This window comes from Rickettsia australis str. Phillips (assembly GCF_000273745.1).
GTDB lineage: Bacteria > Pseudomonadota > Alphaproteobacteria > Rickettsiales > Rickettsiaceae > Rickettsia > Rickettsia australis.
Genome location: NZ_AKVZ01000042.1, coordinates 1 through 43,877 on the forward strand (window position 1 = coordinate 1; position 43,877 = coordinate 43,877).

The following is a 43,877-nucleotide window of genomic DNA, read 5'->3' on the forward strand; positions in this document are numbered from 1 at the left end:
CATATGAAGTATCACAAATTTGATCACTCTTTAAAAATAAAAACTGACAAGCTCCTTCATTTGCATATATTTTAGCAGGTAATGGAGTAGTATTAGAAAACTCTAAAGTTACATGTCCTTCCCACTCCGGTTCTAATGGAGTCACATTTACTATTATACCGCATCTTGCATAAGTGGACTTGCCGACACAAATAACTAATACATCACGCGGTATTTTAAAATATTCTATAGTTCTGCCAAGAGCAAAACTATTAGGTGGAATAATACACACATCTACTTCTCTATCAACTAAATTATATTCACTGAAATTTTTTGGATCAACCGTAGTAGAATTTATATTGGTGAATATTTTGAATTCATTAGATACTCTAGCATCATAGCCGTAAGAAGATAAGCCGTAAGAAATAATCTTTTCTTTATTATGAACTCTTATCTGCTTTTCCGCAAAGGGCCTTATCATACTTTGATTTATAACAGCTTCCTTTATCCACTTATCTGACATTATAGCCATAATCAAAACTTAATTTAATTAATAAACTAATGATTATAACTCATAATTATTTACAATACAAAATTTTTCTTTTAAATTGTAAGTCTAATCTACTTGAATAATGATAGTGACAATAATACAACATTATATACTTTAAATTAAATTATTACAAATTAAAATAGTTTTTTATTGTCAATTCTGAAAAGAATTATTATATACTAGCGTAGTTGATTTATATTTATTAATACTAAAATTTATTTTGTATAGTAAATTTGATTATTTAAGTAGGAACTTAATATTAAAGATGAAAAAATTATTATTAGCTGCAAGTATTATTTGCTTTGCATCGTCTGGTCTTGCCGAAGAAAATCCAACACCTGTTATTTCTAATTCTGATACTGAAATAAAATTAGAAGGATTTTATTTATTTGAAAGCGGTTATATTAAACAGGATCATTTAATTTTATTTGATAAAAATGTAACTGATAACAGGAAAAAGTTAGTGTTTTACACGGAAGCAGCGTTTGCGGCAACTATTTCTAAAACTATCAACGATGTAATAGCAGGTGCTAAAATAGTGCTTCAGCCTACTACAAAAGCAAAAACCTCTGCAAGTTATAACGGATCACATATCTTTATTGAAACTAGTTACGGTAAAGTAGAATTAGGTTCTCCCGTCGATGCAAGTTCTAAATTGCGTATTACCGGCTCTCAAGTAACCGCAGGTACCGGAGGATGGTATAGATATGCTCTACTTGATGGACAATATATGAGGTATAACGGTTTAAAACCGGATTTCGATACTAGTGCTAGCTTTTATCTTGAATCATACTCAAACTCTTTTGATCAAGTCAATGAAAAAACTGAAAAAGCTAGAAGACTCAACTTTTTCACACCTAAAATGGAAGGCTTCCAGGCTGGTATCTCTTATACTCCCGATACTGCTAATACGGGCGGTAACAAAGATATAAATAATTTAACGCTTGAAAGCTCAGGAAGAAACGGAGTTAGTGTTTCTAGAACCGGAATAAAGACGGTTTCCTTAGGAAATGGTGAAACTATGGCTATAAATCAGAATATTAGAGATGCTTTTTCTGCTGGCTTAACTTATGAACATGAAATTAGCGAAGATGCAGACTTAAAATTATCCGTTACCGGAGAGTATGGTAAACCTGCTCGTCGTCTTGTTCATGCTAAAATGGAAGGCACTAAGGTAATAGAAGTATTGAATACCTATAAGCTTTCTAATTTAAAAGCATATAATCTTGGAGCCGTATTTACTTATGGTAATTTCTCTTGTGGTGCTTCTTACGGTAATTTAGGTAAAAGCTTAACTACTAAGGAGTATTATAAAGTCGGTCGTGATACCTATTATTACAATGGAGCAGTTGCTTATGGACAAGGACCTATAAAGACAAGTCTTGAATATCTTAAAACTTCAAGATATAAAAACACCGTCGATGCTGTGAGCCTCGCTACTGAATATAAGATTATGCCTGGTTTATTACCATATGCTGAAATTTCTCATTTCCAAGCTAAAGGTAAACCTGTATATTACCCTGAAGCATCTAGTAACACAACACGAGGTACTGTTGGTCTTATAGGTACAAAACTTAAGTTTTAATTATTAATTACCATTACTACTATAATAATGCTTAGAGCAATCTTATGTATAGTACTGGACAATTTTTAAAAAGTCCTCCTATGTAATCCCTGCGAAAGCAAGGATCCAAGCTAAAAAATCTTGATTCTAAAGTTTTTTAGGTTTTACTGAGATTCCAGCTTTTGGGCGTTGTTGCATGGCTCGCAAAACCCACTCTATGTCATTCCCGCTTCCGCGGGAATGACATAGAGTGAAAACCTTTTGGTATCTTACCTTAATTATTATAACTTTTTAATTAAATTATCAACAATTATAGTTTTGTCTTCGTAATAGCTTTGTCTACTCTTCTACTAAACCTTTAAACCATTTTATTAGCTTACAGCGCTCTAATTCTTATCAAATTATACTTAGCTTTGTACTTTAAGTCCCAAGTGAACTTTGAAAAATTCCGGTTATACTGCCTTTTGATTAAATAAAATTATATATTTTATTTTTAGATATTGACTTTTTCTGATTACCATATATTGCGTTGCAACCATAATATATGGTAATCATGTAATATATGATTTTTATTATTTTAAAACAGGAGTAACACTATGAATCATGCTCAATTTACAACCTCAGGATATTCCTTTGTAAATGGATTAAAAGCAGTTACAAGATATGCAACCGCTGCTAAATTATTATTTAAAGATGCATATAATTTTGTTTCTAGTTCCAACTTAAAAAAATATTTACATACATGCTTTAAAAATATTCAGAAAGTCTATAAAAAAGACGGGTATTTTGAGGCAGCATTGAAGTTTTTAATATGAAACAGGATAATTCTCTCAAGATAAAGAGGAGATGTAACTCAGAACATAGAAAAACCAACGTCAGAAGACCGTGAAAATTTTTTCTCTCCTATATTAAACGTATTTAAAAACATGATGGAAACACGTAATATTATAGATAAATATATTATTGCAATCCCTCATTTAATGAGTATAGGTTTTACCCAAAAAAATTTCAAGCCCCAACCATATTATAAGTAAAAAGTAAATTTGATGCAATAAAGGTACCAGCACTTATGGCTGCTGTGCTACCGCTATCGGAAAACCTGTAATAGATATAATTAGAGACGATTATTTTACAAAATAATTCAATTTTTTAAAGATAGTAATAAGCTATTAACTGGTGTTAATAACCTTTTCGGTAATAATAATGAAGATTTTATATATTATCGTTAGAGGAAAGTCATCAGGATAATCAGGCTGATATTATAGGAGTAGGAGATTAACATCTATTAATTTAAATAGGTAAGATGAATTTAAAAACTTTTAATAATAGAACTATACAAGCGAATTTATAGATAATTCGCTTGTATCACACCATATAAAATATGCTATTTTTTGTATACACTCAATCTTTATTATAATTATGATGAAAATCTATTATTTTTAGGGAAACCCATAGGCGGTAATTTACCAGTACTACCTCTTTTTCCTAAAAATGCAATGATATTTTTCTCAAGTTTTACTTTTCCATTGTTGTTCCAACCTAAGCCATCTTCTTTATTAAATATTTTAATATCAAGTAACTTTGCATTCTTAAATTTTTGCAGCGTTACGCCTTGCCCCTTTTTCATTTCCGGTATTTCATCTACATTAAATACCAATAATTTACGGCTCTCACCGATACAGGCAACGGCGTCACCCACTACAGGTAAACAAGCTATACATGCATGACCATCCGGTACATTCATAATTTGCTTCCCTGTTTTTGTTTGAGCTATTACTTCGTTTGAATTAACTAAAAACCCCTTACCTACACTACTTGCGAGTAATAAAAGCTGATCAGGTTTATGGACTAAAATATTAGTAATATCGTTATTGCCTATATCCACAAGCAGCTTTATAGATTCGCCGGTTCCTTTACCTTTGGAAATATTATCGGCAAGCAAAGTAAAAAACCTACCTTCCGAACTAACTATTAATATTTTATCGGTTGTATAAGCTTCTAAAATAAACTTCTCTGCATCACCTTCTTTATATTTAATATTCGATAAATCGGTGTTATGACCTTTTAGTGAACGCGCCCACCCCATTTTTGAGCAGATAATAGTAATCGGCTCTTTAGTAATAAACGCTGTTATATCAACTACTTGATTCGTAAGCGTTACTTCTTCAAAGCTTGTACGTCTATCTCCTATTACGGTATTTAATCCAAATTTCGTTTGTACTGCTTTGATTTCTTTTTTAACTATTTTCCATAGTTCTTTAGGATTATTTAAAATCTCTTCTAATATAGCTTGTTGCTTCTGCAAATTACTATGCTCATTAATAATCTCCTGTTCTTCAAGCTTGCGGAGCGAACGAAGACGAGTATTTAATATTGATTCTACCTGTATTTCGGTTAGTTTAAACCGCTCCATCATTATCGCTTTCGGCTCATCCTCTTCACGAATAATTTTAATTATCTCATCAAGCTTTAGATAAGCTATGCTAAGCCCCTCTAGAATTTCTAAACGATGCTTGATTTTATTCAAAAGATAAGTTGACCTGCGAGTAACAATATTTTGTCTATGAGCTAAAAACTCTTGTAAAACCTCTAAAATATTCATTACTCTAGGCACGTTATTACTGCCAATCACATTTATATTTAGCTGAATGCGGCTTTCTAAATTCGTTAGCTTAAATAAAGACTCCATAACTATCTGCGGATCACAACTACGGTCTCTTGGCTCTATAACCAACCTTATAATGTCGGTTGATTCATCTCTAATATTGCTAACAAGCGGGATTTTTTTATCCTTTAGTAATATTGCTATTTGTTCTATAAGTTTTGATTTCTGAACCTGATAAGGTATTTCGGTTACGACTATCTGATATGTACCGTAACTTAGCTCCTCTTTTTCCCATCTACTTCTCACTCTAAGACTACCGCGTCCGGTAGTATATGCAGTATTAATAACTTCAGCTTTATCAATAATTATGCCGCCGGTTGGAAAATCAGGACCTTTGATAAAGTTCATTATATCATTAATTTCAGCTTTCGGGTGGTCGATTAAATGTATTAGAGCATCACAAAGCTCATGTAAATTATGCGGCGGTATATTGGTTGCCATACCGACTGCTATCCCTTCAGAACCGTTAGCTAGTAAATTTGGAAAACTTGCCGGCATTATTATCGGTTCTAAATCGGAATCATCATAAGTAGGGCGAAAATCTACCGTATCTTTATCAATATCTACCATTAATAAAGTACATATTTCCGTCATACGTGATTCGGTATAACGCATAGCTGCTGCATTATCACCGTCGATAGAGCCGAAATTACCCTGCCCGTCAATCAAAGGATAACGTAACGAAAAATGCTGAGCAAGGCGTACCAAAGTATCATACACTGCCACATCACCGTGCGGGTGGTATTTACCTATTACGTCACCGACCACCCTTGCACATTTCTTATAGCCGGAATTCGGCTCAAGCTTTAGCTGTAGCATTGCGTATAATAACCTACGATGTACAGGCTTAAGTCCATCGCGTACGTCAGGAAGTGAACGTGACATAATCGTTGACAACGCATAAGCAAGATAACGCTCCGATAATGCATTACCAAAGTCAATATTTTCCATTTTAGCTTCTTTCATAAGTTATTTAATTTTTATTTATCGTCATTGCGAGAAGAATTACGTAGTAATTCGACGAAACAATCCAGTTAAAAATTCTGATTTACAGAATTTTTTTAATTATTCTCTGGATTGCCACAGCGCTTCGCTCCTCTCAATGACGACTGTGTATCCACGCCACAATGCTCACTAACAATGCCAAGAATATCCCAAGCATCTTCATGTTTTATCCAATATTTAGTTTCTTTCAATCTTTTTATCTGCAAGTTTTGAAAATGCTATCTCTTCCTCAATTGTCATGTCATCAAAATCTTCTTCATCTATTATCATAAATTATGCCAATTATATTATTTCAACACACAACTCTGCTTATTATATGCTAGTTTCTTACAAACCGCTTTAGCTTGACTAAGACTGCCATAATCACCAGCTAAAATTAAATAGAAAAATTTTCCGTCGTCATATTCAACTTTTTTGGTTGTGATAACAACATTTTTAAGAATTTTTGGGAATTTCTTTTTTATTTTTGCCCCTTCTTGCATTGCTTCTGCTTCAGATTTTACTGAACCTAGTTGTATTTTATAACTTTCATTATTTTTACAATTTTTAGCATTACTAACCTTATTCTTACTGCCTTTTTCAAGCTTTATTATATTTAAATCAGTTTCATTTTTGGCGTTATTACTTGACTCTATTAATGCAATAAGGCTGGATATTTCATCAAAAGATTCATCACTTTGACTTTGATTACGAGAATCTATACTCATAGGTTTCTCAGGGTCAGGAAGCAATTTTACGGTTTTAATATTTGTATCTTTCGCAATAAGATTTTCATATATCGTACTATGTACTGCTGCTATTTGGTTATTTTCTATTATAGAGGGTCTTATTTTTGTAGGCAGCTCATCAGGATAAATAGTAATTACCGGCTTACTATTCTGATAATATTGATAACTAAAATAAATACCGGATATACATATCAAGCATACTAGACATATTTTAACAACAACATTATTGATCATATTGTATGGCTCAGTTTCACCACTGTCACCACACGTGGCTTAACCACGGGGTCCAGCAAAAAAATACGAATACAAAAAGCTTGATTTATCTCGCTTTATGCTGGAGCCCGTGCAAGCCCACGGGATGACAGGATCAGTTTGCCTCATATTACATCCTATCCATAGGTTCTACACCTATCACTTCAAGACCACTAGCTATAATTTTCTGTATGGCACTTGCAAGAGCAAGACGAGCAGTAGTTAATTCTTTATTGCTCTCAATTACAAATCTATAGTCGCTATTTTCTTGACCAAAATTCCACATAGAATGAAATTTTGAAGCTAAATTTATTAAATAAAATGCAATACGATGCGGTTCAAAATATTTTGCAGATGTTTCTAATGTTTTTGTCCAACTAGCTAAAAGTTTTATGATCTCAATTTCTTCTTCTGAGGATAATAAAGATAAATCATACTTACCGGCTTCAAAGTTATTATAAGATTCAGGCGTTAATTCTCTAGCTTTTGATAAAATTGATATTGTTCTTACATGTGCATATTGTACATAAAAAATGGGGTTTTCTCTTGATTGTTCTTTCACTTTTACTAAATCAAAATCAAGCGGCTTATCATTTTGCCTTGTTAACATCATAAATCTTATGATATCTTTCCCCACCTCATGATTTACGTCTTGTACACTAGCAAAGCTTCCAAGACGTTTTGACATTTTAACCGGCACACCGTTTTCAACAAAATTGACCAATTGACAGATTTTAACGTCTACTTTAACTTGCTCTTTGCCTAGAGCCTTAACTATTGCCTCAATTCTTTTAACATACCCGCTATGATCAGCACCAAGTACATAAATTAGGTGGCTCACTCCCCTATCTATTTTATTCTTAGCATATGCAAGATCGGAAGCAAAATAAGACCAACTTCCGTCAGCTTTTTCTATAGGACGATCCTGACTATCACCATAGTTAGTAGATTTAAATAACTTTTGAACTCTGTTATCCCATTCATCGTGAACTTTACCTTTAGGAGCGGGGAGTATTCCTTCATAAATCAGCCCCATACCGGTAAGTAATTTCACCGTTTCCTCTATTTCGCCTTTATCATGTAATGACTGTTCAGAAAAAAATATATCATGTTTAATACCAAGGTCTGCTAAATCTTTTCTATTTAAATCAAGCATCTTTTCTACGGCAAAATTTTTGACTATTTTGAATCTTTCCTCTTCATCCATCGTTAATAATTTATTACCGTACTCCTTCGCCAAAATTTGCCCAAGCGGAATTAAATACTCGCCTGGATACAAACCGGCAGGGATAGTAATTTTCTCGCCCAGAGCTTCTCTATAACGTAATAATACCGTACTAACTAAATCATTTATTTGCGAACCTGCATCATTAACATAATATTCTTTTGTAACGAAATAACCTACTTTTTGCAAAATTCTAGCTAACACATCACCATATACTGCACCCCTAGCATGCCCTATATGCATTGGACCAGTGGGATTTGCCGAAACATACTCGATGTTAATATTGCTGCTTTTATCTATATCAATTTCAAGAAACTTTTCTTCGTGCTGTAGAATATCTTTAATTGCTATCTGCCAAGTTTCAGCTTTTATAGTAAAGTTAATAAAGCCGGGTCCTGCTATTTCTATACTTGCAATATAAGGTAATGTTATAAGGATTTCTTTAAACTTTAAAGCCACTTCCCGAGGAGCAATCTTTTCTTTAGCAGCAATAATCATTGCAATATTACTTGATAAATCGCCGTTAAAACTATCTTTCGGAGTTTCAATAGTAGCATTATTTGCTATTTCTTGATTATTATATAATTGCCTGCTTGCCGCAATTATATCTTGTTTTAATTGATTAAATATATTCATAATTAAGTTTTTAGATATTATTAAAATTCAGCGAACAAAGCTGATTATATTCTTGAATAGCAAAACGGTCGGTCATACCTGCTATATAATCGGCAATAACTCTAGCTTTACTATATGTTTCATTAGAGTCTATTAGCATTTTCCAATTAACCGGTAATAAATTAATATCATCCATATAAACCTTAAATAGACCTTGTACGATTTTAGTACATTTAAGGCTGATGGCCGTAATTTTATTACTTTTATAAACTCGCTCATGCAGAAACTTTTTAGTTGCCTTAATACAGTCATTAGTTTTTTCGGTAAAATCCACTATCTGATAATTTAAGTTACGTATTTCATCTATATTAATAATTTTTTCTTTATTTAAATTTTCTTTTGTTTGCCATAATAAATCGGTAATCAATTCATGCATTAGCTTACGTACTACCTCATAAATCAGACAAGAGGAGCTAATATTCTTAAATTTTGATTTGAGTTCAAAAACATGCTGATCAATATATTTAAGCTCAGCAAGACTATTAAAATCGATAATTTTAGCACCGATACTATCTTCCAAATCATGCGAAATATAGCTAATATCATCGGCAAGTGCTGCTATTTGAGCCTCCGCAGACGCATAAGTACTAAGCTCTAAATCATTTTGTTTATTATACTCCGCTATATATTCATTTATTTCACCAGCTATAGGACCATTATGTTTTACGATTCCTTCTAAAACTTCCCATGTTAAATTTACTCCGTTATAAGCCGCATATCTTTTTTCAAGTAGTGTTAGTATCTTTAAAGATTGAGCATTATGGGAAAAGCCGTTATACTCTTTCATACATTCATTTAAAGCTCTCTCTCCAGCATGACCGAAAGGCGTATGCCCAAGATCGTGAGCAAGTGCTATTGTCTCAGCTAAATCACTTGATAAATTTAAAGTATTAGCAACCGAACGTGCAACAGTCGAAACCTCTAGGGAATGAGTTAGCCTATTTCTGTAATGGTCTCCCTCATGATTAATAAAAACCTGAGTTTTATATTGCAAACGCCTAAATGCATTGGTATGAATAATGCGATCACGATCACATTCAAACTCGTTTCTATAAGAGGTAGGGATTTCTTTATATAATCTTCCCCTACTTTTAAGAGGATCAGAAGCATATGAAGCAAGCATCGTTATCCTTTATTTTGAAAGGCGTTATTATGAGTCTCTTATGTCATTCCCGCGTAGATGGAAATCCAGTAAAATCTATAAAAACACGTTTTTATAGATTTATTTTATTAAGCATGCTTATTATTAGGCTATTTATTCTGGATTCTCGCCTCCGCGGGAATGACATAGAACCGCTGTACCAAAGCTACACCACAACGCCATCTTGAAAAAATATTCATTATACTATATAATTTATAAGACTTTTACAAGGTAATTTTGGTGATGATAACAATTACGGATAGAGCTTTTCAACGAGTTTTTGAGTTAATAGAGCTAGAAAAAGATAAGAATTTAGTACTGCGAGTTTCTGTTGATAGCGGTGGTTGTTCAGGACTTATGTATAATTACGAACTAGTCTCAAAAGATAATATAGAGCAAGATGATTATGTCATTACTAAACATAATGCTACAATTATTATTGATCCTATCTCTCAAAAATTTATGCTAGATTGTACTTTAGATTTTATAGAGGAACTCGGCAGTTCATATTTCAACGTTAGTAATCCGCAAGCTACAGTAAAATGCGGCTGCGGTAATTCTTTTTCGGTGTAACGTGTCATCCCGTGGCTTGACCACGTGATCCAGTTAAAATACTAAAATTATTAGTATTTTTTATTGTTTGTATGGACCCCGTGGTAAAGCCACGGGGTGACACAGTAGGTTTTACCGGTCCACGCAACAATGCCTTCCCGCGTAGGTAGAAATCCAGCATAAGGCGATATAAATAGAGCTTTTAATTTCAAAAATTTGCTGTATGTATACCTTTTTTCTAGATTCCTGCTTTCGCAGGAATGATATCGCAACGTCAAACTTCTAGCAAAATTCACAAACATTTTCTATAATTTAATGTTACTCATTATGTTGAGAGGCGATACCAAGCCCATCAACTTCAACATTATCACCATAAGGAGAATAGGCTATTTCCTCATTATTATTGCTATTATTCCCCTTCTTATCATCATCTTCTTCATCTGAACTACTATCCCCTACCCCTAGGTCAATATGATAATGTTGGGCTTGTTGAGCTATTAAACTTTGTTTTAATGTTTCAGCTTGAGGTTTTCTTAAATTTAATCCTTGTTCTCTACATTGCTCCATAGAGAGAATTTCAAGATCTTGAGATTGTCTTATTAAATTATCACATACAAAAACTCCATAGTCCGAAGTATTTCCTTCTGCTTGTTGTGGAGTTTTCAAATCTATTATTTCTGCATCAGAACAAACATCAGTAATAAGGGCTACTAAGTCAGGACGATCGTTTAACGATCTGCCCAAAGGATCATTATAAGTAAATATTATCTTATTTGTATTATCATCTTTAGTAATCACCATACTTACCCAATGCCCATGTCCTGATTAATAGGCATAAGTATAACTTTACCTTTGTTCTGCAAATCCTCATGCACTCCCTCTATAAGTGCATCTCTTACTTGGTCAGGACTTGTTAAATCAACATGGGTAACTGTAGAGAATTTATTTTTATCTATATTTGCTTCTAATATATTTTTTATATCATCTTCACTATACCAGTAATCTGATTCTTGTATATTTTCTATAGTGTGAAGCAGGGTATTTCTTGTTGGCTGTTGTTGTGTTTGCTGCGGCTGAATTAAAAGCTTCTTCTTGTTTTTGAATCTGCATATCATTTGGTTTATTTGTTTCTTTTTGTTCATTAGTCAATTGCTCATTTTGATTTTGTTGTACTTTTGGCCACTCCTTGGCTTGCGGCTCCGGCAGTGATACAAAATCATTTACTAGAGTCTGTGTATCGCTGAAAAATTTTGTTCTATTAACCTCCTTGGTAAACATACTAAGATCTTCTATTTTGCCTTTTTCAAGCATTGCACGTATAAAACCAATATTTTTTGCCATATCCGTATCAAAAGCTTTTAACACTTTTGATACTAATTCTTGTTTTTCCTTATCATTTTTATCGATTCTACTTGCAGCTCTCAAATATTCAAGCCATTCTAAAGCTTCGGTATAATACTCTGTTGTTACGTTATTTTTTAATTTTATATATAAAATAGCTTGATCTAATAAATTCTCTTCAATTGAGATTTTTTTGCTTCGTCAACTGCCTCTGTCAGCGGCTGCCACTTTTACGGTTGCGGATAAAGTGTTTTATAAAAAGATAAAGCCTTCCATTGCTGATTTAAGAAATATACATCATTACCTAATATTTCTTGGAAATGAATTTTAGCACTTAATATCTTTCGACTCATAACACTTCCTTATAATTTCTAAAAATGAAGTAACCATGGTTAGGTGATCATCGAATATTTAATATATATTTCATTAAGCTCTTCTATTTCTTTTAAAGCAGGAAAAACTTTTTTCAGTTTTTTGTGCCGGTGATTTATTTAATATTTTTTTTTGCAAATAAGGTTGAATTAATGAATAATTTTTTGAGAACGTGTCTAAATCTAATTCTTGATATACATTAAGATTATCAGAAGAAATAAATGGGCTTATCATATTATGTTTATTGACTTGGAAGAAATTTATAATAATTTTACCCATAGTTAAAATATTCTCCTTTACTTGATGAGATAAAACTTGTGATAAAATTGGCTTCTGTGTTTCTAATTTTTGCGGTTTTATATATATTTCTTTTATTTTAGCCCATTTACTTTGGTTTGAGTCCTTGACGTGACTTAAGTCCTTAATATTAAGCGTATCTGAAAAAGGTTTTACACATAGGGACATCAATTTTTTTACTTGTGCAATAATAAGCGGTTCATATAAGTTTTTTACTCAAAATATCTTGTAGCTCAAATTTCAATACAATAATCATGATATTTTTCTGTTCCTCAGCAGTTATAGTAGCATTTGTATTGGAAGCAGAATTAGGCAGAACATCTCCTGTGCCTTTGGAAGTGGCAAGTACATCCAAATTAAGATGTTTTTGCCAATCTATTACAGTAATGTTAGTATTTTTTTCTTCTTCATTCTTACTCTGAGAAATAGCATAGATATAAGAAAAGATTTGTTCTCGCTCTACTTGTATTTCATCATTTGCGATTGTTCTAATTAATAATGAAATGGCATCTATAACAATAAAAAAATCTTTGATATCAAGTGTTTCTAGAAAAGATTTAGTATCAGCGCTAGTTTTTTAAATAAATTTACAGATTTTCCTAGCTCTTCAATTATAAATTTTTGTCCTTCATCTAGATTTTGATGCTTTGCGTCCTTACGGAGTTTACTTTCTTCTATTTTAATTTTAACTTTTTTTCTTCTTTAGTTTTATAATTAATAATAGAAATTATATAAGATACAGCATCTTTTAATTGTTCTTTAATTTCCGGAGTTAACTGACCATTACTATCTCTAAAAATATTAGTGAATTGTTGATATGTAGAGTCAACAACATCACTTGCACTATTATCTCTAATTACGACTAAAAATCTAACTTTTTTCGGCTAATTCTAATATTTGCCGGTAAATATATAAATTAAGAATTGTTGGAAATCCCCAGACATTCTATAATATTAATTCCACCTTTATCATCAGATATAAAGAAATTATTAACAAGTTTATATCCATAATTCACTTGATGATGTATTTTTTCATTATATTTCGGTTCTTTCGCATATAAAGAGGGCTCTTCATCTGCTTCTAATTTTTGTCCGCTTAAAAAACAACTAAGAGTAATTGCCCCTACTCCGTTCATCCCTACCATTAAAATTAGTTTATTTATACTATTTCCTGTTTTAGTAATTTCATTATGGCTTTCTGCAATTAATCTTAAAAGCTTATTACCGTTCTTTATGAGCGGTCTTTCCAACTCATGGTAATTTTTAAGAGGTTGTAAATTTTTATTTTCGATTTCAGAATCGAGGTTTCGAGCTTTTGTTTTCTTTAAATATGCATTCATAGAATTTTCATTTAAAATATCTACTTCGGAAACGAGCTGAAATTCTGAATTATCATTAAAATTAGGAGAGATTCTTAATTTTGCTAACTTATGCTGATTATTATGTTTTATCTCTAATAAAGTTTTTATTCCGATATTAGTGATTGTTTTATTACGTACTAAAGAAAGTTTAGTTATTGTTTTGTTAAGCCTAAATATTTCAGCTAAAATTTTTGTTTGCTTATCATTTATATCACAATTGTCCCAAAATACTCGCTCGATAGTCTTATTATTTCTTAAATAATTTGCTATATATTGTATATCTTCCGTTATAAAGTGGTAGTTACTAAAATCCAAAGCAGTTACCTGGATAAACTCTGCAAGCCCGCTATTTAGTTTTACTAATATTTCATTAAATATAGACCGAGTGTTATTAGAAAGCCAAGCGCTATAATATCTTTATATTCATACTTAGATATGAAGCTTGTGTTTGGAGTTAATATCTCTTTAATATTAATATTACGTAATTTCATTAAAATATTACATTCTTCAAGAATAGTTAAGTTTGGAATGTTTTTTTGTTCCAAAATATTATTAAAATACTCCGTCAAAAAATCATGTATATTTTTTAAACCTCGTTCCTGTTTGGTGCTCCCCACCGACTAAACATACATATTTACCTAAAATAATTTATATTACTCCAAATACAAACATTTTTACTCCGTAAGTTGAATCAATAAATATTAATACTACTTGAAAAAGTTTTGGGTAAGTAAATTTACAACAAGAATTTAAAGGTGAATTAGTGAAATTCTGAGGATAAGAAAGTTCTATTTTTTATATTGTAAAAAATTATCACTTCTATTTTTAAATTGAATTAATAGAGGATATTGTATATATATTTTGAAAGGTAAAATTTGAGATTATTTTTCTTTTGTAATTTTATCATATTTTTTTAGTTTGATAAGTATGGACTCTAGATTATCTAACTTAATCATACATGGACCATCACTTGGAGCGTTATTGGGATCTTGATGTACTTCCATATACATACCGGCGATACCTACAGCAGTTGCTGCCTTTGCAAGTAGCTCTACATATTTTCTGTCCCCTCCGGTACTACCTCCTAGTCCTCCAGGCTGCTGAACGGAATGTGTCGCATCAAAAACTATAGGTACATTTAATTCTGCCATTATTGCAAGACTACGCATATCAGATACCAAATTATTATAACCAAAACATGCTCCCCGCTCTGTAAATAATATATCCTTTACTCCAAAAGCTTCTAGTTTTGTTTGTACATTTTTCATATCCCACGGAGCTAGAAACTGTCCTTTTTTTACTTTTACTATTTTACCTGTTTTTGCTGCAGCTTGGAGTAAGTCAGTTTGTCTACATAGAAATGCTGGAATTTGTAAAATATCTGCTACTTCGGCTGCTTCAGTACATTGACTCTCTGAATGAATATCAGTAACAATAGGGCAATCGAATTCAGATTTTACTTTTGATAAAATTTCTAAACCTTTCTCAATACCAAGTCCTCTAATCCCATTTACGGAAGTTCTATTAGCTTTATCAAAAGAAGATTTATAAATAAATGAAATCTCTAGCTTACTAGTTAATTTAACAAGTTTTTCTGCCATAAACAACGCATGATCTTTTCCTTCAATCTGACAAGGCCCTGCAATGAGAACAAACGGTAAATCATTTCCTATTTTGATATTGTTAAGTTTTACTATTTTTTGCATAATTCTTAGATTTAATTATTGAGTGATGCACGGATTAGTGTTTCTCTGTTATATCAGGCACTGATTCATTTTCTATTAAGTCATTGTTAATTATCAGTGTATAATATTTTTCTTTTATTGTCGTTAAATTGTAATTACCATGATAATAACCTTCTAGGTTAATAATGTTCTTTAAATAAAAATTTACCTGCTCTATTTCTAACGGCTCATCTATATTTTTTATAATAGACGACTTAATATTAATTAAATATGCTTTTATTTTTTTAAATTCTTTAATAATTATAAAAATATCATGCGGTTTTGTTACCAACATTCCTACAAACAAAATTAATAATATTTGTGTTAAAGACATATTTATATTAACTTCTTATGTTTATATTTTGGATTTAAAATACTTGCCCCATTAGTACTTAACATATATTCATGGTAATCTTGATAATTTCCTTCAAACCATGTAGCATTATTGTCTTTATCATATGATATAATATGAGTGGCTATTCTATCTAAAAACCACCTGTCATGACTAATTACTAATACACAACCTGCAAAATCTAAAATAGCATCTTCAAGTGCTCTTAACGTATCAATATCTAAATCATTAGACGGCTCATCTAATAATATAACATTTGCTCCTTCTTTTAGTAATTTTGCCAAATGTACTCTGTTACGTTCTCCACCTGAAAGTTGTCCAACTTTTTTTTGTTGATCACCGCCTTTAAAATTAAAAGCTGCACAATAAGCTCTACTTTTAATTATTCTATTACCAAGTTGTAATTCATCTAAACCTTCTGAAATTTCTTCCCATATAGTCTTATTATCATCTAAATGATCCCTTGATTGATCAACATACCCTAATTTTACCGTTTGACCAATTTTAATAGCACCACTATCCGGCGTTATTTTACCTGTAATAATATTAAACAACGTAGATTTACCTGCTCCATTCGGTCCAATAATTCCTACAATAGCTCCACGTGGAACTTTAAAACTAAAATCTGATAATAATATTTTACTATCAAATTTTTTAGCTATATGTTCTGCTTCAATAACAAGATCGCCTAAACGAGGTCCATTAGGTATAATTATTTGAGTAGGATCAATTTTTTGTTTCTGTTGTTTATTTAATAACTCTTGATATGCTGTAATACGTGCTTTATTTTTTGATTGTCTAGCTTTTGGAGTTTGACGAATCCATTCAAGTTCACGATTCAATTGTTTTTTTCTATCATCGTCTTCTTTACTTTCTAAAGCTAATTTTTGTTGCTTCTGTTCAAGCCAAGAACTATAATTTGATTCCCACGGTATACAATTTCCACGATCTATTTCTAATATCCATTCTGTAACATTATCTAAAAAATAACGATCATGGGTAATTACTATTACAGTACCTTCATAATGCTTTAAATAACCCTCAAGCCAAGAAACTGATTCTGCATCTAAATGATTTGTAGGTTCATCAAGTAACAACATATCAGGTTTCTCTAAAAGCAATTTACATAAAGCTACTCTTCTTTTTTCTCCACCGGAAATTTTTGTAATATCTGCTTCTTTTGGTGGGCAACGTAAAGCAAGCATTGCGATCTCTATTTCACGTTCTAGATTCCATCCATCACAATTGTCTATTTTTTCTTGTAATTCTGCTTGTTTATCAAAAAGCTTTTGCATTTCTTCATCAGTGATTTCAGCAGCAAACTTGTTACTTATATCGTTAAATTCGTCAATAAGCTTTTTCTTTTCATAAAGGCCTTCTATGATATTATCAAACACATTTTTACTAGCATCAAGATATGGTTCTTGAGGTAAATATCCTACTTTTATACCAATTTTAGCTGTTGCTTTACCTTCAAACTCTTTATCAATACCTGCCATTATTTTTAATAAAGTTGATTTACCTGATCCATTTGGACCTATTATACCGATTTTAGCTTTTGGTAAAAATGATAAATTTGTTTCTTTTAAAATTCGTTTACCATTTATAATTTTGCTTAAACAAACCATTTCATAAACATATTGATATGACATAAATTACTTATTTCCTTATATTATTATTTTACACTGATACATATATTTACTACTGTATTGTATGAATTTATTGCTCTATGATCATATAATTCAAAATTAGACATTGTAATTTCTATCATTATTTTTCTAGTTTGGGTATTTATCTTAAGAAAGAAAATACTGTATATACTTTAAATCTTAACAGTTTTTTTAATTTAATTTTAATAATATCAAGTCTAATTCTTCCAAATCTTTATAATGAAATATTAATTTTCCGCCTAATGGATAATTCTCTATTGTTATTTTTATGCCAAATTTTTCTGACAAAGCTTTTACTAATAATTCTAGATCATTATCAGCAGCGTTGTCCTTTAAAAAACGCTTTTCTACTTTGTGATTATTGTTAGAAGATTTTGTATACTCATTTTTATACCATTGTCTTACTAGTTCTTCTGTTTGACGTACATTTAAATCATTATTTATAATATGATCGGCTATTACTTCTGCATGTTCATGATTTATTAAACATCGAGCTTGTCCCATGCTTAATATATTCTCATTTACTTTATCTTGAATAGATTGTGGCAAATTATTAAGCCTCAACAAATTAGCTATATGACTACGACTTTTGCCAAGCCTTTCAGCTAATTTTTCTGTTGTATAATTAAAATTTTCTACTAAATATTTAAAGCCACGAGCTTCTTCCATAACTGTTAAATCAGTTCTTTGTATATTCTCAATTAACGCTATTTCCATACTCTCTCTAGCATCTAAATTTTTTATAATTACTGGTATCTCTAAAACTTTTGCTAATTTACACGCACGCCAGCGTCGCTCTCCTGCTATAATTTGGAAATTATTATCAACAATAATAGGCTGTAATAAACCATTATTCAATATAGAATCTGCTAATTCTTTTATTTTATCATATTCAAAGTTTTTTCTAGGCTGATTCTCATTTGGTCTTATTTTATCAATATTTATTATTTGTATTATTTCTGATTCTATAGAAATAACTTCTTCTCCAAGTAATGAAGATAACCCTCTGCCTAGTCCTTTATTTTTCGCCATATCTTTCTAAAATTTCTTTTGTAAGTTCTATATATGCAACTGCTCCCGAACATTTATAATCATATATAATAGCCGGTTTTCCGTATGAAGGAGCTTCAGATAATTTAATATTTCTTGGAATAACAGTTTTAAATACTAATTCTCCTAAGCATTTTCTAACATCATCTTCTACTTGCTCAGTTAAACGATTACGCTTATCATACATTGTAAATAATATACCTGCAATCTTTATCTTAGGATTTAATCTTTTCTCTACAATTTCAATTGTTTTTAGCAAATGACTTAATCCTTCTAAAGAATAAAAATCACATTGCATTGGAATCAGCACTTCATCACTTGCAACTAAAGCGTTTACCGTTAATAAATTTAATGAAGGAGGGCAATCAATAATGATATAATCATATAATATTTTTATTTCTTCTAATAGCTTCATTAAAATATATTCTCGGTCCTTTAATTTTGTTAAATCTAATTCAGCTGCAGATAGATTAGTGTTTGAAGTAACTATTGCTAAATTTGGTATATCTGTAGAAATTATTGCATCTTTCAGTTCTATTAAATTTATTAATACTTGGTATATAGTATTTTTGCGTTGTTGCTGACTAATTCCAAAACCAGTACTACTATTCCCTTGAGGATCAAGATCTATAACTAAAATTTTTTTATTTACCGCAGCAAAAGCTGTAGCTAAATTTACAGTAGTTGTAGTTTTAGCCACTCCTCCTTTTTGATTAACAATAGCAATTACTTTCATATAATTTCTGTTAAATTACTAACTTCTAGAATTTTCCCTTCTTCACAAGTAATACTTTGATGTATTAAATAATCAAATAACCACATCTCTTTAGCTTCTACTATTTCTGTTAAATAATTTTTTCCTTTTAATAATAAAAATTTTTCTTGTACTGAAATATTTTTTATACAATTAAATATTGTATTTAATTTAGAGAAAGCTCTACAAGTCAATATACTACAATCTATTTCTACTTTTTCTATTCTTTGATTTATTATTTGTATGTTATTATTTGATATCTTTGATGCTTTCTCTAAAAATATACATTTGCGTAAATCAGTTTCTATTAAACTTACTTTTGCTACCCCTGCTATAGATAATACTATACCGGGAAAACCGGCCCCACTTCCTATATCAACCAAGTGTATTTTTTTATTCTCAATATATTGCATTAATTGTAATGAGTCTAATATATGACGTTTCCAAAAATTATGTATAGTATTATCCGATACAAGATTGATTGATTTATTCCATTTTTTAACTAACTTTTGAAAAATTTCTAATTGTTCAATTATTTCACGTGGAACTTCCATCACTATATTTAGTTTTTAAATAAATTATAATAGCCGTAATTGCTGCAGGTGTAATCCCTGGAATTCGACGTGCTAAACCAATAGTAGTAGGTTTATGGAAAGACAGTTTTTCCTGTATCTCTAATGATATACTTGGTATTTTAAAATAGTCAATATTTTTAGGTATTAACTGTGCCTCTTCACTTTGAAATAAATTAATATCTGCGTGTTGTCTAGTTAAATATGAAGCATATTTTGCTTCAATATAGAGTAATTGCAAAATATTATTATTTTGCGTTTCTTTAAGCATAGGAAAAATTTTAATGGCTTGTTCCACATTAAAACTAGGTATTTTAAATAAGTCCAACACTGTTTTATATGTACCATCCTGTGCAACCTTTATATCCATTTTAGCAAGTTTACTAGTAGTTAAAGACAAGGTATTTAATAATGATTTTGCTTTTTCTATATCTTCATATTTTTTTGTAAAAATTTTTTTACGTTTTTCTGATACAACACCAATGTTGATCCCTAATTCCGTTAAACGTAAATCAGCGTTATCTGCTCTTAAAGATAATCTATATTCTGAGCGAGAAGTAAACATACGATAAGGTTCGATAGTACCAAATGTTGTTAAATCGTCAATCATTACTCCAATATAACTGTTTGCTCTTGTTAACATAAATGGTGCTTGATCTTTTACTGCTAAAGCAGCATTTATACCTGCTATTATACCTTGCCCTGCGGCTTCTTCATATCCTGTAGTACCGTTAATTTGTCCAGCAAAATACAATCCAGATATTTTTTTTGTCTCTAGCGTAACACTTATTTCACGTGGATCAACATAATCATATTCTATAGCATAACCTAGACGTAAAACCTTTACATTTTCTAATCCTGGTATTGTTTTGATTAATTTATGTTGTACATCTTCAGGCAAAGAAGTAGAAATACCGTTTGGATAAATCGTATAATCATCTAACCCCTCAGGTTCTAAAAATATACGATGTTCTAATTTCGTACTAAATCTGACTATTTTATCTTCAATAGAAGGACAATATCTCGGTCCTATTCCTTCTATCTGCCCTGAATACATTGCGGATTTATTAAGGTTCTCACGTATAATATCATGGGTTTCTGAGGTTGTTTTTGTAATAAAACAATTTATCTGAGGAACATTGACAACATTTGTTAATTCAGAAAAAGGACGAGGAGTTTTATCGCCGAGCTGTAAAGCTGTTTTACTATAATCAATAGTACGCCCGTCAATTCTTGGTGGTGTACCTGTTTTTAAACGGGCAATTTTAAATCCTACTTTTTTTAATGCATTTGATAATCCATACGAAGGCTCTTCATCTACTCTACCAGCAGGAATTTTTTTTGTCCAATATGAATAAGACCTGATAAAAAAGTACCCGTAGTTAATATAATTTTTTGACAAGGAATTTTATTATCGTTATTTAAAACAACCGCTTCAACTTTAGAAGATTTAATTTCTATATCTTCCACTTTCCCATATAATATATCTAGATTAGGGTAATTTGTTAATATTTGATACATCGCTTTTTTATAAAGCTTTCGATCCGCTTGAGCTCTAGGTCCCCAAACTGCCGGCCCTCTAGTCTCATTCAGCATTTTATAATGTATACATGCTTGATCTATAACATAACCCATTAACCCATCAAGGGCATCGATTTCTTTAACTAATGTACCTTTTGCAATTCCACCAATTGCTGGATTGCAAGACATTTCGCCTAAATTTCCCGGTTTTAACGTAATTAAGAGAGTAGAAGCTCCAAGACGTGCAGAAGCGGCTGCTGCTTCTACGCCTGCATGTCCACCGCCTATAACTATTACGTCATATTTTAGCATTAATTATTCTATAATTTCAGATTTGTTAAAGAAAAATTCGATTTCTCTTTTCGCACTGTTTTCACTATCTGAACCATGAATACTATTAGCCTCAATTGATTTGCCTAAATCTTTTCTAATAGTTCCTGCTTCAGCTTCAGCAGGATTAGTTGCCCCCATAATGGTACGGTTTAAAATTATAGCATCTTCCCCCTTAAGAACTTGAAGTACTACCGCTCCTGAAGTAATATATTCAACTAAGCTATTAAAAAACGGTCTTGCTCTATGTTCATCGTAAAAACACTCAGCTTCATACTTAGTTAAAAATTTCATTTTCTGAGCTACTATCTTTAAGCCTGCATTTTCTAAATAAGTATTAACTTGTCCTATTTTATTCCTCTTGATAGCATCAGGCTTAATCATTGAAAAAGTATATTGTATTGTCATTTTGTAACCTTTATATAATGATTAAATTTATTTTGTAGCTGAACGATTCCATGTTAAAGCAAATAACCCTCCTCCTAAAAGAGCAGAAATACTGAAAAATATAAATACCCCATTCCAACTATAATTATCACTAATCCATCCTACGCCGATTCCTGCAATAGCCGCTCCTAAATAACCAAATAACCCTGATAATCCATTAGCTGTACCGACAGCTTGACGAGTACTGAAATCAGCAGCTGCTATACCTACAAGGAGCTGAGGTCCTGAAACAAAAAAGCCTATTAAAGACAGAATGACTATACTTAATAATTCACTTTGAATAGGAATTGTCCAAAACAAGACTAACAATAAGCTAAGCAATACCATACATATCGCTCCAATGGGACCACGACGTCCTTGAAATAATTTATCCGATAAAAAGCCAGCTATCAACGCCCCAGGAATTCCTATCATTTCATATAAACCGATTTGTAAGCCTGCATTTGCAAGGCTTATATTACGTAAATCTTTTAAAAATGTTGGAGCCCAATAAATTACTCCGGAACGTATTATATAAACAAACATATTTGCTAAACAAACATACCATATTAGTCTATTGCAAAAGACCATTTTAAGTAATTGTGGAGTTAATAGCTTTTCATAATTTCCTATAGATTCAGGCGGATATTCTTTATATTCCTCTACGGTAGATAAACCTACTTCTTTTGGAGAATTACGAAGCCTATTATATAAAAAAAGCGATACTACACAAGCAACTAGACCGGGAACGAAAAAAGCAGCTCTCCAATCAAATTTATCGATTAAATAACCGCAGCTTATCATAGCAAGGGCACCACCTATTTGATTAGAGGTTGTACCCATAGCCCATTTAGTTCCAAGTTCTTTTGAAGCAAACCAGTGAGTAAGCATCTTTGTTGCAGGAGGCCACCCCATCGATTGAAACCAGTTACTGACTATCCATAAAATCCCTATAAGCCATAAAGAATCTGACAAACCTATTAGAATAGTAATGATTCCGACAACTAAAAGGCCCAAAACCATAAATATCCGAGCATTAACTTTATCGCTAATAAACCCGTTACAAGCTTTACTAACTCCATACATAATAGATGAAGCCGTTAATATCCAACCAATTTGTGTTTTAGTGACCCCAAAATATTCTCTTATAGCAGGAGTTGCTATATTAAAATTCTGACGACAAAAATAAAAAGTTGCATAACCTATAATAATAGAATATAAAATCCTTACTCGCCAACTATTATATTTTTTTACATATGGCGATCTTGTAGTTTTACTTTTGGGTTTTGTATCTGTCATACTATAAACTCTCCGACTATAAAAAAAGCAAGTTTCAGAGTCGAGCAGCTTACTTTTGTTATAATATTAAATTTTAATACATTCTATTTTTCAGTTTTATTTACCAAAACTTGATACTCTTTATTTAAACCTTTAACAGCATATATCCACAATATTACTATTACAAAGAATATAGAAGCAAAATAAGGAGTTGCCTCTACAAAACCAAATGCAGGAAATAAAATAAAGAATGTAGATTGAATAATAGCACCGCCTGATTTACCGAATCTTCCTCCGATAACTTCAACAGCAGCTTGCCCTTTTACTCGTAAATCCTTATCAAGCGGAATATACGCCATGTTTTTAGTGGCATCAAATAAAGAATATTTTACACCTTTACTTAAAACATTCTGAATCATACCGATCATAACAGCAAGTGCTAAAGGACCTGAAGCAAGAATACCTGTTAAATGCATAGCAATAACACTATCAAAAAAGATAAATGCAAAAAATGCTGCACCGGTAATTAACATCATTAATGGAGTTATCATAGCTGCAGTTAGCCATGATACTTTTCTTAAAATATTACTACCTATAAGCATGAAAGCAATTGCAACCCAACCCTGATAAAATTGGAACTTACCCATATATATAGTATACGCCTCTTTCGTCGGATACAATTCTTTTACTTTGGATTTCCAAACACCTTCAACTAAATTTACTGAAACACCGTAAGCAATAAGTAACAATGCAATATAACCTACATACTTAGAAGTAAAGATCATTTTAAAACTGTCTATTAATGACATTTTAGCTTTAGCTTTCTTTTCTTTTACTAATGACGGATTATAAAGTCTAGGATCGGTTAGAACATTTTTATTCATCCATCTATATGTTAATATTACCAAAAAGCTACTTGTCATCATTATAACAAATAAAGGCACAAATTTTAGATGTTCTGCAACTATTTGAGTCTTTTCATGCAAAAAATATCCAATAATCACCGATGTTACAGGCAATGCTAAATTAGCAAGTAAACCAAACATTGAGTAAAAACGTTTAGCTTCATCGGTTTTAGTAATTTGGTTAGCAAATTGCCAAAATAATAAACTAAGCATCATTGTTCCCCAAAGCTCTGCCATAGTATAAAAAGATGCAAAGCTCCATTGACCAACTATTCTTATAAACCATTTAAAATTAGGGTAAGCTAAACTTAAAGATTCTATGGTTTCAGGATCAGGATGAACTAAATCAGGGTAGGGGTAAAGAACAAACGCAAATAACGCAAAATACCCTAAGAAAAATGAAGTAATAACGTAAAATACGTTTTCTTGCTTTAAAATATCGCAGAGCTTAACATAAATTACCATAGCGATTACGGCAGAAGGTAGTACTATATATGTTTTTAAGAAACTTATTGCTTCTGCCCCTATATCCGTTACTACAAACCCGTCTTTAATTGAACGAAGCGTTGAGTAGTTTAATAAAATACAGAACATCATAAACGCCATAGGAAGAAACTTCTTATTTTCATATCTTTCTATAGGCCAAATTACCTTTCTTAGTTCCAAGAGATAATTGTCACTTTTGGGAGTACTCATAAATTAAATTTTTCTATTTATTTTGAAGATAAATACTATACTAAAATATGTTAGAAAAGTCAAACCTATTGATTTTTTCTCAAAGGAAATTAAATAAAATGTACTAACTCTGAGATGTATAAAAGAAATATGATAATTTATTTACTTGATTTTAATTTCTATCTATAATTTCCTATTTATAATTATTACAATAAAATATATGTCCAAATTAAAAATAGCTCTATTTAATTAACTGCTATAATTTGCATAACAGGTTGTAAAAGTAATATGAAAAATGAAAACAATGTTTCATTACCGTAATATGTAACCTTAAACTTAGAGACTCTAAATAATTTTGAGGATAAAACTATTAGAATAAAGGCAAAAATGTTAAACTTCCCTTTATCTGCAAAAGATTTACGCGATATATTATTCTAGAAAAAAATATGATCAAGAAGAAAATTGTGCAGGGCTTGCTGCACCGTAAATAGATATCTCAAAATGTATAATAATATTTGCAGTACATGAAAATGAAGAGTTAAAACAATGGCGTCCTGATCTTAAGGATACAATGCCTAAAACTATATGGATTAATCCCTCATATAAACCGACAGATATTACTAAACATGAAGATTATGAAGGATGTTTTTCTGTTGAAAATGCTACAGGTCCAGTTGCAAGATTCAAAAAGATTCATTATCACGCATATGATATAAATGGACATCAAATCCAAGGCATCACAGAAGGATTTTTAGCAAGAGTTATCCAGCATGAAATCAATCATCTAAACGGAAAAGTATTTTTAGATTATGTAGCTCCCGAAAAAATAATGACAAAAGAACAATATTTAGAAAAACGTCAAAAAGTTATGGAGCAGGAAAATATAAAATCTTAGAGTCCTCCAAATCTTAAATATCATTCTAGCTAAAATTTTAGTATGTCATTCCTAGCTAAAAGCTGTGTTGTTGTATGAAACGATATCATTGCCGCAAAAACGTGAATCTAAAAAAGCAAAATTATTCGAGCTTTTAATATAAAAATTAAAATATATTTGTATTTTTTAGTTACTGGATTCCTTGCCTTCGCAGGCAAGTATTGTTGCGTGGACTGATAAAACCCATTGTGTCACCTAGTTCGCTTGACCACATGGTCCATAAAAATAATAAAAAATACTAATAATTTTAGTATTTTTAACTAGATCCCGTGGTCAAGCCACGGGATGACAGAGGTGAACTTGATCCACGCGGGCAATGCCTAGCAGGAATTATATAATTCCATGCTAAAACAGCATAAATTTAGTCCATATTAATTAGTATAATACTATTGCATCAGATACGGTATGTATTGTATGTTCACCTAAAGCTTCATCCTCATTTCCTGTAACATTATTTATAATTTTTTTGTCCATAAATAATGTAGCAGAACCGCCACCGTCTAGGTTAATTGCCGCTTCGCATCTAAGGCTTAACATATAATCTACAAGCTCTGTTTTAGTTAATCCTATCACAGCATCATTTACAAGGTGTTTTTTCTAGAATCTTTAAAGCTTCGGGTAACGTTAATTTCTAAAAAGTTACTCCTTTTTCTTTGCGTAGAATTGATCTAGCTTGTACAAGCTTAAGGTCTTTATACATGTTGCTTATAAATATGCTCGGCTATAACTATAGTGCCATCATTACGCACTCCCAAAGCAGTACGTGCATGAGCCGAATCATTTTGCTTTAGATTATCTACAATATTTTTACCGTTTTGAACTAATACAGCAATGCCTGTTACTACTGAAGCAGTTTTGCTTAAATTTATAGACTTACCGTCTTTATCAATAAATTCTAAATTCAGCTTTACAGAATCATTTATATTGACTGTCGGCAAGCTTACTTCTTTTGGGCAAGATAATACAAAACTTTTTGCGGAATTTGATTATCACCATGATTGCTTATGTCCATAATAATCAAATTCTGATCAATCAAGATTTCCTTATTAGTATAAGGCGTTAATGTAGTAGATGCCTACACATCATTATAGAAGGTAATATCTTTTGGATTTGAAAAATAATTAACTTGATTTGGAATAATCGATTTATCGCCTATATCGACAGAAATTTTTGCACTAGCCTTGGTAATTTGAGTATATTGTCCTGATCTATAATTAGCAAGCTTTGTAGTTGTTTTCTAAGACTAAATAGCTTGCCGTCAACCATTAAGGTAAGGCTAAGTCTACCGTCATCGCTACCTGCAATCTCAAAGAATCCAGCATTAATGGCAGCAACTGCATTAGTGTGGTGTGCTATCGCGTCTACTGTTTCTTTGCCTATAACCTAATTATGCTCTTTAACTAGTTTTAACTCAAAATTCTTAGGATCAATAGTTAATACATGGATAATATGCTTATCTTTTCCATAACGAGTATACGTTAAGCCTGTATGTTCCTTTGCATATATTTTAAAACTGATTATTAAAATCACAAATCAGTAAACTAATCTAATCATATTGTTTTACTTTGTTTAACAATAAAATTTAGCCATAATGCTTCTTTACTTGGAGAGAATCTTTTACTCTTTTCCGTCCATATTTTAACTACCTTAAAAAGCCCGTTAAAATAAGGTTTTATTGTATCTTTATTCATATTATAAAAATCACGACCATCAGTTTGCATAATATCAGAACCGTACCCGTAAAAAGCATAAAAAATCCCTTCCGATTTTAATACAGTGTAAATTTTTTTATAAACATTGATTGTTTCATTATAAGATCTATGAAAGAGAGTTGCTTGAGCCCAAACCCCATCAAACGACTCCTTAAAATCGATATCCTGAAAAGTTGAGTGCAGTACATCTATTCCAGTTTTTTTCGTGGCTAATTTAACCATCTCACTTGAGCCATTAAAAGCGGTCACTTGATAACCTTGACCTAGAAAATACTTTGTACACGACCGAGTCCGCAACCGGCATCTAAAATATGGGCTTTTTTAGGTAAATAGCTAGTAAATGCTTTATAATTACCGGATAAATCCGCATTAATCGTTCTATCGTAAAACTCTTGAGCATTATTATTATAATATTATATATTTTTCATAACTTTATATTTATTCTCAATTATTAGTATAGTTATACTCACCAAACAATAAAATACAAATAATTTTTATTATATCTTTTCATTGACTATTAGACTTAAAAATGGTCTACTTATTAAGAAGTTTTTGCGTAGATACCGTAGTCATCATTGCGTACAAGCATAGGCATGGTTCTTATGTCATTCCCGCAAAAGCGGAAAGGTGTTATTGCGTGGATCAGTTTTACCTCCGTCATCCCGTGGCTTGACCACGGGATCCAGTTAAAAATACTAAAATTATTAGTATTTTTTATTGTTTTTATGGACCTAGTTAGCAAGCCACGGGGTAACACAGTAGGTTTTACCAGCCTATGCAACAATGCCTTGCGGGAATGACATAGGTATCCACACAACAATACCACTTATTAAGAATAAGGCTTAAGGTTTATATGATAAAAAAAATAATATTTGGAGTAGCTATTTTACTTAGTACAAGCTGCTTTGCCAATAGTACAACTTCTAACGGCTCAAAAAAAGATGCAACAAAAACCAACGACGCTACAACACAAAAAATTATAGATGATTTTTCTGCTTATGCGGGTACTATAAAACCTGAAGTACGGGAGGAAATACAAAAATATAGAGTAGAGATAGTTGCTATTAATAAAAAGAAACGTGAACTATATAACAGCCTTTCCAAAGAGGCTCAAAATTTTTTAGCAGAGCAACAAAAATATAAACAAAAACTATCTATTTCTAAACTACCGGCAGAAAACGACCCAAAAAATAATACTGTTGATTCTAATGACAACAAGGATAACGATACAAAATAAAATCTGTTATTTTTGTGAACATATAGATGTATGGTATGGGTAGATAAAACCTGTTCCTATGTCATTTCTGCAAAAGTAGGAATCCAGTACTTTAAAGCTTTTTAAAAGTTTTACCTTGAAAAAAATGATATAATAAAAAATCTTTAAAATTAAGATTTTTTAGCCTGGATCCCCGCTTTCGCGGGGATGACATCGAGAGTTTTTTTAAAAACTGTCCGGTACTATAGGTCAAGCCACAGGATGACGGTGGTGCAGCATAGATTCCTGCTTTCGTAGGAATGACATAAGAGCCATACAACAACGCTGCTTTTTTAGCTAGGTATTTCATAAATCTGCTCTACTACACCATCAAGACCCATTAAAAAAGTATAAATTTTTAATTGTGGGAATTTTTCTTTGATTATATCACGTGCTTTGTTTAAAATTTCTGCATGGGCTGCCGTTTCTTTTTCCTTGGTATTTAGCTGTTCCTGACCTATAAGTATTTTGTAAGCTCCACATTCTCTATGATCAAGAAAAATAATTTGTTTGATATTATGTAATTCTTGTAAAATCTCAATAGTATCTTCTATTGTTTTTCCCCAATAAGTATATTTGTCATTAACGAGGGCAAGCGATGCACCGGGCAGTGATACTTTATCAAAATTATCTTCTAACCCTAATTGCTTCATTAATTTATTTGTTTCATCTATTAATCTAAAATCTACACAACTAATTAAAAGAGTAGAAGCTTCATTTAATGTTTTTAAATGTTCATTACTTACTTCTACCTTTACAACTTTCTTATTGGCAATTATATCATTGTCCGCAGCGTAAAGATTTACACTCGACACCATAATAAACCCTAAAATTATATATTTTACATATATCATAAAATTCTCCTATTTAAAAATATTTTTTACATGCTTTAAAATAAGAATAACCTGTAATGATTGTTAAAAAAGCGGCAATCCATAAAATTACTTCCCCTACTATATCTAAATAAATAATTCCTGAACCTTTGGAGCCTAGTATCAATATCGATAAAGCAAACATTTGTAAAAACGTTTTTACCTTAGCGATTCTCGATACAGGCACACTAACCTTTACTAAAGCTAAAAATTCCCGAAGACCGCTAACTAAAAATTCTCGTGCTAAAATTAATAGACAAGGTATCTCATCTACGTTATCTTTTTTTAGTAGCATTATAATAACGCAACCCACTAGTAACTTATCTGCTATAGGATCAAACATCTTGCCAAAGCTCGTAACTAAATTATATTTTCTTGCAATATAACCGTCAAAAAAATCCGTAATACTAGCTAAAACAAATAATAATGCTCCAAGTTTACGTGCAAGTGAATTATTTACATAAAATGCCAGTATAATAACCGGAATTACCATTATTCGAGCAATAGTTAAATAATTAGGTAAATTTTTATCTATTCTCATTAATTAATTAAATTTATTAATATAATATTGTTGAATTATGGATAGAATATTATTCCAAGACCAGTATATTAAAAGTCCCACAGGAAAACTACTAAACATAAATAAAAAAATTAACGGCATAAATTTCATTACTTGAGCTTGCATCGGATCCGCAGGTTCAGGACTCATTTTTTGCTGTAAGAACATAGTAATAGCCATTAAAATAGGCCATACTCCAATCACTAAAAATGACGGCGGTGAAAGCGGTAATAAGCCGAATAAATTAAAAATAGTAGTAGGGTCAGGTGCGGATAAATCTTTAATCCAACCGTAGAATGGTGCTTGCCGCATTTCAATAGTTACATATAATACTTTATAGATAGAGAAAAATACCGGAATTTGAACAAGTATAGGCAAACAACCCGCTACCGGATTTACTTTTTCTTTTTTATATAAAGCCATAATTTCTTGATTTAAACGTGCTTTATCATCACTGTATAAATTTTTTATCCTATCGATTTCCGGTTGTAAATTTTTCATTTTTTTCATCGAACGATAAGACTTATTGGCTAAGGTAAACATTAAGAGCTTAATTATAACCGTAACAATTAATATACTAATACCGAAATTACCGACATAGCCATAGAAAAAATTCATGGCGTAGAAGACCGGCTTAGTAATTATATAAAACCAACCGAAATCAATAGCTCTATCAAATAATTTAATATCATATTGTTTTTCATATTGATCAAGTAAGTCTACTTTTTTTGCTCCGGCAAAAATTCTGTTTTTAATGGAAAAATTTTCACCGGGCTTTATTATTTGCACCGGTGAAATAAAATCTACCTGATATTTTTCAGTACCTTGTTTAACAGCGTAATTAAAATTTGAGCTATAATTACTTGATTTGTCAGGAATTAAAGCAGATAGCCAATATTTATCGGTAATTCCTATCCAGTCAACTTTACTTGCTGCAAATTTTTCGCTTTTCTTATCTTTAATATCATCATACGAATATTCTTTAAGATTCTCGTCTATACAACCGATAGGTCCTTGATGTAGTATATTTACGGCTTTTTCTACGGCAGTATATTTACGATTTATTAAGCCGTATGATTGAACTGGAAGCTCTTTATTGCTATTATTAACTATGGTTTGTTCTATAGTAAATAAATAGTTTTTATCAACGGTAATAGTAACTAAAAACTTAACTCCGTCTTCATTGACCCAAAATAAATTCACAGGTTTTTCAGGACTTAATATTTCACCGTCACTACTCCATATAGTATCGTTATTAGGAAGTTTTACACTAGATAAATTACTAACTAAGCCAATTTCGGCAAAATAAGAATACTCTGTATTAGTAGGTGAAAATAATACCACATCAGAGCTATTTTTAGATAAATCTTGCTTATATTTTTTTAATATTAAATCATCAAATCTAAGTCCTTTTAGTGAAATAGAACCGGTGAGTGATTCAGATTCTATTTTAATACGCTGTACTTGATTTTCTTCTTGAACAACAATATCAGTTACAGGTTCTACTAAAACTTTTAACTGTTGTTTCTTTAAATTTTCTGCTTTCTGCACTGCTATTTGCTGTTGCTGTTTTTTTTGTGCAGGTTTTACAACAAAATACTGCCAACCGAAAATTATACTTAAAGACAGTACAATAGCGGCTATTAAATTAATGATATTATTATTCATTCCTAGGTCTTAAATTTTCATATTTTTAAAGCTTTAAATTTTAAAGTATTTAGCGAAAATAATCAAGTAGTATATATACTTCTTTTCTTTCAAAAGAAGTATATATACAAGATGAAGGGCGGCTTCCATCTTGGATACAAATTTAACTTCAGATATATTATACCACCCCTACATTCTGAAATATTTTTAATTTAAATTCAGGAAGTATAGAAATTAAATGTTCAGAAATATTGTCTTGTATATTTTCATAACCTACCAAATTCACTTCTTTAATGAAGATATATATTTCTATAGGCAACCCGTTAATTGTAGGTTCAAGTTGTCTTACTAAAAAAGTAAATCCTTCATTATAAACTGCTGGATTATTTTTTAGATATTCCTGAATATATAATTTAAATAGCTTAATGTTGGTTAAATATTTCTCTTCTTTATCAAGAGTGATTTTATCTATTACATCCTTTGATATATAAGGAGATTTTTTTAGTTCTTTTAAAATAGTAACATCACAGAAGTTAATAGTTGCCATATTAATATTAAATACTCTCTTTACCCTTCTTGCTCCTGATTCACTAATTCCTCTATAATTAGTTACATTAGAATTTAAAATGCTGTAAGTAGGAACTGTAGAAATAGATTGGTCAAAATTCCTAATTGTTACTACGGAAATAGTAATTTTTTCAACTGTTCCCTCAATTTTTCCTATACGTACCCAGTCTCCAATATTAATAATTTCTTGAGTAGTTAGTTGCAAACTTGCAAGTAATCCTAAAACGGTATCTTTGAAAACAAATGTTAAAAGAGCTGCGGCTGCACCTAAACTTGTTAAGAATGTACTAAGCGAAATATTTAACATATATGAAATAGTTACCATTGCGGCAATAACTATAACAATAATTTTTAATATTTGAAAATATAAGCTAAGCGGTGCATTTTTTGCAACAGCTTTGATCCTATTGTGATACAGATCTGCACAAGCATCTATAAGCGTTAATAATAACATCGTCACAGATATACTAGTATATAAGATTACTATAGTATCTTTGATTCTAAGTAATACATGTGCTTTAAAAGAAGTAGGATGGAAAATATTTCCCCAACCTACAAAGTAAAGTGCTAATAAAGTATGTAATAAATAACGAAATATAGGATATTTTTTCAGTATCCTTTCATACTCATAATCATGATGTCTAGTTAAATAATTTTTTACAGGAATAAAAATTAATCTTTTAATTAGAAATATTACCGGTATAAGAGATACTAACATAACAAACAATAATACTAACTCAGTACTTGCGGTATGATATAGATCCATTAAATATTGCATATTTTACCTATCATTATTATTATAAATATAAATCTTTTTTATTATTACTAAGCATTTTATTTTTATCAATAATTTTAACTCAAAAGAGTTTGGTATTGCTAAACAAATATAGATACTGTCATTGCGAAGCCACGAAGTGGCTGTGACAATCCATAAAAATAATAAAAAACTCGATTGCTTCATCAATTACTTACATAATTTTCTGTAACTCAGACGTTAAATGAATTAAATAACTTATTTATCTATGACATTTCCTAATATCAATCCAATTATTTTCTCTCTAGGTCCACTTGCTATCTCTTGGTATTCTCTTTCATATGTAGTAGGAATTTTGCTAGGCTGGTTCTATGCAAACAAAATTATAGAAAAATTTAAGCCTAAAATTACCAAAAAAAATCTAGAAGATTTCATTACTTATGCCGTTATAGGCATAATAGTCGGAGGCAGACTAGGATTTGTTTTATTATATAACCCTTCTAGATATTTTTTACATCTAATAGATATCTTAAAAACTTATGAAGGCGGGATGTCTTTCCATGGCGGAGCTTTAGGGGTGATTATTGCTGCTTATTTGTTTTGTCGAAAATATAAAGTTAATTTTTTAAGTCTCACGGATATAATAGCCACTGTAGTACCTATCGGATTATTTTTAGGTAGAACCGCTAATTTTATTAACGGCGAACTATACGGACGTATTACAAATTCTTCTTTTGGTATGATTTTTCCGAATAGTGATTTGATGCCAAGACATCCTAGTCAGTTATATGAAGCTTTTTTTGAAGGTTTAGTATTATTTTGTATCTTAGCGTATGCAACATTTAAGCATAAAACTCTTAAAAACTACGGTTTAAACTCAGGACTATTTTTAACCTTTTACGCTCTTTTCCGAATCGCTATTGAAATATTTAGAGAACCAGACATACAAATCGGGTTTATTTTAGATAACTTAACTATGGGACAAATTTTATCTGTACCTATGTTACTTTTAGGAAGTTATTTAATATGTCAATCGAATCCAAAATAAGACAATTAATTGAACAAAACGGTTATATTACTTGCGATATCCTTATGCAGGAGGTATTAAACTTAAATCCTACTTCCTATTATAAGCAAGTAAAATCATTGGCTAGCGAAGGGGACTTTGTGACAGCTCCTGAAATTTCGCAGCTATTCGGTGAAATTATCGGCTTATGGTGTATCAAAGAGTGGCAAAGAATCGGTTGCCCAAAAAGTCTTAGTTTAGTAGAGCTTGGTCCTGGTCGGGGTCTATTAATGCGTGATTTACTACGCACTGCAAAATTAGTACCGAAATTTTACAAAGCTTTATCAATTGAACTAATAGAAATTAATCAAAATTTTATTGCTCATCAGAAGGCTAATTTACAAGATATTAATCTACCGATTAGCCATCGATCATTTGTAGAAGATATACCCAAAAAACCTACTATAATAATAGCTAATGAATTCTTTGATGCTATGACGATAAAGCAATATATTAAAGTCAAGGAATTATGGTATGAAAGAATATTTGTAGTGCAACCGGTAGACGGCAGAATTAAATACGATAAAATAAGCATTAATAAGCCATTACAAGAATATTTACTAAGAACTCATATTGAAGCAAAAGACGGAGCAGTACTTGAAGAATCTTATAAATCGATAGAAATTATAAAATTTATAGCACAGCATCTAAAAACACTGAGCGGTAGTTGCTTAATAATAGATTATGGCTATGATATAGCTCCGAATGATAGAACTAGATATCAATATAATCCAACATTACAAGCGGTCAAAAACCATCAATATTGCCCCATCCTTGAAAATCTTGGAGAAGCTGATTTATCGGCACATGTGGATTTTTATACATTAAAAACAGTAGCTAAAAATAGTAAAATAAACGTAATAGATACAATAGCGCAACGAGATTTTTTAATAGAAAACGGCATCTTATTACGCAAGCAAACATTGCAAGACAAGCTTAACAATAGACATCTTTCCAAATTACCTCTAGAAGTAGAGTTTGAAAAAGTGTCTAAGCAAGCAGGAATAATAGAAAAACAGGTAGAGAGGCTAATATCCCCGAAACAAATGGGCACATTATTTAAAGTATTACAAATTATGAATTAATCTATTTTAGCTCTTTCACAGAACCTAAGTTCTGCGTCTTGATTATAAATGGACAACTTAAGCACCTTTCTTCACATTTCAGCATAGCTTCAAATTCTTTTATACGCTCTTCGGTGTAAGACACATAACCAAGTATCATTGGATATACGGAACCGCCATAAACCCCAGAACTCCAAAATTCACAATCAGCATCTCGGTACTTAATCCATAAATTTTGGGCTTTTCTGAGTAAATTAACTTTTTCTTGTTCATCTGCAAGATGCTTTAATATTTCTTGATATATTTGATTTAGTTTCTTATCAACTTTCTTATATTCTTCGCCAGCACAATAATGCATGTCACCTTGTGTGTCACGGCATTATTACAATCAACAGCAAAAGCACAAGATATCGAACTAAGAAATAGCCAACAGAAAATAATTATTTTTTCATTATTTTATCATTTTTAAAAATAATTATTAAGCATCATACGCCGTGGCGTTCTGCAATTAAACTTTTTATTTTGCCTATAGCTTTAGCAGGATTTAAGCCTTTCGGGCAGGTCTTAGTACAATTCATAATCGTATGACAACGGTAAAGCTTAAATGGGTCTTCTAAAGCTTCAAGACGTTCACCGGTATTATCATCCCTTGAATCGGCAATCCATCTATATGCTTGTAGTAAAATCGCAGGCCCCAAATATTTATCACTGTTCCACCAATAGCTAGGACAGGAAGTAGAACAGCAAGCACATAATATGCACTCATATAAACCATCAAGCTTTTCTCGGTCTTTAATCGACTGTAACCTTTCAGAATTTGAAGGGGTAGGGCTATCGGTTTTAAGCCAAGGTTCTATAGATTCGTATTGTGCGTAAAAATGCGACATATCGGGTACTAAATCTTTCACTACTTTCATATGAGGAAGCGGATAGATTTTAATATCGCCTGATATATCTTCTATTGGTTTTATACATGCTAAAGTATTAGTACCATCAATGTTCATGGAACAGCTACCGCAAATTCCTTCCCGACAAGAACGCCTAAAAGCTAAAGTAGAATCGATTTCATTTTTGATTTTAATTAAAGCATCTAAAACCATCGGCCCGGTTTTGCTTAAATCTATCTCAAAACTATCGATAGTAGGATTCTCATCAAGATCAGGGTCATACCTATAAATTGTTACCTTTCTAGGTTTAAGCATTTCCTCTTGTTCTTTATACTCTTTTCCTTTTTTTACTACTGAATTTGGCGGTAATCTTAACTCTGCCATTTAAGTACTCTCTTAAAATTTATTTTTAGGACTATACAAAATAATTAGCTAATTCACCATCTTTCATACCATTAACAAAATCTTTGATTTTTAATTTTAGTTGAATGTTATTACCAGGATGTCTGATTGAATCTTTAGGGATTGTTTTACTTCAAGAGCCATTACCTCCTTTTCGTTGAATTACAATATAATTACTATTATAATATTACCCTTATTTGTAAAAATAATATCATAATTTAGAGCTTTTAGAATATCTTGCATTACATATATACGCATTAATTTTTCTTCTCTTTGATATAAAACTAATAACTCTCTTGCAGTTTCATTTGAGAATAACTATTTAACCATTTCTTTTGCAATAGGCTGAAAAATTAAAAACACCCTTTCTTGCTCTTCAAGTGGAATAAAATTTGATTTAACATTTCTTGATTTGTTAATGATCAAGTTCTGTAGGTAATCTAAGCAATTTAAGTTAAATATTTTGTAAAAATTATTTCTAGATGCTCTCGTAAGCTGATTATATGCGATGCTTGCTTATATGCCTTAATACTACATCTATGTTATGACCACAGCTAAAGTTCATTTTAACATCAGGTTTTTCTGCATATATTCCTGTATTAATAGCATGTGCAAAATTGCCTTCTATTTTAAAAATATCTCCAATCTTATCTATTATATCAATATGTTCACTGATACTACTTTTTAAAAAGAGTTTCTACATTTTTACCTATATATGCGTCTCCATTATCCATTAAACTGCTTGTATTGAGTCATATATATTTGCTATTACTTGTGGAATTACTGAATTACCTAATTGCCTATAGCCCTTTAATCCATCTGCAACATAATGATCTTGGGGAAAACCCATTAAATATTTACATTCATTAATTGATAGTATTCTTATCTTATCATTTATATAATAAAGATCCTTTTCTAAAATATCATCCAGAAAAATCCTTTCATAAGATTCTTCCGGCTTTACATATTTGAATGTATATTCACTGCTAAAGTCTTGTCGTAAACAAAATAAACTCTTTCTCTTGCTTGCGGTACCCCAAATACTGAAGCATTTAACACATTTCTATATACTTTATACATCTAATTTTTGGTCTATAGTTTCAATTACGCTACCATTTTTTAACATTATCAAGTAACAATATATAAGGGTTTGTGATATTGTGCTATTCTGATTATTTCATAAAAGAGTCTACAATTATTATCTCCTATACCAAGCCTCTTCCCTGAAATGCTAAAAGATTGGCCAGAAAAACCAGCACATAAAATATCATGTTTAGGAATTTTGTGTGCTGATATTTCCGTAATACCACCGTATGGCTTATCACCAAAATTTCTTTTATATGCTTCTTGTACGTCTTTGTCTATATCAGAAGAAAAAACACATTCAAGCCCTTTTGTTTCCAAGTCTTTTCTAAAACCACCGATACCGCAAAAATAAATCTATAAACTTATACATAAAGTCAGTTATTTAACAAATTAAACTATATCTTAGTACTCTCTTTTTTAGCCTTACTTGTTTTTACTTTTTCAGGTGATTTTTCTTTATCTATTTTTATAGTAGATGAATCATTAAAAGGAAATTTATTCTCCTCTTCTGAATCTAAAGCTCTACCGCTAAGTAAGTTTTTAATTTGCTGACCGGACAATGTCTCATATTCAATTAAAGCATTAGCTAAAGTATGCAGTTGATCTATATGTTTTGTCAAAATATCTTTCGCAAATTCATATCCTTGCGTAATAATTCTTTTAACTTCAGCATCAATTAACTCTGCAGTAGCTTCCGAGGTTTCATTATTAGGTTGTCTACCATACATATCATCACCGCTTGAACCATGAAATATCGGTCCTATTAAATCACTTAAACCTGCTTTTGTAACCATCGCTCTTGCAATATTAGTTGCACCTTTTATATCCGATGAAGCTCCTGAGGTAACTTTATTTCTACCAAAAATAATTTCCTCTGCTACTCTTCCTGCCATATAAACTGCTATAGATGATTCCATCTGTTCACGATTCTGAGAATATTCATCAGTTTCAGGAAGTCTTTGTACCATCCCAAGAGCATTACCGCGCGGTATAATCGTAGCCTTATGAATAGGCGATGCTGCAGGACAATAAAGCCCGACTAATGCATGTCCTCCTTCATGATATGCAGTCAATTTTTTTTCTTTTTCCGACATTGCAATAGAACGACGTGCAACTCCCATCAGCACCTTATCTTTTGCCTCTTCCATGTCGTGCATGTCTACTTCTTTTTTACCAAGCCTTGCAGCAATAAGAGCAGCTTCATTAACTAAATTAGCAAGTTCAGCACCGGAAAAACCCGGAGTTCCACGAGCAATAATTCGTGCTAATACCGTACTATTATATTTAATTTTCTTTAAATGTACTTTTAGAATTTGCTCACGACCGTTTATATCAGGGTTTGCAACGGCAATTTGACGATCAAACCTACCGGGACGTAGTAATGCACGATCAAGAACATCAGGACGGTTTGTAGCTGCAATGATTACAACTCCCTCATTTGCTTCAAATCCGTCCATTTCGACTAACATTTGGTTTAAGGTTTGCTCACGCTCATCATTGCCGCCGCCCATACCTATACCTCTATGGCGACCTACGGCATCAATCTCATCGATAAAGATAATACAAGGAGCATTACGTTTACCCTGTTCAAACATATCGCGCACACGGCTTGCACCAACACCCACAAACATTTCAACAAAATCAGAGCCGGATATACTAAAAAATGGAACATTAGCCTCACCTGCAATTGCTTTAGCAAGAAGGGTCTTTCCTGTTCCAGGAGGACCTATAAGTAAGCAGCCTTTCGGTATTTTACCGCCAAGCTTTTGGAACTTGCTTGGATCTCTTAAAAAATCTACTATTTCAGTTAATTCTTCTTTTGCTTCATCGATACCTGCCACATCTTTAAAGGTAATTTTTGGTCCTTTATCTGATAGCAACCTAGCTTTAGATTTTCCAAACCCCATGGCTTTCCCACCGCCGTGCATTTGACGCATAAAAAAAATCCACACACCTATCAATAAAAGCATAGGAAACCAAGAAATTAAAAAGCCTAAAAAGGTATTCATTCTTGTTTCAAGAGGTACCACTTCAATATTAACGTCATTACTAGTAAGACGATTTACTAAATCAGGATAATCAGGAGCATAAGTGCTAAAAGTAGATCCGTCATTTGAAGTGCCTTCAATTACTCTACCTTGAATTTTTACCGAATTAACGGTCTTTTCATCAACTCGTGTTAAAAAATCCGAGAAAGTTATATTATTTCTTCCGCCAAGTAAACCGTCAGATTGGAAAACATTAAAAAGTAATATTACAAAAACAAAAAGTGCTGCCCAAGCTAAAATACTTCTACCTTGATTATTCATCGATATAAAACCTAATAAAAACTTTTATCGGTACTATAATTTAATACCGGTGTTAGCAAAAATGGGTGAAACGAGATACAAAATTTGGAACAAACGATACTTCAAAGTTCCACATGTCGTTATCATAATATGATATATGTGGTATTGCTATAACTTTTTCAAGTATTTTAATTATAGGCAAGGTAAATAAAATTGCATTGTGGTTTTTGCAGGATAGATTTTTCAAAGGTTCTAAATCTAATTGTTTCTTTATCGTTTTATAATCTTCTAATGATAAATAAGTTATAACACAATCAGGAGTTTCTTGATTTTTCGTGATACAAAATCTATTATCCCAAATAATGGATTTATCTAGTAATATTTTACTCTCAGGTAATTTTTTGCCGAATTCCTTGTATACAAGCAACTCGTTTTGTATACGCTTAATTACACAGCCATGAAGTGTATTCTTAAAGTTTACGTCTTGAGTAATTAATTTCAAAATAGATTCTACCGAGTAAAAACGAGCTGCTCTAAATTGTCCGCTAATTATTATCAGTAAAAAATTAATTATTTGTACTTTCACCTCATTTGAAAACTTATCAAATTTAACTAAATCAAGAAAAGCAAAGCCATATTCAAAAATTTTGACTGCTTCGGCTATTGCTGATATTAACTCCGGTTTAAATTTATTGTCCAGTAAATCATTAATTTTAAGCTGTTGTAAGATTATCTCGGCTTTAATATAGCCTACGCCTTTAGCTAATTTTTGCCTAATAATATTTCGTCTATATTTATCAGATGAATTTGACTCATCTTCAAACCACTTTATATTATGACTGACTAAATACTCTACTAATTCACTTTTTGGAATATTATATAGCGGTCTAATTATTTGTATATTATTATACCAATTAATATTACTGCTACTAAGTCCAAATATACCGCTATTACGTTCTAATCTTAAACAAAAATTTTCTACGTAATCATCTGCATGGTGAGCAGTTAAAAGTACTAATATATCGAATTCTAGACATAGATTTGTCATTAAATCATAACGTCCTTCTCTTGCTCTTTCTTGTAAATTGGAAAAATTATTTTGATGATCAAAAGATAAACTATAATGCTTGCGATTTAGACTATTACTGATATTTTGGATATAATAGGTCTCTTGCTTCGACTGTGCCCGTAAGTTATGATCAACCGATATAACAGATAATTCTATATTATTTTTTTCTGCCCAAATATTAGCAAGATAAAGAAGTGCTACCGAATCGCTCCCACCGGAAACTGCAACCGCTATTTTAGATAAACCAAAATTACCTATTAGATTATTGATATTATACTCAAATTTTTCATATAGCATGGTTGAAAAATGTTAGTATTGTTGAAAGTTATTTTTAAGGATATCGTAGTTAATTCGGTAGTATACGAATTATATTATTCCCGCATAGGTGGGACGTTGTTGTATAGATACCGAACCATCATTGCGAGGAGGCGTTGTTGCGTGGACCGATAAAACCCACTGTGTCATCCCGTGGTCAAGCCCACGGGGTGGGTGACACAGATGAAATTGATCCACGCAACAACACCTTGCGAGGAGCAAAGCGATGTGGCAATCCAGAAAAACAATTAAAACATTTTATAAATCAGAATTTTTAACTAGATTGCCGCACCCACTTTGTTCGTTCGCAATGACTATGGAAAAATTTATGCTGACTCAGCTAAATCTTCTGAAGTTTCAGTCTTTTGTTCGCGTAAATAATCTTGTGCTTCTGATTCTGATCTTGCAACAATAACCGTAACTATAGCATTAAGCTCCGCATGAAGTCTTATTTCAACTATATAAACTCCAGTAGATTTAACTTGTTTATCAAGAATAATATTTGAATGAGAAATATTATAAGATACATTTTCAGATAATTTATCGGCTATTTCCTTATTAGTAACCGAACCAAAAAGTTTACCGTCATCTGATGCTTGACGGATAAAAACTAATTTTTGCTCTTTAATAAGAGCATTAATTTTTTCTACTGCTTCCCTTATTTGCTTATCTTTTGCTTCAAATTCATGTTTTTGTTTCACTATTAGCTCTTTATTAGGCTCAGTAGCTCTAATAGCTAATTTTTGCGGTAAAAGATAATTACGACCAAATCCGTCTGCTACCTTGAGCATGTCACCAATTTTACCTAATTTTCTTACGGGTTTTATTAATATAATTTCCATGTATTATGCCTTTATTTAGCTTGAAATACAAAAGGTAATAATGCTAAAATTCTTGCAATTTTAATAGCATTATTTAGCTTTCTTTGTTTCTTTGCACAAACATTTGTGATCCTGCTTGGTAGCATTCTACCGCCTTCAGAGACAAATTTTATTAAAAGCTCAGGATTTTTATAATCAATAACAGGTGCATTAGGCACAGAAAGAGGGCATCCTTTACGTCTTCTAAAAAATACTTTTTTAGCAGTTTTATCTCCTACCTTGCGAGTAGCTGTTTCACTAGCATTATTACTTTTTAACATTCTTTAACCTTAATTCTTACAAATTTAATTATTAATCGTTACATCAATTACCGGAGTATTCTCTGTACTCTGATTTTTTAATATTGGTGAAGGTTCACTACTAATTGAATCTGCTTTAATTGTAAGAAATCTAATGATATTTTCGTTAAGCTTCATTTTTCTTTCTAGCTCTTCTTTTACATTACCAGTAATATCTAGACCTAAAAAATAATAATGTCCTTTTTTGTTATTACCGATTTTGTAAGCTAAAGTTCTTACCCCCCAATATTCTTTTTTTATGATAGTGCCATTATTATCTTTAATAATTTTAACAAAATCATCAACGATTTTATCTATATCGTTCAATGATACGTCTTGGCGTATAATAAAAACTGATTCATAAAAGCTCATGATATATAAAAATCTCCAACAAACAAACTTTAAAATAAAGCTATTTATAGCAACTAAAACTATTAAATTCAAGTGTTATCTTTAAAAATTATTATTCCTTTGTTTTTTTTATAAAAAATTTGCTATAAATTCTAATAAATCAGAAAAATTATTACAAAAATTTTTAATTATTTACTAAATATTAATGAAGATTAATTCAGTGTTTGATAAGCTATTATCTGAAATTTTTATTATAGAAGAAAAAATAAAAAAAGTGTTAATATTTCTTTAAGTAATGATATAGAGAGAGCAGGATTTAATAGAATTAGGGCTTCAACTCTAGAAAAAGCATTAACTTATTTTTTAGTCAGCCGCTTGCTATCATGATTATTAGTGCAGAATTACAAGAAAATCCTTTAATAACAATAAATAACGTTAGAAAAATTAATAAATTTTATAAAACGCCCATAATATTTTTATTACCAAACAAGCAATTAAATTTAACAGAAATAGACGATAATGTACTATTTTTTTATAAGCCCTTTTTATCTGAGCAAATAGTAGGTACTTTAAGAGCTTATTGAGACGTTCTAAGTCAGTTTTACAGGATAATATTATTAAATACAAGAATATAAATATTGATTTAAATACTGCAAAATTATACAAAGACAGACTGAATATTCGCCTAGGTCCTACTGAGTTTAAAATTTTGCGACTTTTTTTCAGTTTCCAAATGAAGTATTTTCGCGTCAAGAAATAAGAAAATATTTATGGGAAAGCGAAGAGACCTTTAATGAATGTCTTATAAATGTTCATATAAATAGAATTTAGAGAGGCCTTAGGGAAAGACAATTTAATTATTAAAACCGTTCGTTTTATTGGTTATTGTTTAAATAAGGATAATGATTAGGCTCTGTGAAGGAGAAC

Annotated in this window: 45 protein-coding genes and 3 pseudogenes; 8 read left to right on the forward strand and 40 right to left on the reverse strand. The window is 31.1% G+C overall.

Annotated elements, in window-relative coordinates; genetic code table 11:
- On the reverse strand, window positions 1-511 hold a 511-nt coding region (dcd, locus tag A452_RS0107010; RefSeq protein WP_025999605.1), incomplete at its 3' end, for a dCTP deaminase.
- A gap of 283 nt (window positions 512-794) precedes the next feature.
- On the opposite strand from dcd, the gene A452_RS0107015 reads away from it, so the two are divergent.
- Window positions 795-2,114: a porin gene (locus A452_RS0107015; protein ID WP_014412106.1), complete on the forward strand. Its 1,320-nt coding sequence runs from the start codon at window positions 795-797 to the stop codon at window positions 2,112-2,114.
- A gap of 575 nt (window positions 2,115-2,689) precedes the next feature.
- On the forward strand, window positions 2,690-2,908 hold the full coding sequence (locus A452_RS0107020; protein WP_017208697.1) for a hypothetical protein: 219 nt from the start codon (window positions 2,690-2,692) through the stop codon (window positions 2,906-2,908).
- Between the two features lie 602 nt (window positions 2,909-3,510).
- Here A452_RS0107020 and parC read toward each other — a convergent pair.
- From parC to A452_RS0107050, 4 genes are all read right to left on the reverse strand, one after another.
- On the reverse strand, window positions 3,511-5,724 hold the full coding sequence (parC, locus tag A452_RS0107025; protein WP_014412105.1) for a DNA topoisomerase IV subunit A: 2,214 nt from the start codon (window positions 5,722-5,724) through the stop codon (window positions 3,511-3,513).
- Window positions 5,725-6,050: 326 nt separating this feature from the next.
- Window positions 6,051-6,725, reverse strand: coding sequence for an SPOR domain-containing protein (locus A452_RS0107040; protein ID WP_014412103.1), 675 nt, complete (start codon window positions 6,723-6,725; stop codon window positions 6,051-6,053).
- A 148-nt stretch (window positions 6,726-6,873) separates the two neighbouring features.
- Window positions 6,874-8,604: an arginine--tRNA ligase gene (gene argS, locus A452_RS0107045; RefSeq protein ID WP_014412102.1), complete on the reverse strand. Its 1,731-nt coding sequence runs from the start codon at window positions 8,602-8,604 to the stop codon at window positions 6,874-6,876.
- Window positions 8,605-8,614: 10 nt separating this feature from the next.
- Entirely contained in the window at window positions 8,615-9,766 is a 1,152-nt protein-coding gene (locus A452_RS0107050; RefSeq protein ID WP_014412101.1) for a deoxyguanosinetriphosphate triphosphohydrolase, read from the reverse strand.
- Window positions 9,767-10,024: 258 nt separating this feature from the next.
- On the opposite strand from A452_RS0107050, the gene A452_RS0107055 reads away from it, so the two are divergent.
- The gene (locus tag A452_RS0107055) at window positions 10,025-10,357 is read left to right on the forward strand and encodes an iron-sulfur cluster assembly accessory protein (protein WP_025999606.1); all 333 of its coding nucleotides are present in this window, start codon (window positions 10,025-10,027) and stop codon (window positions 10,355-10,357) included.
- 297 nt (window positions 10,358-10,654) lie between these two features.
- On the opposite strand, the gene A452_RS0107060 is transcribed toward A452_RS0107055, so the two are convergent.
- The 17 genes and pseudogenes from A452_RS0107060 to tlc1 form a co-directional block, all read right to left on the reverse strand.
- Complete coding sequence (locus tag A452_RS0107060) at window positions 10,655-11,137, reverse strand: ubiquitin family protein (RefSeq protein ID WP_014412099.1); 483 nt, start codon at window positions 11,135-11,137, stop codon at window positions 10,655-10,657.
- 189 nt (window positions 11,138-11,326) lie between these two features.
- Window positions 11,327-11,761: a hypothetical protein gene (locus tag A452_RS12300; protein WP_017208699.1), complete on the reverse strand. Its 435-nt coding sequence runs from the start codon at window positions 11,759-11,761 to the stop codon at window positions 11,327-11,329.
- Window positions 11,762-11,907: 146 nt separating this feature from the next.
- Window positions 11,908-12,030, reverse strand: coding sequence for a hypothetical protein (locus tag A452_RS12660; RefSeq protein ID WP_274517403.1), 123 nt, complete (start codon window positions 12,028-12,030; stop codon window positions 11,908-11,910).
- A 73-nt stretch (window positions 12,031-12,103) separates the two neighbouring features.
- Window positions 12,104-12,514: a hypothetical protein gene (locus A452_RS0107070; RefSeq protein WP_014412097.1), complete on the reverse strand. Its 411-nt coding sequence runs from the start codon at window positions 12,512-12,514 to the stop codon at window positions 12,104-12,106.
- A 31-nt stretch (window positions 12,515-12,545) separates the two neighbouring features.
- Entirely contained in the window at window positions 12,546-12,701 is a 156-nt protein-coding gene (locus A452_RS11260; RefSeq protein WP_014412096.1) for a hypothetical protein, read from the reverse strand.
- A 561-nt stretch (window positions 12,702-13,262) separates the two neighbouring features.
- On the reverse strand, window positions 13,263-14,021 hold the full coding sequence (locus A452_RS0107080; RefSeq protein WP_014412095.1) for a leucine-rich repeat domain-containing protein: 759 nt from the start codon (window positions 14,019-14,021) through the stop codon (window positions 13,263-13,265).
- 44 nt (window positions 14,022-14,065) lie between these two features.
- Complete coding sequence (locus A452_RS0107085; RefSeq protein ID WP_014412094.1) at window positions 14,066-14,323, reverse strand: hypothetical protein; 258 nt, start codon at window positions 14,321-14,323, stop codon at window positions 14,066-14,068.
- Between the two features lie 264 nt (window positions 14,324-14,587).
- Window positions 14,588-15,412, reverse strand: a complete 825-nt coding sequence (gene kdsA, locus A452_RS0107090; protein WP_014412093.1) for a 3-deoxy-8-phosphooctulonate synthase — start codon at window positions 15,410-15,412, stop codon at window positions 14,588-14,590.
- Window positions 15,413-15,446: 34 nt separating this feature from the next.
- Complete coding sequence (locus A452_RS0107095; protein ID WP_014412092.1) at window positions 15,447-15,764, reverse strand: DUF2672 domain-containing protein; 318 nt, start codon at window positions 15,762-15,764, stop codon at window positions 15,447-15,449.
- A 2-nt stretch (window positions 15,765-15,766) separates the two neighbouring features.
- Entirely contained in the window at window positions 15,767-17,434 is a 1,668-nt protein-coding gene (gene ettA, locus A452_RS0107100) for an energy-dependent translational throttle protein EttA (protein WP_014412091.1), read from the reverse strand.
- A 189-nt stretch (window positions 17,435-17,623) separates the two neighbouring features.
- Window positions 17,624-18,484, reverse strand: coding sequence for a ParB/RepB/Spo0J family partition protein (locus A452_RS0107105; RefSeq protein ID WP_014412090.1), 861 nt, complete (start codon window positions 18,482-18,484; stop codon window positions 17,624-17,626).
- The gene (locus A452_RS0107110; RefSeq protein WP_014412089.1) at window positions 18,471-19,238 is read right to left on the reverse strand and encodes a ParA family protein; all 768 of its coding nucleotides are present in this window, start codon (window positions 19,236-19,238) and stop codon (window positions 18,471-18,473) included. The genes A452_RS0107105 and A452_RS0107110 overlap by 14 nt, the downstream gene beginning before the upstream one ends.
- Entirely contained in the window at window positions 19,235-19,810 is a 576-nt protein-coding gene (rsmG, locus tag A452_RS0107115) for a 16S rRNA (guanine(527)-N(7))-methyltransferase RsmG (RefSeq protein WP_100213903.1), read from the reverse strand. The genes A452_RS0107110 and rsmG overlap by 4 nt, the downstream gene beginning before the upstream one ends.
- Window positions 19,794-21,661 (reverse strand): annotated as a pseudogene (gene mnmG, locus A452_RS08800) (tRNA uridine-5-carboxymethylaminomethyl(34) synthesis enzyme MnmG). The gene rsmG and the pseudogene mnmG overlap by 17 nt, the downstream one beginning before the upstream one ends.
- A gap of 3 nt (window positions 21,662-21,664) precedes the next feature.
- Entirely contained in the window at window positions 21,665-22,087 is a 423-nt protein-coding gene (gene ndk / locus A452_RS0107125) for a nucleoside-diphosphate kinase (protein ID WP_014412086.1), read from the reverse strand.
- Between the two features lie 27 nt (window positions 22,088-22,114).
- Window positions 22,115-23,404, reverse strand: coding sequence for an MFS transporter (locus A452_RS0107130; RefSeq protein WP_014412085.1), 1,290 nt, complete (start codon window positions 23,402-23,404; stop codon window positions 22,115-22,117).
- Between the two features lie 83 nt (window positions 23,405-23,487).
- Window positions 23,488-24,984, reverse strand: a complete 1,497-nt coding sequence (gene tlc1, locus A452_RS0107135) for an ATP/ADP exchange transporter Tlc1 (RefSeq protein WP_014412084.1) — start codon at window positions 24,982-24,984, stop codon at window positions 23,488-23,490.
- A 199-nt stretch (window positions 24,985-25,183) separates the two neighbouring features.
- Between tlc1 and A452_RS10170 the strand changes: the two are divergent.
- Window positions 25,184-25,858: pseudogene (locus tag A452_RS10170) on the forward strand (peptide deformylase).
- Window positions 25,859-26,272: 414 nt separating this feature from the next.
- On the opposite strand, the gene A452_RS12305 reads toward A452_RS10170, so the two are convergent.
- The 4 genes from A452_RS12305 to A452_RS08810 all read right to left on the reverse strand — a co-directional run bounded on the left by A452_RS12305 (window position 26,273) and on the right by A452_RS08810 (window position 27,858).
- On the reverse strand, window positions 26,273-26,470 hold the full coding sequence (locus A452_RS12305; protein ID WP_014412082.1) for a phosphodiester glycosidase family protein: 198 nt from the start codon (window positions 26,468-26,470) through the stop codon (window positions 26,273-26,275).
- Window positions 26,471-26,589: 119 nt separating this feature from the next.
- Window positions 26,590-26,835, reverse strand: a complete 246-nt coding sequence (locus A452_RS0107150; protein ID WP_014412081.1) for a phosphodiester glycosidase family protein — start codon at window positions 26,833-26,835, stop codon at window positions 26,590-26,592.
- 445 nt (window positions 26,836-27,280) lie between these two features.
- Entirely contained in the window at window positions 27,281-27,427 is a 147-nt protein-coding gene (locus A452_RS11265; protein ID WP_014412080.1) for a hypothetical protein, read from the reverse strand.
- Between the two features lie 20 nt (window positions 27,428-27,447).
- Entirely contained in the window at window positions 27,448-27,858 is a 411-nt protein-coding gene (locus A452_RS08810; protein ID WP_014412079.1) for a methyltransferase domain-containing protein, read from the reverse strand.
- Window positions 27,859-28,462: 604 nt separating this feature from the next.
- On the opposite strand from A452_RS08810, the gene A452_RS0107170 reads away from it, so the two are divergent.
- Complete coding sequence (locus tag A452_RS0107170) at window positions 28,463-28,846, forward strand: hypothetical protein (protein ID WP_014412078.1); 384 nt, start codon at window positions 28,463-28,465, stop codon at window positions 28,844-28,846.
- Between the two features lie 311 nt (window positions 28,847-29,157).
- Here A452_RS0107170 and A452_RS0107180 read toward each other — a convergent pair whose 3' ends face one another.
- From A452_RS0107180 to A452_RS0107195, 4 genes are all read right to left on the reverse strand, one after another.
- On the reverse strand, window positions 29,158-29,718 hold the full coding sequence (locus A452_RS0107180; protein WP_017208700.1) for a carbonic anhydrase: 561 nt from the start codon (window positions 29,716-29,718) through the stop codon (window positions 29,158-29,160).
- 13 nt (window positions 29,719-29,731) lie between these two features.
- A complete protein-coding gene (pgsA, locus tag A452_RS0107185; protein WP_014412076.1) occupies window positions 29,732-30,277 on the reverse strand; it encodes a CDP-diacylglycerol--glycerol-3-phosphate 3-phosphatidyltransferase in 546 nt (181 codons plus the stop codon).
- Window positions 30,278-30,280: 3 nt separating this feature from the next.
- On the reverse strand, window positions 30,281-31,963 hold the full coding sequence (gene yidC / locus A452_RS0107190) for a membrane protein insertase YidC (protein ID WP_014412075.1): 1,683 nt from the start codon (window positions 31,961-31,963) through the stop codon (window positions 30,281-30,283).
- 157 nt (window positions 31,964-32,120) lie between these two features.
- On the reverse strand, window positions 32,121-33,287 hold the full coding sequence (locus A452_RS0107195) for a mechanosensitive ion channel family protein (protein ID WP_014412074.1): 1,167 nt from the start codon (window positions 33,285-33,287) through the stop codon (window positions 32,121-32,123).
- Between the two features lie 244 nt (window positions 33,288-33,531).
- Here A452_RS0107195 and lgt point away from each other — a divergent pair, with 244 nt between their 5' ends.
- Both lgt and A452_RS0107205 read left to right on the forward strand, forming a co-directional pair.
- The gene (gene lgt / locus A452_RS0107200) at window positions 33,532-34,311 is read left to right on the forward strand and encodes a prolipoprotein diacylglyceryl transferase (protein ID WP_014412073.1); all 780 of its coding nucleotides are present in this window, start codon (window positions 33,532-33,534) and stop codon (window positions 34,309-34,311) included.
- On the forward strand, window positions 34,290-35,414 hold the full coding sequence (locus tag A452_RS0107205; RefSeq protein WP_014412072.1) for a class I SAM-dependent methyltransferase: 1,125 nt from the start codon (window positions 34,290-34,292) through the stop codon (window positions 35,412-35,414). The genes lgt and A452_RS0107205 overlap by 22 nt, the downstream gene beginning before the upstream one ends.
- 1 nt (window position 35,415) lies before the next feature.
- Here the strand turns inward: A452_RS0107205 and A452_RS0107210 are convergent, their stop codons facing one another.
- The 10 genes and pseudogenes from A452_RS0107210 to rpsF form a co-directional block, all read right to left on the reverse strand.
- Window positions 35,416-35,751, reverse strand: coding sequence for a lysozyme inhibitor LprI family protein (locus tag A452_RS0107210; protein WP_014412071.1), 336 nt, complete (start codon window positions 35,749-35,751; stop codon window positions 35,416-35,418).
- Window positions 35,752-35,878: 127 nt separating this feature from the next.
- Window positions 35,879-36,664 carry a succinate dehydrogenase iron-sulfur subunit gene (locus A452_RS0107215; RefSeq protein WP_014412070.1) on the reverse strand — a complete coding sequence of 262 codons (786 nt, stop codon included), beginning with the start codon at window positions 36,662-36,664 and terminating at the stop codon, window positions 35,879-35,881.
- 751 nt (window positions 36,665-37,415) lie between these two features.
- Window positions 37,416-37,724, reverse strand: a complete 309-nt coding sequence (locus tag A452_RS12900; RefSeq protein WP_081482420.1) for a DNA cytosine methyltransferase — start codon at window positions 37,722-37,724, stop codon at window positions 37,416-37,418.
- Window positions 37,643-38,086, reverse strand: a pseudogene (gene dcm, locus A452_RS12315) (DNA (cytosine-5-)-methyltransferase). The gene A452_RS12900 and the pseudogene dcm overlap by 82 nt, the downstream one beginning before the upstream one ends.
- Before the next feature lie 77 nt (window positions 38,087-38,163).
- Window positions 38,164-40,077: an ATP-dependent zinc metalloprotease FtsH gene (gene ftsH, locus A452_RS0107230; RefSeq protein WP_014412069.1), complete on the reverse strand. Its 1,914-nt coding sequence runs from the start codon at window positions 40,075-40,077 to the stop codon at window positions 38,164-38,166.
- Window positions 40,078-40,129: 52 nt separating this feature from the next.
- On the reverse strand, window positions 40,130-41,422 hold the full coding sequence (gene tilS, locus A452_RS0107235) for a tRNA lysidine(34) synthetase TilS (RefSeq protein ID WP_014412068.1): 1,293 nt from the start codon (window positions 41,420-41,422) through the stop codon (window positions 40,130-40,132).
- A gap of 69 nt (window positions 41,423-41,491) precedes the next feature.
- Window positions 41,492-41,638: a hypothetical protein gene (locus tag A452_RS10955; RefSeq protein WP_157781383.1), complete on the reverse strand. Its 147-nt coding sequence runs from the start codon at window positions 41,636-41,638 to the stop codon at window positions 41,492-41,494.
- Window positions 41,639-41,766: 128 nt separating this feature from the next.
- Window positions 41,767-42,282, reverse strand: a complete 516-nt coding sequence (rplI, locus tag A452_RS0107240; protein ID WP_014412067.1) for a 50S ribosomal protein L9 — start codon at window positions 42,280-42,282, stop codon at window positions 41,767-41,769.
- An 11-nt stretch (window positions 42,283-42,293) separates the two neighbouring features.
- Window positions 42,294-42,581: a 30S ribosomal protein S18 gene (gene rpsR, locus A452_RS0107245; protein ID WP_010420625.1), complete on the reverse strand. Its 288-nt coding sequence runs from the start codon at window positions 42,579-42,581 to the stop codon at window positions 42,294-42,296.
- 24 nt (window positions 42,582-42,605) lie between these two features.
- Window positions 42,606-42,971 carry a 30S ribosomal protein S6 gene (rpsF, locus tag A452_RS0107250; RefSeq protein ID WP_014412066.1) on the reverse strand — a complete coding sequence of 122 codons (366 nt, stop codon included), beginning with the start codon at window positions 42,969-42,971 and terminating at the stop codon, window positions 42,606-42,608.
- Between the two features lie 362 nt (window positions 42,972-43,333).
- On the opposite strand from rpsF, the gene A452_RS0107255 reads away from it, so the two are divergent.
- Window positions 43,334-43,534 carry a hypothetical protein gene (locus A452_RS0107255; RefSeq protein WP_014412065.1) on the forward strand — a complete coding sequence of 67 codons (201 nt, stop codon included), beginning with the start codon at window positions 43,334-43,336 and terminating at the stop codon, window positions 43,532-43,534.
- The last annotated feature ends 343 nt before the right edge of the window (window positions 43,535-43,877 follow it).

Coding starts and splice junctions, on each gene's coding strand:
- A452_RS0107215 (WP_014412070.1), bottom strand. CDS start 36,664: ATGGCAGAGTTAAGATTACCGCCAAATTCAGTAGTAAAAAAAGGAAAA.
- rpsR (WP_010420625.1), bottom strand. CDS start 42,581: ATGTTAAAAAGTAATAATGCTAGTGAAACAGCTACTCGCAAGGTAGGA.
- A452_RS0107020 (WP_017208697.1), top strand. CDS start 2,690: ATGAATCATGCTCAATTTACAACCTCAGGATATTCCTTTGTAAATGGA.
- A452_RS0107105 (WP_014412090.1), bottom strand. CDS start 18,484: ATGGCGAAAAATAAAGGACTAGGCAGAGGGTTATCTTCATTACTTGGA.
- A452_RS0107110 (WP_014412089.1), bottom strand. CDS start 19,238: ATGAAAGTAATTGCTATTGTTAATCAAAAAGGAGGAGTGGCTAAAACT.
- A452_RS12660 (WP_274517403.1), bottom strand. CDS start 12,030: ATGAGTCGAAAGATATTAAGTGCTAAAATTCATTTCCAAGAAATATTA.
- lgt (WP_014412073.1), top strand. CDS start 33,532: ATGACATTTCCTAATATCAATCCAATTATTTTCTCTCTAGGTCCACTT.
- tlc1 (WP_014412084.1), bottom strand. CDS start 24,984: ATGAGTACTCCCAAAAGTGACAATTATCTCTTGGAACTAAGAAAGGTA.
- A452_RS0107255 (WP_014412065.1), top strand. CDS start 43,334: ATGATTATTAGTGCAGAATTACAAGAAAATCCTTTAATAACAATAAAT.
- A452_RS0107040 (WP_014412103.1), bottom strand. CDS start 6,725: ATGATCAATAATGTTGTTGTTAAAATATGTCTAGTATGCTTGATATGT.
- A452_RS0107050 (WP_014412101.1), bottom strand. CDS start 9,766: ATGCTTGCTTCATATGCTTCTGATCCTCTTAAAAGTAGGGGAAGATTA.
- tilS (WP_014412068.1), bottom strand. CDS start 41,422: ATGCTATATGAAAAATTTGAGTATAATATCAATAATCTAATAGGTAAT.
- parC (WP_014412105.1), bottom strand. CDS start 5,724: ATGAAAGAAGCTAAAATGGAAAATATTGACTTTGGTAATGCATTATCG.
- pgsA (WP_014412076.1), bottom strand. CDS start 30,277: ATGAGAATAGATAAAAATTTACCTAATTATTTAACTATTGCTCGAATA.
- A452_RS0107205 (WP_014412072.1), top strand. CDS start 34,290: ATGTCAATCGAATCCAAAATAAGACAATTAATTGAACAAAACGGTTAT.
- A452_RS0107130 (WP_014412085.1), bottom strand. CDS start 23,404: ATGACAGATACAAAACCCAAAAGTAAAACTACAAGATCGCCATATGTA.
- A452_RS0107060 (WP_014412099.1), bottom strand. CDS start 11,137: ATGGTGATTACTAAAGATGATAATACAAATAAGATAATATTTACTTAT.
- kdsA (WP_014412093.1), bottom strand. CDS start 15,412: ATGCAAAAAATAGTAAAACTTAACAATATCAAAATAGGAAATGATTTA.
- ndk (WP_014412086.1), bottom strand. CDS start 22,087: ATGACAATACAATATACTTTTTCAATGATTAAGCCTGATGCTATCAAG.
- A452_RS0107015 (WP_014412106.1), top strand. CDS start 795: ATGAAAAAATTATTATTAGCTGCAAGTATTATTTGCTTTGCATCGTCT.
- A452_RS0107210 (WP_014412071.1), bottom strand. CDS start 35,751: ATGCATTATTGTGCTGGCGAAGAATATAAGAAAGTTGATAAGAAACTA.
- A452_RS0107070 (WP_014412097.1), bottom strand. CDS start 12,514: ATGTCCCTATGTGTAAAACCTTTTTCAGATACGCTTAATATTAAGGAC.
- A452_RS0107095 (WP_014412092.1), bottom strand. CDS start 15,764: ATGTCTTTAACACAAATATTATTAATTTTGTTTGTAGGAATGTTGGTA.
- rplI (WP_014412067.1), bottom strand. CDS start 42,282: ATGGAAATTATATTAATAAAACCCGTAAGAAAATTAGGTAAAATTGGT.
- ftsH (WP_014412069.1), bottom strand. CDS start 40,077: ATGAATAATCAAGGTAGAAGTATTTTAGCTTGGGCAGCACTTTTTGTT.
- yidC (WP_014412075.1), bottom strand. CDS start 31,963: ATGAATAATAATATCATTAATTTAATAGCCGCTATTGTACTGTCTTTA.
- A452_RS0107195 (WP_014412074.1), bottom strand. CDS start 33,287: ATGCAATATTTAATGGATCTATATCATACCGCAAGTACTGAGTTAGTA.
- rsmG (WP_100213903.1), bottom strand. CDS start 19,810: ATGGAAGTTCCACGTGAAATAATTGAACAATTAGAAATTTTTCAAAAG.
- argS (WP_014412102.1), bottom strand. CDS start 8,604: ATGAATATATTTAATCAATTAAAACAAGATATAATTGCGGCAAGCAGG.
- ettA (WP_014412091.1), bottom strand. CDS start 17,434: ATGTCATATCAATATGTTTATGAAATGGTTTGTTTAAGCAAAATTATA.
- rpsF (WP_014412066.1), bottom strand. CDS start 42,971: ATGAGCTTTTATGAATCAGTTTTTATTATACGCCAAGACGTATCATTG.
- A452_RS0107180 (WP_017208700.1), bottom strand. CDS start 29,718: ATGATATATGTAAAATATATAATTTTAGGGTTTATTATGGTGTCGAGT.
- A452_RS0107170 (WP_014412078.1), top strand. CDS start 28,463: ATGATAAAAAAAATAATATTTGGAGTAGCTATTTTACTTAGTACAAGC.